Annotated in this window: 51 protein-coding genes and 1 tRNA gene (1 of these 52 only partly in view); 26 read left to right on the forward strand and 26 right to left on the reverse strand. The window is 72.9% G+C overall.

The annotated features are described in order from the left end of the window. Positions 1-98: 98 nt before the first annotated feature. The 7 genes from ACIQCH_RS16025 to ACIQCH_RS16055 form a co-directional block, all read right to left on the reverse strand. Complete coding sequence (locus ACIQCH_RS16025; protein ID WP_402581288.1) at positions 99-1316, reverse strand: cytochrome P450; 1218 nt, start codon at positions 1314-1316, stop codon at positions 99-101. Between the two features lie 65 nt (positions 1317-1381). Then, positions 1382-2041, reverse strand: a complete 660-nt coding sequence (locus tag ACIQCH_RS16030; RefSeq protein WP_402581289.1) for a response regulator — start codon at positions 2039-2041, stop codon at positions 1382-1384. Continuing rightward, entirely contained in the window at positions 2038-3372 is a 1335-nt protein-coding gene (locus tag ACIQCH_RS16035) for a sensor histidine kinase (RefSeq protein WP_402581290.1), read from the reverse strand. Before ACIQCH_RS16035 ends, ACIQCH_RS16030 begins: the two co-directional genes overlap by 4 nt. Positions 3373-3460: 88 nt before the next feature. Beyond that, positions 3461-4135 carry a response regulator gene (locus ACIQCH_RS16040; RefSeq protein ID WP_402581291.1) on the reverse strand — a complete coding sequence of 225 codons (675 nt, stop codon included), beginning with the start codon at positions 4133-4135 and terminating at the stop codon, positions 3461-3463. Next, on the reverse strand, positions 4132-5529 hold the full coding sequence (locus ACIQCH_RS16045) for a sensor histidine kinase (RefSeq protein WP_402581428.1): 1398 nt from the start codon (positions 5527-5529) through the stop codon (positions 4132-4134). The genes ACIQCH_RS16040 and ACIQCH_RS16045 overlap by 4 nt, the downstream gene beginning before the upstream one ends. Before the next feature lie 73 nt (positions 5530-5602). Continuing rightward, positions 5603-6781 carry an acyltransferase gene (locus ACIQCH_RS16050; protein WP_402581292.1) on the reverse strand — a complete coding sequence of 393 codons (1179 nt, stop codon included), beginning with the start codon at positions 6779-6781 and terminating at the stop codon, positions 5603-5605. 66 nt (positions 6782-6847) lie between these two features. Further along, a complete protein-coding gene (locus ACIQCH_RS16055; RefSeq protein ID WP_402581293.1) occupies positions 6848-7798 on the reverse strand; it encodes an alpha/beta hydrolase in 951 nt (316 codons plus the stop codon). 302 nt (positions 7799-8100) lie between these two features. Between ACIQCH_RS16055 and ACIQCH_RS16060 the strand changes: the two genes are divergently transcribed. The 3 genes from ACIQCH_RS16060 to ACIQCH_RS16070 all read left to right on the forward strand — a co-directional run bounded on the left by ACIQCH_RS16060 (position 8101) and on the right by ACIQCH_RS16070 (position 10703). Next, positions 8101-8562 carry a nuclear transport factor 2 family protein gene (locus ACIQCH_RS16060; RefSeq protein ID WP_402581294.1) on the forward strand — a complete coding sequence of 154 codons (462 nt, stop codon included), beginning with the start codon at positions 8101-8103 and terminating at the stop codon, positions 8560-8562. A 207-nt stretch (positions 8563-8769) separates the two neighbouring features. Next, entirely contained in the window at positions 8770-9120 is a 351-nt protein-coding gene (locus ACIQCH_RS16065; protein WP_402581295.1) for a hypothetical protein, read from the forward strand. Continuing rightward, a complete protein-coding gene (locus ACIQCH_RS16070) occupies positions 9117-10703 on the forward strand; it encodes a caspase family protein (RefSeq protein WP_402581296.1) in 1587 nt (528 codons plus the stop codon). The genes ACIQCH_RS16065 and ACIQCH_RS16070 overlap by 4 nt, the downstream gene beginning before the upstream one ends. Here ACIQCH_RS16070 and ACIQCH_RS16075 read toward each other — a convergent pair. Continuing rightward, the gene (locus ACIQCH_RS16075; RefSeq protein WP_402581297.1) at positions 10700-12532 is read right to left on the reverse strand and encodes a serine/threonine-protein kinase; all 1833 of its coding nucleotides are present in this window, start codon (positions 12530-12532) and stop codon (positions 10700-10702) included. The genes ACIQCH_RS16070 and ACIQCH_RS16075 overlap by 4 nt on opposite strands. Positions 12533-12935: 403 nt before the next feature. Between ACIQCH_RS16075 and ACIQCH_RS16080 the strand changes: the two genes are divergently transcribed. The 4 genes from ACIQCH_RS16080 (at position 12936) to ACIQCH_RS16095 (ending at position 18337) form a co-directional block, all read left to right on the forward strand. Beyond that, positions 12936-14297 (forward strand): aspartate aminotransferase family protein, encoded by a 1362-nt coding sequence (locus tag ACIQCH_RS16080; protein WP_402581298.1) that lies wholly within the window; start codon positions 12936-12938, stop codon positions 14295-14297. A gap of 67 nt (positions 14298-14364) precedes the next feature. Then, the gene (locus ACIQCH_RS16085) at positions 14365-15048 is read left to right on the forward strand and encodes a GntR family transcriptional regulator (RefSeq protein WP_402581299.1); all 684 of its coding nucleotides are present in this window, start codon (positions 14365-14367) and stop codon (positions 15046-15048) included. Continuing rightward, positions 15045-17507: a dolichyl-phosphate beta-glucosyltransferase gene (locus ACIQCH_RS16090; protein WP_402581300.1), complete on the forward strand. Its 2463-nt coding sequence runs from the start codon at positions 15045-15047 to the stop codon at positions 17505-17507. The genes ACIQCH_RS16085 and ACIQCH_RS16090 overlap by 4 nt, the downstream gene beginning before the upstream one ends. 179 nt (positions 17508-17686) lie before the next feature. Continuing rightward, a complete protein-coding gene (locus ACIQCH_RS16095) occupies positions 17687-18337 on the forward strand; it encodes a hypothetical protein (RefSeq protein ID WP_402581301.1) in 651 nt (216 codons plus the stop codon). A gap of 43 nt (positions 18338-18380) precedes the next feature. Here the strand turns inward: ACIQCH_RS16095 and ACIQCH_RS16100 are convergent, their stop codons facing one another. Next, entirely contained in the window at positions 18381-19121 is a 741-nt protein-coding gene (locus ACIQCH_RS16100) for an SLATT domain-containing protein (RefSeq protein WP_402581302.1), read from the reverse strand. A 363-nt stretch (positions 19122-19484) separates the two neighbouring features. Between ACIQCH_RS16100 and ACIQCH_RS16105 the strand changes: the two genes are divergently transcribed. From ACIQCH_RS16105 to ACIQCH_RS16135, 7 genes are all read left to right on the forward strand, one after another. Continuing rightward, entirely contained in the window at positions 19485-19829 is a 345-nt protein-coding gene (locus ACIQCH_RS16105; protein WP_030199447.1) for a YbaB/EbfC family nucleoid-associated protein, read from the forward strand. A gap of 57 nt (positions 19830-19886) precedes the next feature. Further along, complete coding sequence (recR, locus tag ACIQCH_RS16110) at positions 19887-20486, forward strand: recombination mediator RecR (RefSeq protein WP_402581303.1); 600 nt, start codon at positions 19887-19889, stop codon at positions 20484-20486. Further along, positions 20479-21135, forward strand: coding sequence for a DUF5063 domain-containing protein (locus tag ACIQCH_RS16115; protein ID WP_402581304.1), 657 nt, complete (start codon positions 20479-20481; stop codon positions 21133-21135). The genes recR and ACIQCH_RS16115 overlap by 8 nt, the downstream gene beginning before the upstream one ends. Positions 21136-21280: 145 nt before the next feature. Continuing rightward, a complete protein-coding gene (locus ACIQCH_RS16120) occupies positions 21281-22564 on the forward strand; it encodes an aspartate kinase (protein WP_402581305.1) in 1284 nt (427 codons plus the stop codon). Then, on the forward strand, positions 22561-23640 hold the full coding sequence (locus ACIQCH_RS16125) for an aspartate-semialdehyde dehydrogenase (protein ID WP_402581306.1): 1080 nt from the start codon (positions 22561-22563) through the stop codon (positions 23638-23640). Before ACIQCH_RS16120 ends, ACIQCH_RS16125 begins: the two co-directional genes overlap by 4 nt. A gap of 195 nt (positions 23641-23835) precedes the next feature. Further along, positions 23836-24510, forward strand: a complete 675-nt coding sequence (locus ACIQCH_RS16130; RefSeq protein ID WP_402581307.1) for a SigE family RNA polymerase sigma factor — start codon at positions 23836-23838, stop codon at positions 24508-24510. Positions 24511-24617: 107 nt separating this feature from the next. Next, positions 24618-25718, forward strand: a complete 1101-nt coding sequence (locus tag ACIQCH_RS16135) for a hypothetical protein (RefSeq protein ID WP_402581308.1) — start codon at positions 24618-24620, stop codon at positions 25716-25718. 27 nt (positions 25719-25745) lie between these two features. Here the strand turns inward: ACIQCH_RS16135 and ACIQCH_RS16140 are convergent, their stop codons facing one another. The 3 genes from ACIQCH_RS16140 to ACIQCH_RS16150 all read right to left on the reverse strand — a co-directional run bounded on the left by ACIQCH_RS16140 (position 25746) and on the right by ACIQCH_RS16150 (position 29119). After that, complete coding sequence (locus ACIQCH_RS16140) at positions 25746-26522, reverse strand: SURF1 family protein (RefSeq protein ID WP_402581309.1); 777 nt, start codon at positions 26520-26522, stop codon at positions 25746-25748. A 141-nt stretch (positions 26523-26663) separates the two neighbouring features. Next, the gene (locus ACIQCH_RS16145; RefSeq protein ID WP_402581310.1) at positions 26664-28454 is read right to left on the reverse strand and encodes a prolyl oligopeptidase family serine peptidase; all 1791 of its coding nucleotides are present in this window, start codon (positions 28452-28454) and stop codon (positions 26664-26666) included. A gap of 257 nt (positions 28455-28711) precedes the next feature. Continuing rightward, positions 28712-29119 (reverse strand): hypothetical protein, encoded by a 408-nt coding sequence (locus tag ACIQCH_RS16150; RefSeq protein ID WP_402581311.1) that lies wholly within the window; start codon positions 29117-29119, stop codon positions 28712-28714. A 179-nt stretch (positions 29120-29298) separates the two neighbouring features. On the opposite strand from ACIQCH_RS16150, the gene ACIQCH_RS16155 reads away from it, so the two are divergent. Next, complete coding sequence (locus ACIQCH_RS16155) at positions 29299-30297, forward strand: LuxR C-terminal-related transcriptional regulator (RefSeq protein WP_402581312.1); 999 nt, start codon at positions 29299-29301, stop codon at positions 30295-30297. 226 nt (positions 30298-30523) lie between these two features. Here ACIQCH_RS16155 and ACIQCH_RS16160 read toward each other — a convergent pair. Together ACIQCH_RS16160 and ACIQCH_RS16165 are read right to left on the reverse strand one after the other, a co-directional pair. Next, a tRNA-Pro gene (locus ACIQCH_RS16160) sits at positions 30524-30597 on the reverse strand. 99 nt (positions 30598-30696) lie between these two features. Beyond that, entirely contained in the window at positions 30697-31635 is a 939-nt protein-coding gene (locus ACIQCH_RS16165) for a metallophosphoesterase (RefSeq protein ID WP_402581313.1), read from the reverse strand. A gap of 155 nt (positions 31636-31790) precedes the next feature. On the opposite strand from ACIQCH_RS16165, the gene ACIQCH_RS16170 reads away from it, so the two are divergent. Beyond that, positions 31791-32255: a GatB/YqeY domain-containing protein gene (locus ACIQCH_RS16170; RefSeq protein ID WP_402581314.1), complete on the forward strand. Its 465-nt coding sequence runs from the start codon at positions 31791-31793 to the stop codon at positions 32253-32255. 78 nt (positions 32256-32333) lie between these two features. Here the strand turns inward: ACIQCH_RS16170 and ACIQCH_RS16175 are convergent, their stop codons facing one another. Beyond that, positions 32334-34601 carry a transglycosylase domain-containing protein gene (locus tag ACIQCH_RS16175; RefSeq protein WP_402581315.1) on the reverse strand — a complete coding sequence of 756 codons (2268 nt, stop codon included), beginning with the start codon at positions 34599-34601 and terminating at the stop codon, positions 32334-32336. A 395-nt stretch (positions 34602-34996) separates the two neighbouring features. On the opposite strand from ACIQCH_RS16175, the gene ACIQCH_RS16180 reads away from it, so the two are divergent. Next, positions 34997-35347 carry a WhiB family transcriptional regulator gene (locus ACIQCH_RS16180; protein WP_030199497.1) on the forward strand — a complete coding sequence of 117 codons (351 nt, stop codon included), beginning with the start codon at positions 34997-34999 and terminating at the stop codon, positions 35345-35347. 96 nt (positions 35348-35443) lie between these two features. Here ACIQCH_RS16180 and ACIQCH_RS16185 read toward each other — a convergent pair whose 3' ends face one another. Together ACIQCH_RS16185 and ACIQCH_RS16190 are read right to left on the reverse strand one after the other, a co-directional pair. After that, positions 35444-36712, reverse strand: a complete 1269-nt coding sequence (locus tag ACIQCH_RS16185; protein WP_402581316.1) for an ArsA family ATPase — start codon at positions 36710-36712, stop codon at positions 35444-35446. Next, positions 36709-37689, reverse strand: coding sequence for an ArsA family ATPase (locus ACIQCH_RS16190; RefSeq protein ID WP_402581317.1), 981 nt, complete (start codon positions 37687-37689; stop codon positions 36709-36711). Before ACIQCH_RS16190 ends, ACIQCH_RS16185 begins: the two co-directional genes overlap by 4 nt. Positions 37690-37758: 69 nt before the next feature. Between ACIQCH_RS16190 and ACIQCH_RS16195 the strand changes: the two genes are divergently transcribed. The 5 genes from ACIQCH_RS16195 (at position 37759) to ACIQCH_RS16215 (ending at position 40592) form a co-directional block, all read left to right on the forward strand. Continuing rightward, the gene (locus ACIQCH_RS16195) at positions 37759-37920 is read left to right on the forward strand and encodes a DUF4177 domain-containing protein (protein ID WP_107048484.1); all 162 of its coding nucleotides are present in this window, start codon (positions 37759-37761) and stop codon (positions 37918-37920) included. Continuing rightward, positions 37917-38381 (forward strand): RidA family protein, encoded by a 465-nt coding sequence (locus tag ACIQCH_RS16200; RefSeq protein WP_030199511.1) that lies wholly within the window; start codon positions 37917-37919, stop codon positions 38379-38381. Before ACIQCH_RS16195 ends, ACIQCH_RS16200 begins: the two co-directional genes overlap by 4 nt. A gap of 85 nt (positions 38382-38466) precedes the next feature. Beyond that, a complete protein-coding gene (locus tag ACIQCH_RS16205; protein WP_402581318.1) occupies positions 38467-39408 on the forward strand; it encodes an NUDIX hydrolase in 942 nt (313 codons plus the stop codon). Beyond that, positions 39405-40253, forward strand: coding sequence for an MBL fold metallo-hydrolase (locus ACIQCH_RS16210; RefSeq protein ID WP_402581319.1), 849 nt, complete (start codon positions 39405-39407; stop codon positions 40251-40253). The genes ACIQCH_RS16205 and ACIQCH_RS16210 overlap by 4 nt, the downstream gene beginning before the upstream one ends. Positions 40254-40310: 57 nt before the next feature. Continuing rightward, entirely contained in the window at positions 40311-40592 is a 282-nt protein-coding gene (locus ACIQCH_RS16215; protein WP_030199526.1) for a ribosomal protein L7/L12, read from the forward strand. Between the two features lie 141 nt (positions 40593-40733). Here ACIQCH_RS16215 and ACIQCH_RS16220 read toward each other — a convergent pair whose 3' ends face one another. Beyond that, positions 40734-41606, reverse strand: coding sequence for a nucleotidyltransferase domain-containing protein (locus tag ACIQCH_RS16220; protein ID WP_402581430.1), 873 nt, complete (start codon positions 41604-41606; stop codon positions 40734-40736). Between the two features lie 122 nt (positions 41607-41728). Beyond that, on the reverse strand, positions 41729-42403 hold the full coding sequence (locus tag ACIQCH_RS16225) for a Crp/Fnr family transcriptional regulator (protein ID WP_017947815.1): 675 nt from the start codon (positions 42401-42403) through the stop codon (positions 41729-41731). 369 nt (positions 42404-42772) lie between these two features. On the opposite strand from ACIQCH_RS16225, the gene nth reads away from it, so the two are divergent. The 3 genes from nth (at position 42773) to ACIQCH_RS16240 (ending at position 45756) form a co-directional block, all read left to right on the forward strand. After that, on the forward strand, positions 42773-43729 hold the full coding sequence (gene nth / locus ACIQCH_RS16230; protein WP_402581320.1) for an endonuclease III: 957 nt from the start codon (positions 42773-42775) through the stop codon (positions 43727-43729). Positions 43730-43811: 82 nt separating this feature from the next. Further along, positions 43812-44525, forward strand: a complete 714-nt coding sequence (locus tag ACIQCH_RS16235; protein WP_402581321.1) for an NUDIX hydrolase — start codon at positions 43812-43814, stop codon at positions 44523-44525. Between the two features lie 31 nt (positions 44526-44556). After that, positions 44557-45756, forward strand: a complete 1200-nt coding sequence (locus tag ACIQCH_RS16240; RefSeq protein WP_402581432.1) for a MarP family serine protease — start codon at positions 44557-44559, stop codon at positions 45754-45756. Positions 45757-45788: 32 nt separating this feature from the next. On the opposite strand, the gene ACIQCH_RS16245 is transcribed toward ACIQCH_RS16240, so the two are convergent. The 6 genes from ACIQCH_RS16245 to ACIQCH_RS16270 form a co-directional block, all read right to left on the reverse strand. Beyond that, entirely contained in the window at positions 45789-45968 is a 180-nt protein-coding gene (locus ACIQCH_RS16245) for a hypothetical protein (RefSeq protein ID WP_402581322.1), read from the reverse strand. A 130-nt stretch (positions 45969-46098) separates the two neighbouring features. Then, the gene (locus tag ACIQCH_RS16250; protein WP_402581323.1) at positions 46099-47058 is read right to left on the reverse strand and encodes an alpha/beta fold hydrolase; all 960 of its coding nucleotides are present in this window, start codon (positions 47056-47058) and stop codon (positions 46099-46101) included. Then, on the reverse strand, positions 47055-47513 hold the full coding sequence (locus ACIQCH_RS16255; RefSeq protein ID WP_402581324.1) for a phage holin family protein: 459 nt from the start codon (positions 47511-47513) through the stop codon (positions 47055-47057). The genes ACIQCH_RS16250 and ACIQCH_RS16255 overlap by 4 nt, the downstream gene beginning before the upstream one ends. A 49-nt stretch (positions 47514-47562) precedes the next feature. Then, positions 47563-48984 (reverse strand): Na+/H+ antiporter NhaA, encoded by a 1422-nt coding sequence (nhaA, locus tag ACIQCH_RS16260; protein ID WP_402581434.1) that lies wholly within the window; start codon positions 48982-48984, stop codon positions 47563-47565. Between the two features lie 310 nt (positions 48985-49294). Beyond that, positions 49295-51250, reverse strand: coding sequence for an acetate--CoA ligase (gene acs, locus ACIQCH_RS16265; protein WP_402581325.1), 1956 nt, complete (start codon positions 51248-51250; stop codon positions 49295-49297). A 193-nt stretch (positions 51251-51443) separates the two neighbouring features. After that, positions 51444-53879, reverse strand: a complete 2436-nt coding sequence (locus ACIQCH_RS16270; protein ID WP_402581326.1) for a bifunctional SulP family inorganic anion transporter/carbonic anhydrase — start codon at positions 53877-53879, stop codon at positions 51444-51446. 211 nt (positions 53880-54090) lie between these two features. Here ACIQCH_RS16270 and ACIQCH_RS16275 point away from each other — a divergent pair, with 211 nt between their 5' ends. After that, positions 54091-55398, forward strand: coding sequence for a hypothetical protein (locus ACIQCH_RS16275; RefSeq protein ID WP_402581327.1), 1308 nt, complete (start codon positions 54091-54093; stop codon positions 55396-55398). On the opposite strand, the gene ACIQCH_RS16280 is transcribed toward ACIQCH_RS16275, so the two are convergent. Then, positions 55370-56232, reverse strand: partial view of an ATP-binding protein gene (locus tag ACIQCH_RS16280; RefSeq protein ID WP_402581328.1) — the 3' portion only. 169 nt of this gene lie beyond the right edge of the window; 863 of the gene's 1032 nt are visible here — the last part of the coding sequence; its start codon lies off the right edge, out of view; it ends in the stop codon at positions 55370-55372. The two genes, ACIQCH_RS16275 and ACIQCH_RS16280, sit on opposite strands and share 29 nt — an antisense overlap.

Here is a 56232-nt window from a genome sequence, read left to right on the forward strand (position 1 = left end):
CCATCGACCGGACCACCTACAAAGCAACCATCCACATCACCATGCTCACGAGCAGCTCTTGACGCCCCGACCCCGCCCTTAACTGAACGGCGTTGCCCCTAGAACTCCACCAGCAGCTCGCGCAGGCCGCGGATCACGTACCCGTCCTGCCACTGCGGTTCGGCGACGAGCCGCAGGGGCGGTACGCCGTCCGCGAGCAGTGCGCCGAAGGAGGCGGCCAGCTCCAGCCGGGCCAGTGGTGCGCCCAGGCAGTAGTGAATGCCCGCCCCGAAGGTGATGTGCGGGTTGTCCGTGCGGACGAGGTCCAGCTCGTCGGGACGGGCGAAGCGGGCCGGGTCCCGGTTGGCCGAACCGAACAGCAGCGCCACCTCCGACCCGCGCGGGATCTTGGTGTCCCCGACCTCGATGTCGTCGAGCACCCAGCGCTCGAACATCTGCAGCGGGGTGTCGAAGCGCATCAGCTCCTCCACAGCTGTGGACAGCATGCCCGCCGGGTCGGCCCGCAGCGCCGCCAGCTGCTCCGGGTGCCGGAACAGGGTCCACCAGCCGTTGGCCGTGGTGTTCACGGTCGCCTCGTGGCCCGCGTTGAGCAGCAGCACGCAGGTGGAGACCATCTCCTGCTCGCTGAGCCGCCCGTCCTCGTCGTGCGCCGCGATCAGTGCCGAGATCAGGTCCGTGTCCGGCTCCCGCCGGCGCTCCTCGATGAGCTCGCGCAGGTACAGGTCGAACTCCACACAGGCCTGCACCGCAGCCCGCGCCGCGTCCTCGGACGGGTTGAGCTCGAACATCCCGCAGATGGCCGACGACCAGGGCCGCAGCAGCCCCCGGTCACTCTCGGGGACCCCGAGCAGCTCGGCGATGACGGCCACCGGCAGCGGCTCCGCCACGGCGGCGACCAGGTCCCCGCCCCCGTCCGCGCGCAGGCCCGCCACCAGCTCGGCGGCCATCCGACGCACGGTCGGCGCCAGCTGCTCGACCATGCGGGGCGTGAACGCCTTCGCCACCAGTCGCCGCACCCGGGCATGGTGCGGGTCCTCCAGGTCCAGCAGCCCGTTGCCGTTGAGCACCGTGAACGCGTCGTGCGCCACGGGCGGCGGCGTCCGCCCGAACTCCTCGTGCGTGAACCGGTGCAGGTACGTCCGCCCCAGCCGCCGGTCGCGCAGCAGCGCGCTCACGTCGTCGTAGTGCGGGATCAGCCACTGCCCGGTCGGCTCGAACCAGTGCGCCCGTCCCTCCCTGCGCAGCCGCGCGTAGGCGGGATAGGGATCGGCCACGAACTCGCGCGACCACGGATCGAACACAGCGCCCTCGCTCATACCCCGACGCTACCCGCTCACCGCACGGAGTTCTCGAGCCCGGCCGTGTCGATCCCGATCCCGCCCTACGACGGCGTGACCAGCCGGGCCTCGTAGGCGAAGACGGCGGCCTGGGTGCGGTCGCGCAGGCCCAGCTTCACGAGGATGCGGCTGACGTGGGTCTTGATCGTGGACTCGGCGATCACCAGACGGTCGGCGATCTCCGCGTTCGACAGGCCCTGCGCGATGAGGACCAGCACCTCCGTCTCCCGCTCGGTCAGGTCGCCCACCGCCGTGCGGTCGGTGGGGCGGGGGGCCTCCGAGAGCTTGGAGAACTCCGAGATCAGGCGCTTGGTCACCGAAGGGGCGAGCAACGCCTCGCCGGAGGCCACCACCCGCACCCCGTCGGCGAGCTGACGGGCCGAGGCGTCCTTGAGGAGGAAGCCCGAAGCACCCGCGCGCAGCGCCTGGTACACGTACTCGTCGAGGTCGAAGGTCGTCAGGACCAGCACCTTCGCGTCCGCGTCCGCCGCCACGATCTCCCGAGTGGCCTCCAGACCGTTGAGCACCGGCATCCGGATGTCCATCAGCACCACGTCCGGCCTCAACGCGGCGACCTGGGCGATCGCCTCGCGTCCGTCGACGGCCTCGCCGACCACCTCGATGTCCGGCATCGCCCCGAGCAGTACCGAGAACCCCTCGCGGACCATGACCTGGTCGTCCACGATGAGGACTTTGATCGTCATGCGCCGTCCTCGTCGGCCCGCTGCCGCACGGGTATGAACACCGCCACCTCGTATCCGCCTTCCGCCGTCGATCCGGCCGTCATCTCGCCCTCCAGCATCGCCACCCGCTCCTGCATGCCGGTGAGGCCGTGCCCCGCCCCGGGCGAGGGCCGGACGTCGCCGGTCGCCGGGCCGTTGACGATCCGCAGGCCCAGACCGCCCAGAACGTAGCTGATCTCCACCGAGGCCGAGGCACCCGGGGCGTGCCGCAGCGCGTTGCTCAGCGCCTCCTGGACGATGCGGTACGCCGACAGCTCCACGCCCTGCGGCAGGTCCCGCACCGCCCCCGTGACGGTCTTCTCCACCGTCAGCCCGGCGTCCCGCACGTTGTCCAGCAGCGTGTCCAGCACGGCCAGCGTCGGCTGGGGGGCCTCCGGGGCCTCGTAGTCCGCGGACCGGACCACGCCCAGCACCCGGCGCAGCTCCGTCAGTGCCGCCACCGCGTTCTCCCGGATGGTGGCGAAGGCCTGCTCCAGCTCCGGCGGCGGGTTCTGCACCCGGTACGGCGCCGCCTCGGCCTGGATCGCCACGACCGACATGTGGTGGGCCACCACGTCGTGCAGCTCCCGCGCGATCGTGGTGCGCTCCTCCAGCAGCGTCCGCTTGTCCCGCTCGACCGCGGTGACCTCCTGCTGGGCGGTGACCTCCTGCTCGGCCTCGCGCCGGATGTGCACCACGGACACCACCAGCATGGCGATGCCGGAGGCCAAGGTCATCTCGCCGGTGTTCCCCACGGTGCCGTAGACGTTCGACACGTAGGACAGCCCGGCGCCGAGACCCATCGTCATCAGCCACATCCAGCCGGCTGCCCGATGGGTGGTGCGCAGGGCCACCACGGTCATCACCGTCAGGTGCGCGAGGAACGAGGACGGGGTCCAGGGCCAGCCCCAGCCGTTGCCGAACACCGCGAGCACCATGGAGACGAGGACGGACAACCACCAGGCGGCCAAGGGCCGGATCAGGGTCGTGGCCACGGCCGCCGCCGGCAGCAGCCCCGTCAGGGCCCAGCCGACGGGGCCCATCGTGTACGAGCCGAAGACGAAGGCGAGCCACAGTATGAACAGGGCTGTCCCCAGGACGGCCGCGTGCGGCGCCCACGCCGAGTACCGGCGCAGACGCTCCGGGAGCAGCTGCGTGAGTGGGCCGCTCTTGGACCTAGGGCTCAACGGTCGGTAGGCGAAGGTGTTCGTGAACATCTCGCGCCGCAGGTTCCCCAGGACGTCCCTGACGACGCGCAGCTCAGGAGGTGGAGTCTGCTGTGTCCGGGTCCCCCCGGCGGCCATGTCGGTCATGGTCGAAACCGTAGGCCGCCGCCCCCTTCGACCGCGTCGGGCCCCAAGGGGATTTCCCCGGGTCCCCCTCAAGTACTACGTCGTCCGCTCAGTAGCCCGTCGGACGGATCAGGCCGGTTTCGTAGGCGTGCACGGCGGCCTGCGTGCGGTCGCGCAGGTTCAACTTCACCAGGATCCGGCTCACGTGCGTCTTCACCGTCTGCTCGGCCACCATCAGCTGCTGGGCGATCTCCGCGTTGGACAGGCCCTGGGCGACCAGGACCAGCACTTCCGTCTCCCGTTCGGTCAGCTCGCCCAGCCGCTCCTTCAGCGGCCCCCTGGGTGCGCCCATCCGGGAGAACTCGGTGATCAGCCGCTTGGTGATGTTGGGGGCGAGCAGTGCCTCACCGGCCGCGATGACCCGCACGGCCTCCGCGAGCTGCTCGGCGGAGGCGTCCTTGAGGAGGAACCCGGACGCGCCGGAGCGGAGCGCCTCGTACACGTACTCGTCGAGGTCGAAGGTGGTCAGCACCAGCACCTTCACCGTGGAGCCCGGGGCGCCCGTGATGCGGGCGGTGGCCTCGATGCCGCCCACGCCCGGCATGCGGATGTCCATCAGCACCACGTCCGGGCCGAGTTCGGCGACCTTCTCGATCGCGTCGGCGCCGTCGACGGCCTGGCCGACCACCTCGATGTCGGGCTGGGCGTTGAGCAGCACGGTGAAGCCCTGCCGGACCATCACCTGGTCGTCGGCGATCATCACGCGGATCGGAGTCGTGGTCATTCCTGGTCCTTGTCGGGCCGTGGGGCGGGCGGGGAAGCGGGCGGGGAAGCGGGCGGGGAAGCGGTGGCGGTCGGGACGGCGGCGCGGACGGGCGCCGCGCCGGACGGGGCGGCGGGGGCGTCGACGGGCAGGACGGCGGTCACCTCGTACCCGCCGCCGGGGCGAGGTCCGGCGGCCAGTTCACCGCCCAGCATCCCGGCCCGCTCACGCATGCCGAGCAGTCCGTGCCCGGCCCCGGGAGACGGCGGCGCGGCCGTCGTGGGCGCCGTGTTGGCCACGCACACGTGCAGCTCACGGGGCCCGTACGCGATGCCCACCTCGACGTGCGAACCGGGAGCGTGACGAAGGCAGTTGCTCAGCGCCTCCTGGATGATGCGGTACGCGGTGAGCTCGGCGCCCGGGCCGAGCGGACGGGCGATCCCGGCCCGCTCGACGGCCACGTCCAGACCGGCCCCGCGGACGTTGTCCACCAGCGCGTCCAGATCGGCCAGGGTGGGCTGCGGATGGTGCGGGTCGGCCGGGTCCTCGGGGTCCTCCGAGCGCAGCACGCCGAGGACGCGGCGGAGTTCGGTGAGGGCCTCCAGCGCGTTCCCCCGGATCCCCGCCAGGTTCTCCTTCAGCTCGTCGGAGGGGTTCTCCACCAGGTGCGGGGCCACCTGCGCCTGGATGGAGATGACGGACATGTGGTGGGCCACCACGTCGTGCAGCTCGCGCGCGATGCGGCTGCGCTCCTCCAGCAGGGTGCGCCGGGCCCGCTCCTCGGCCGTCAGCGACTCCTGCTCGACCAGCTGGGTGCGCGCCACCCGGCGGGCCCGCAGGGCCGAGCCGAGGACGACGGTCAGCCCGAAGTAGACGACGGCCTGGGACACGGTGTGCCGGTAGCCGACCCCGAAGCCGTTGACCAGGACCGCGAGGTAGCCCCAGCCCACCGAGACCGCCAGCACCTCCACCGCGATCCGGGGCCGGACCCGCAGGGACACCAGGAGCAGTACCAGGCCGTGCAGCGTCAGGTTCGCGTACGTCCAGGGCCACGCGTGATCCCCGACCCGGGTCGCGGCGAGCACCGTGACGGTGGCCGACGCCAGCGACAGCCAGAAGCCGGCGAGCGGCCGGGACATGGCCACCAGGACGCCGAGGCCCTGGGTGACCAGCGCGAGGATGACCAACTCCGGCTGCAGGTGGTACATGTTGAACAGCTGGTCCCCGTACGCGAGCGTCAGGTAGAAGCCGAGGAGGCACACGCCCACGTGGGGCAGCCGGGCCAGCCAGCGCGGCCGGGACATCCGCGGCAGCGGGTCCCGCCCCAGCGTGAACAGGTCCTGCCTCAGGGTGCGAACCACCGTGCGCTCCAGGGCGCGCACGGTCTGACCGGCCCAGTCGAGGGCGGTCCCCATCTCCTCGGGGTCCCGGGGCGGCACCTGCGCGGGCTTCGGGGGCTTCGTCTCCTCGGGGCTCACGCCGTCCAGCCTATGCATGGCTGTCGTCCCGGACGGCCGCCAGGTTCCCGCGAACGATCACGGATCCCCCGCGGCTGCGACGCCGACCGCCCTGCTCGTACGTACGGAACGCGGTCCAGCACACCAGCAGCGCCAGCAAGAACACCGGCAGCCAGGCCAGGCGGGCGGGTATCCACCCCGGGCCGTCGGGCACGGTGTGCAGCCCCGGCAGCCGCGTGCCGAACAGCAGGCCGGTCGCGGTGACGGCCATCATCGCGGTCTGGTGCCAGAGGAACACCGTCATCGCGGACAGGTTCAGCAGCGCCACCCCGGCCCAGGCGGCGGGCCGGCGCATCAGCCGGGCCAGCGGCTCGCGCACCAGCAGCGCCAGGCCGCACTGGGCCAGGCCGAAGCAGACCGCGGCGAGCGTGGGCGGGTTGAGATTGGAGACCTCCGCTCCCGGGACGCCCACCATGGCGGCCGGGTAGCCGCCCCACGCGACCAGCACGGCGGTCGTCGCGGCCCCGCCGGCCAGCAGAAGTGCGGCCGGCCGCCGCCGGGCGAACGCCCCGCGCGCCCAGGCGGCTCCCAGGCAGTAGGGCACCAGCCAACCCGCGGCCACGTTGATCCACCCCAGCCAGGCGGGCCCGCCGAGCGCGAACCGGCCCAGGTCCACCGCCACCACCACGGCCAGCGTCCACACCGGACCGAGCCGGGCCACCAGCGGTGTGGCGGCGGTCAGAGCGGCGAAGACCAGCAGGAACCACAGCGGGGAGAGCACCAGCTGGAGGAGCGTGTGCAAGGTGTCCCGGTCCACACCGGCCGCCAGCATCGAGCCCGCCGCCACCGTCCATACGACGAGCACGGCGACCACCGGCCGGAACAGCCGGCCGAGCCGGCTCCCGGCCCATGTCCCGTACGACACCCCGCGGGCGCGCGCCGACGCGTACCCCTTGGCGGCCACGTGCCCGCCGACCATGAAGAACACGGCCAGGGTCTGGAACACCCAGGACACCGGGGCCAGCCACGGCATGTGCGCCAGCGGACTGGTGCCGCGCAGCGCACCGTCGGCCGTGGTCAACGCCGTCACCAGCCAGTGCCCGAGCACCACGCCGAGGATGGCGAAGGCCCGCAGCGCGTCGACCGACCGGTCGCGGTCGACGGGCGTGACGGCGTCTATCCGGTGTACGAGGTCGTGCAGCGAGCGCATGGGAGCCTCCGGGTGGATGGGTGGATGGGTGGATGGGTGGATGGGGGATGGATGGCCGGATGTGGGTCAGTCGTGGGCCGGGGAGCGGCCCGCGGCTATGCGGGTGAGCTGGTCCAGCGCGAAGCTGCCGGGCTTGAGGTAGTCGCTGTGGCCGCCCGAGCCGGCCGGGAACACCCGCGCCCCGAAAGCCGGATCCACGGGATCCGTGCCGAACCCCACCGCCGTACCCGGCAGTTCGAGGAGGAGGTGCGGCACGTTCGCGATCCAGTCGTCGGCGCCCCGTCCGGCCCAGACGCGGGCCGAGGTGGGCAGCTGAGCGGCCCGGTCGACGCCCGTGCCCGGGCTCCCGAACAGCGCCACGTCGGTGACCGACGCCGGCGTCGCCGTCCGCGCGCAGACCACCGAGCCGTACGAATGGCACAGCAGCGCCACACGGGTGCCGTGCGGCGTGAGCCGCCCGAGCTCGTCCAGGAACGGCTCCAGCGCACCGGCCGCGTCGTCCGCCCGCCCGCTGGTGAGCACGCTCGGGCTGACCGTCCCCGGGGTCTCGTACCCGAGCCAGGCCACCACCGCGACCCGCCCCTGCCCCTGGGCCCGCAGCCGCTCGGACAGTGCGCGCGCTCCCTCCCGGAAGCGCCGGTAGGTGTCGAGCGTGGTGTCGGAGCCCGGCACCAGCACCGCGACCCGCTCGGCGCGGGACAGGTCGCCGAACACCTCGACGACCCGCCCCTCGCCGCGCCCGTCGAAGGAGAGGAGGTTCCCGCCGGCGAGCTCGAGCAGCTTCACGGCCCGGCTGCCGCGCCCGTCCTCCTCGGCCATCCGCGCGGCGGCGATGACGTTGGCCCGGTTCGCCGCGTACCGCGCCGCGGGCGGCGCCGCATCCGCGAACCGCACGGGGGCGGGCGCGGGCGCACTGGGCAGTGCGGCCGCGGACACGGGAGCGGCGACGGCGCCCGCGACGAGTGCGGCCGACAGCGCGCGGCGCAGGCGGCCGAGTCGAACGGTGCGGGGCGTCATGGCAGTCCTCCGGATCCGGGCCCGGGTCGCCCAATGCGCCCCGTGGAAACCGAAGTTACGAACCACCCCTGCTCGTTCGCGTCACACTGCGGAGCCGCCTTTCCGCGTAGCTCTCAGGTATGACGTGGGTGACCCGCACCCTCGCCGAGGTCACCCGTGCCGGCCCGGCCGGCAGCCGGCGCGAGCGGCGGACCGGCGGCGGAACCGGCGGCGGTCCGCGCCCCCCGCCGGATTGTGTCGATGTCAATAAGCGTGCAAGCAAAGCCTGTTGTGCCCGAACGCGCTTGTGCATGCTGCCGCTCATGGAGCCGTTGAGCGTCGTACAGGAGCTGTGGGAACGGATCGGGGCGCAGGACTGGGCGCGGGTCGCCGAGCTGATCGCGCAGGACGCGGTCATCGAATGGCCGGTGAGCGGGGAGCGGATCGTCGGGCGGGCCAACTTCGTGGCCGTGAACAGGGAGCACCTCGACAGCCGGGTGGTCGACGAGTGGGCGGTCCGGGTGCTGCGCATCGTCGCGCAGGGCGAGGCGGTGGTCTCCGAGGTCGAGGTCCCGCAGGACCACGTCGTCTACCGGGGCGTCTCGCTGTGGACGGTCCGCGACGGCGAGATCGTCGCCGGTCGCGAGTACTGGACCAGCCCGGGGCAGGACCCCGCGGCCCCGTGGCGCGCCGGGTACGTGGAGCGGTTGGACCTGCCGCGGGAGGGCGCCGCGGCCGGGGACCGGGACGGCGGCCGACCCGTCGCGGGCGAGCGGGCGGCCTGACCGCCCGTCCTGGACCGCCCGCCCTGCCCGCCCGTCCTGGACCGCCCGTCCTGGACCGCCCGTCCTCCACCGCCCGTCCGCGACCGTCTCTCCTGGACCGCCCCTCCTCGACCTCCTTCGTGGTCCGCCTTCGGCAAACCACCCTTCTGGCCTGCCGGGCACCACTACCGTGTTCCGCCTGCGAGTTGTGAGTCCCGGGGGGATGCCATGATCGTGCGACTCGACCTGCCCGGCGACGAGGCCGGCGACGAACTGCGGCAGCTGCAGGGATGGCTGCGCGCCGACGAGGACCTCGCCGGCATCACCGTCACCGGCCGCCAGGCCCCGGCCCGGGACGGCGAGATGGGTCCCGCCCTGGAGGCCCTCCACCTGGTGCTGGAGCCCCAGGGCCTGCTCACCGCCGTCGCCGCGTCCGTCGGCACGTGGGCCAGCACCCGCCGCCGGGCCGTGCGCATCCGCGTCCGCAGCGGCGAGAAGGAGGTGGAGATCGACGCGCCCCGCCTCGCGGACCCGGACGAGGTGGCCCGACGCATCCTCCGCGAACTGGAGGGGCGGTGAGCCCGTTCCACGGAGCCGCCGTCCTGCGCACGCTCCCGTCCTTCACCTCCGCCCGTGCCGTGCTGGTCGGCACCGGTACGTACGTACCCGGCCGCCTCGCACCCATCCCGCACTCGCTGCGCAACATCCACGGCCTGGCCGACGTCCTCACCGACGGCGTGCGGGGCGGCTTCGCCCGGCACCACGTGGCGCTCGTGCCCGACCCCGACCGGCCCGAGGAGATCATGCGGCCGGTCCAGGAGGCCGCGGAGCAGGCGCAGGAGGCCCTGCTGGTCTACTACAGCGGGCACGGCCTCCTGGAGAACGACAGCCAGGACCTGCACCTCAGCCTCACGACCAGCGAGCCCGGCAAGGCGTGGACGAGCCTGCCGTTCGGGTACCTGGCGGAGGCCCTCAAGGAGTCCCGGGCCACCGTCAAGATCGTCATCCTCGACTGCTGCTTCAGCGGCCGCGCGCACGCGGGCCTCATGGGCGACGAATCCCGGCTGATCATGGACCAGTTGGCGCACCGCGGCCTCTACTGCCTGACCTCCGCCCCGGAGACCAAGCGTTCCCTCGCGCCCGCGGGGGAGACGTACAGCGCCTTCACCGGCTGCCTGCTGACCACCATGGAGAACGGCGTCGCCGACGCCGGACCCGTCCTGCGGATGGGCGACCTGTGGGCGGAGGTGTACCGCCGCATGCGCGCCACCAGGTACCCGCTCCCGGAGCAGAGCAGCAAGAAGAACGCCGCCGACTTCCCGCTCGTCGCCAACAAGGCGTACGTCCCCCCGCCGCCACCCCCGCCCACCCCGGTCGAAGCCACCCCGGCCTCCCGTCCCGCGCCCACCCCGCGCCCGCGTGCGACGACCCCCACGGGACGGCTCGCCTTCGACACCGTCTCCGGTGGCGGCTACGACATCGAGAAGGTGCACGCCGAGATCGACGGCATCCTGGCCGGGGTCTCGCACCCCGACCACTGGCGCCGGGTCAGACCGCCGTACTTCCCGAGGGTGTCCGGCAAGGGCCGCCACGGCTTCGACTCCCAGCAGGTGGACGCCTACGTCGAGCAGCACCGCCGCGAACCCACCACCTTCGTCGACGCACTGCGCGTGGTGCTGATCCGCCAGGACATGGCGCTCGTGTCGGACGGGGAGGCGGGCGGCCGCAAGATCGCCAAACTGGGCAGGAAGTGCGGTCTCGCCGCCGACGAGCGCCTGATCGGCTACGTCAAGTCCTCCTGGTACGACTCGCACTCGACCGAGTTCGCCTGCTCCGACCGCTGCCTGTGCCTGGCGGACCTCGCGCGCGGCCTCGTGCGCGTCCCGTACGCCGAGCTGCCCGCGGTCGGCGTGTCCAGCGCGACCAGGACGGAGACCTGGTCGGGCAGCACGGACCAGGGAGGCTTCGGCGGCGAGTCGACGATCGTGACCACGACGGTGAGGTACGGCGGCGGACGCGTCGAGTTCCGCGAAGGCCTCGGGACGCCGCTCCTCCATGCCCTCCAGGGGGTCCGGCGGGGCATGGCGGACCTCGCCCTGCGCCACCCGGAGTGGTTCGGCGGGCCGGGCCCGTCCGGGCCCCACGTCCCGGTGTCCCGCTAGGGCTCCTTCGTGTAGACCAGCGGCGCCTTCCCGCTGCCGACCAACTCCCGCTCCAGACTCCCGTCCGCCCGCAGCGTCAGCCGGCTCCACGGACCGGGCCCGCAGGTCACCGGGTCACCGGCGGTCACGGTCGACGGGTCGAGCTCGACCGGCGGTCCGGCCGAGCGCAGGGGCGCGGTCCAGGTGCACGTGTACGCCGGGTCCGTCTTGGCCAGGGTCATCACCGGCGCCCCGACCCCGCCCGCGCGCAGCGTCAGCCGCCAGGTTCCGGCGGAGGAGCGCCAACTGCCCAGGTAGGAGGCCGGGATCCCGCTGTCCGGAGCGGCTCCGGCAGCGCTGCCGGCCGCCGTCCCGCCGGTCCCCGAGGCCGCCCCGGCCGCCCCGGCGGCCCCCTCCGGCGACGACGGGTCGACCGTGGGCGTCGTACCGGAGGGGGATCCCGTACGCCCGAGCGGGCCCGGCGCGGCGGAGTCGCCGTGCCCGTGCCATCCGCCGCTCACGAACCCGTACACCGTGCCACCCGCAAGTACCGCGACCACCAGCGCCACCCCCACCAGGAACACCGTCGAGCCGGTCCGCCGGGGTGCGGGCCCCGCGGCCGGCGGGCCCGCGGGCAGGGTGCCGAAGCCCCGGTACGCCCCGTAGCCCCCGTAATCCCCCTGACCCGCGGCCGGCGGCCCGAAGCCCCCCGGTACCGTCCCCGAGACCGCCCCCGACGCGGACCCCGCGACCGCCCCCGCCCCACCCACGCCGACGCCCCACCCCGCCGACCCCGCCGCAGCGGTCGGACCGTACGGCGGAGCCGGCCGGTGCGGGGCGGGCGGGTACGGCGCCGGGGCCTCGGCCACGGGCATCGTGTCCTCCCGTACCGGCATCGTGTCCTCCCGTACGGGCCCCGCGTCCTCCCGTTCCAGCAGCCGGACCGCGTGCCGCCCCAGTTGCGCCACCAACGCCCCCGGCAGCCACGGCTCCAGCGCCCGCCCGTCGGCCACCGTGTCCCCGGCCCCGACCCGCGCCAGGACGTCGGCCGGGCTGGGCCGCGCCGCAGGGTCCTTGTGCAGGCAGTCCCGCACCAGCCCCCGCAGCGACTCCGGTACGCCGCCCAGGTCGGGCTCCCGCTCCGCGATCCGCAGCAGCAGCGCGGCCAGCCCGCCGGGGCCGCCCGTGGCCTCCCCGAAGGGCAGCGCCCCGGACACCGCGTAGGCGAGCACGGACCCGAGGCAGAAGACGTCGCAGGCGGGCGTCACCGGCTCGCCCCGCACCTGTTCCGGCGCCATGAAACCCGGCGAACCCACGATCTCCCCGGTCCTGGTCAGCCCCGCGTCCGCGGTGGCGTCCCCGGTCAGGGCCCGGGCGATGCCGAAGTCGATGACCCGGGGCCCGTCGATGGTCACGAGCACGTTCGAGGGCTTCAGGTCGCGGTGGATCAGCCCGGCGGCGTGGATGTCCTGGAGGGCGTGGGCCAGCCCGGCCGCCAGGATGCGCGCGGAGCGTTCCGGCAGGGGGCCGTGGTCGCGGTCGACCACCGTGCGCAGGCTGGGCCCGGCGACGTACCCGGTGGCCAGCCACGGCACCGGTGCCTCCGTGTCCGCGTCGAGCACGGGGGCGGTCCACCGGCCGCCCACCCGGCGCGCGGCCGCCACTTCCTGGCGGAACCGTTCGCGGAACTCCGGCCGCCGGGCGAGCTCCTGGTGGACGAGCTTCACGGCGACGGTGCGGCCGCGCGGCGACCGGGCCAGGTAGACCCGGCCCATGCCGCCCTCGCCGAGCCGGGCCAGCAGCCGGTGGCCGCCGATCTGTTGAGGGTCCCCGAAAGCGAGCTGGTCCATGGCCGTGCGGTCCTTCCCCCTGAGGACGTGCCGACCGGGCCGACGGTACTCCGGACCCCGTCCGGCCGCAGCTGCCCGGGCAGTACGGATGACGCGGTAGGAAGGACGCACGGCACGGGCCGTCCAGTTGCGCGTGCCGTCGGCGAGCCGGTGGACGCCGATCCGACGGCACCCTCGGCGACCACCTGTACGGCCGCCCGAACCAGACGGCCCCGAAGCACCTGCACGGCTGACCCGAGCGGCGGACCGCGGCCGGCCCCGGCCGCCACCGCCGCACGGACTCCGGACACGGGGGTCCGGAAACCGGGGGCCGTCCCGGCAGACACACTGCCGAGGCGGCCCCCCTCCCGGCCGACAGGACGCCGATACCGCGTCCCACCTGTGCACTTTTAGCCTGGAGGGCATGACCCCTCAGCCCGACCCGCAGACCGGCGCGGCCGTCAAGGCCGCCGACCGCGCGCACGTCTTCCACTCCTGGTCCGCCCAGGCCCTGATCGACCCACTTGCCGTGGCCGGCGCCGAGGGGTCGTACTTCTGGGACTACGACGGCAACCGCTACCTCGACTTCGCCTCCCAGCTGGTCAACACCAACATCGGCCACCAGCACCCCAAGGTCGTCGCCGCCATCCAGGAGCAGGCCGCGAAGCTCTGCACCCTGGCCCCCGGCTTCGCCGTCGAGTCCCGGTCCGAGGCCGCCCGGCTGATCGCCGAGCGCACCCCCGGCGACCTCGACAAGATCTTCTTCACCAACGGCGGCGCCGAGGCCGTGGAGAACGCCATCCGCATGGCGCGCCTGCACACCGGCCGCCACAAGGTGCTGAGCACCTACCGCTCGTACCACGGCGCCACCGCGACCGCGATCAACCTCACCGGCGACCCGCGCCGCTGGGCCTCCGACACGGGTGCGGCCGGCGTGGTGCACTTCTGGGGACCGTTCCTGTACCGGTCGCCGTTCCACGCCACCACCGAGGCGGAGGAGTGCGAGCGCGCCCTGCGCCACCTCGAGGACCTGGTCGCCTTCGAGGGCCCGGCGTCGATCGCCGCGATCATCCTGGAGACCGTGCCCGGCACCGCCGGCATCATGGTCCCGCCGGCCGGCTACCTCGCGGGCGTGCGCGAGATCTGCGACCGCTACGGCATCGTCTTCGTCCTCGACGAGGTCATGGCGGGCTTCGGCCGCACCGGCAAGTGGTTCGCCGCCGAGCACTGGGACGTCACCCCGGACCTGCTCACCTTCGCCAAGGGCGTCAACTCGGGCTACGTCCCGCTGGGCGGCGTCGCCATCTCGGCGGCCGTCGCCGAGACCTTCGCGACCCGGGCCTACCCGGGCGGTCTGACGTACTCCGGGCACCCGCTGGCCTGCGGCGCGGCCGTCGCGACGATCAACACCATGGCGGAGGAGGGCACCGTCGAGAACGCGGCCCGGCTTGGCGAGGACGTCATCGGCCCCGGCCTGCGCGAGCTGGCCGAGCGCCACCCGTCGGTGGGCGAGGTGCGCGGTCTCGGCGCCTTCTGGGCGCTGGAGCTGGTCAAGGACCGGGAGACCCGCGAGCCGCTGGTCCCGTACAACGCGGCGGGCGCGGACAACGCGCCGATGGCCGAGTTCACGGCGGCCTGCAAGAAGTCGGGCCTGTGGCCCTTCGTGAACATGAACCGCACCCACGTCGTCCCCGCCTGCAACATCTCCGACGCGGAGGCGAAGGAGGGCCTGGCGCTCCTCGACGAGGCCCTGACGGTCGCCGACCGGCACACCACCTCGGGCTGATCACCCGGTGCCGCGCTCCGCTGCCCTGGCCTAAGGTGTCCGAAGCCTTACAAAGGAGACGGACCCCATGGCCGGCAGCGGAGCTGTCACCCGCAACACACTTCGCCAGCAGATCGCGGACGCGCTGCGGGACGAGGTGCTCGCGGGGCGCCTGCCCCCCGGCACCGAGTTCACGGTCAAGCAGATCGCCGAGCAGTACGAGGTGTCCGCGACCCCCGTGCGCGAGGCCCTGGTCGACCTCTCCGCGCAGGGGCTGCTCGAATCCGTGCAGCACCGCGGGTTCCGGGTACGGGTGATCACGCTCGCGGACTTCCGCGGCATGGTCGAGGCCCGCACCCTGATCGTGGACGGCATCTTCCGCCGCCTCGCCGAGCGCGGCTCCGGCCCGGGCTCGAGCGAGGCCCTGGTGTCGGTGCGCCGCCGGGCCGACGAGGCCCGCCGGGCCGCCGCCAGCGGGTCGCTGGAGGTGCTGATCGGGTACGACCTGCGGTTCTGGCGGGAGCTGAGCGGGCTGGTCGGCAACACGTACATCACGGAGTTCCTGCACCGGATCCGGGTCCAGTGCTGGGTCTTCGCCGTCCCGCACCTGCTGCGCGACGCCAGGGCCCGCCAGGACCTGTGGTGCCGGCACGGCGAGCTGGTCGACGCCGTGACCCGTGGGGACGCGGAGGAGGTCCGGCACCTCGTGCACGACTACAACCAGCACGGTCTGGACTGGGCCGCCGGACTGGAAGCGGCGGCGGACTCGTGAGCGCCGACGCCCGGCCCGTGCCCGCCGCCCCCGCCTCCTGGCTCGGCGCCGTCGACCTCAGCGTGGTCGTCCCCGCGTACAACGAGGAAGACCGCATCGGCCCCACCCTGGAGGCCCTGCGCGCCCACCTCGACGCCCACGTCGGTACCGGTGCCGGGGCCTGGGAGCTGATCGTCGCCGACGACGGCTCCACCGACCGCACCGCCGAGCTGGTCACCGCCGCCGCGGCCGCCGAGCCGCGCATCCGCCTGGTCTCCGCCGAGCGCAACAGGGGCAAGGGCGACGCGCTGCGCCGCGGGGTGCTGGCCTCGGGCGGCCGCCGCGTCCTGCTGACGGACGCCGACCTGGCCACCCCCATCGAGGAGCTCGACCACCTCGAGAAGGCCCTCACGGAGCCGCACGTCGCCGCCGCGATCGGCTCGCGCGCCCACCCCGACTCCCGCATCGAGCACCACCAGAGCCGGCTGCGCGAGCTGCTCGGGCGGGCCGGCAACCGCCTGATACGAGCGGTCGCCGTGCCCGGCATCCGCGACACCCAGTGCGGCTTCAAGCTCCTCGACGGCGACCGGGCCCGGGCCGCGTTCGCCGCCTCCCGCCTGGACGGCTGGGGCATCGACGTCGAGATCCTCCAGTACTTCCGGCGCCAGGGCTGGCCCGTGGCCGAGGTGCCGGTGCGCTGGTCGCACCAGGAGGGCTCGAAGGTCCGCCCCGGCGACTACCTGAAGGTGCTCGGCGAGCTGGCCCGCCTCAAGGCCGGCGCGCTGGCCGTGGCGGGGCTGTACCTGCTCGGCTCGCTGCTGCTCTACAAGGGGCTGTGGGCGGACCTCGGCACGAGCTACCTCGCCGACGCCGGCCAGGACCAGAACCAGTGGGAGTGGTTCTTCGCGGTCACCGCGGACAACGTCTCTCACCTGCGCAATCCGCTCTTCAGCGACCTCCAGGGCATGCCCGACGGGGTCAACCTGATGGCGAACACGGTGATGCTCGGCCTGTCCGTGCCGCTCACCCCGGTCACCCTCGCCCTCGGCCCCGCCGTGACCTGGGCGCTGGTGCTGACCCTGGGCCTGGCGGGGACGGCCCTGGCCTGGTTCTGGCTGATCCGCCGCTGGCTCGTCGGCGGCCGGTGGCCGGCCGCCCTCGGCGGGGCGCTGGCGGCCTTCGCGCCGCCGATGGTCTCGCACGCCAACGCCCACCCGAACTTCTGCGTGCTGTTCATGATCCCGCTGATCGTGGACCGCGCGCTGCGGCTGTGCGCCCCCGGCCACGCCCGCCGGCCGGTCCGGGACGGGGTGCTGCTGGGGCTGTTCTCGGCGTACCAGGTCTTCCTGGGGGAGGAACCGTTCCTCCTGGCCGCCGTCGGCATGCTGCTCTTCGCGGTCTCGTACGCCGTCGTCGCCCCGGCCGCCGCCCGCGCCGCCGTGCGGCCCCTGGCCAAGGGCCTGGGCATCGCCGCGCTGGTCGCGGTGCCGATCGTCGCGTTCCCCCTGTGGTGGCAGTTCTTCGGCCCGCAGAGCTACCACTCGGTGCTGCACGGCGACGCGGCCGGCAACAGTCCGCGCGCCTTCGTCGAGTACGCCCAGCGCTCCTTCTTCGGCGACGAGGCGCAGGCCGACAAGCTGGCCCTGAACCGCACCGAGCAGAACGCGTTCTACGGCTGGCCGCTCCTCGCGCTCTGCGCCGGCATCGCGTTCTGGCAGTGGCGGCGCCCGGCCGTGAAGGCCCTGAGCGTCACCGCCGCCGTGGCCGCCTGGCTCTCGCTGGGGCAGCGCATCGGCATCCCCGGCACGGACCTCGTGGTGCCGGGGCCCTGGCGGCTGCTCGCCCACCAGCCGCTGTTCGAGTCCGTGATCGAGGGCCGGGTGGGCATGGTCTGCGCCGCGCCGCTCGCGATGCTCGTCGCCGTCGGGGCGGACCGGATCCGGAGCTTCCCGGTGGCGCGGGAGCGCACCCTCGCGCTGCTCGTGGTGGCCGCCGCGCTGCTGCCGATCGTGCCCACCCCGTTCCCCGTGCGCGACCGGGCGCCGGTTCCGCAGTTCATCGCCGACGGCACCTGGCGCCGGTACCTCCCGGCGGACCGCACCCTGGTCCCGATCCCGGTGCCGGACCCCGGCGCCGCGGACGCGCTGCACTGGCAGGTCGAGGCGGGCATGGGCTTCAAGATGCCCGGCGGGTACTTCAACGGCCCGTGGGGCCCCGAGCGCATGGGCATCTACGGCGCCACCCCGCGCTGGACCTCGAACCTCCTCTCCGACGTCCGGGGCGGCAAGGAACCCCCGACCATCGGCCAGGAGTGGCGGGACCAGGCCCGGCGGGACCTGCGCTGGTGGAAGGCGGGCCTGCTGGTGCTGCCGCAGGACCAGGAGCGCGCGCAGGTGCTGCGCGACACCGTCACCAAGCTGGTCGGCCGGCCGCCGGAGCGGGTCACCGACGTATGGATCTGGAAGGGCCCGTTCCGCTAGGCCGTCCCCCTCGACCGGGGACGGCCGGCCCGGCCCGGTCCTCCGTACGGGCCACCCGCCCGCGGGGCGGCACCGTGCGGACCGGCACCGGGGCCGGTTCCGGTCTCCACCGACCCCTTCGCGCAGGGTGCGTGGCGCACTACCCTGAGGCGACCGGCGGACGAAAGATGGGAGCCCGTGTGGCCTGTGACCTGTGGTTGGTCCCCCTTGTCGACGTGCTGTGCCACAGCCCCGACAACCCCTTCGCGGAAGAGATCGCCGCCTACGACAACGCGCTGGGCGAGGCCGGCCTGCCACCGGTGCCCGTGTTCGCGTACATGCCCGGCCTGTCCGGGGACGTGGCCCCCGTCGCCGGCTTCGACTACGACGCCCTGCACTTCCTGCGCCGGGCGTACCTGCTGCAGGTCTGCGGACTGCCGGTGACGCCGGTGGACGAGCTGGGCGGCGACTACGAGCAGCTGCTGGAGATGTTCGAGCCCACCGCGCAGCAGTCGCACCTGGTCTGGCACTACGACCACGCCGGCGCGTACGTGCCGGTGGACTTCCCGGTGCCGCTGGCGAACGAGGAGCTGCTCGCGGGCGGCGGCCCGCTGGGCTCCGCGCACGGTCTGCTGCGCGAGCTGCAGTTCGTCGCGCCGGCCATCGGCATCGACCCGGCCAACCCGCCGGCGCCGCCCGCGCCCCCGGGCCGCCCCACGTCCCTCGAGGAGCCGGCGGGGCCCATTCCGTACGACGAGAGCCCGTTCGCGCGGGAGCGGCACGTGTGGCTGGGCCTGCACGCGGCCGCCACCAGGAGCCTGGGTCAGGGCTCGATGATCATCTTCAGCTGAGCGGCTGCGGCCGGGGTGGTGCGGACGGCGCCCGCCCCGGCCGTCAGCGCGGCTGCTCGGGCGGGCGCTGGCGCGGCATGTTCGGCCGGGTCCCCGGCGGCAGCGGGAAGCGGGCCGGCTGCGGGCCGCCCTCCGGCCGTGCCGAGACCGCGCCGATCGACTGCGTCACCAGCGGAGCCGGACCGGAGCGGAACTCCACCATCCAGTCCGCCGTCTCGGAGCGCACCAGCTCCGTCACGTCCTCGGAGAACCGCCGCAGCACGGTCAGGCAGCGCTCCGCCGCCTCGCTCGCCGTGCCCTCCGTCGGCCCGAGGACCTCGCGCACGTTCTCCGAGGCCCAGTCGAACTGGAGCGTCTGCAGGCGCCGCTGCACCGCCTGCGCGGTGGCCACGTCCCGCATCCATCCCGAGGTGAGGCCGAAGAACCGGTCGCAGGCCAGTGCCGCCGCGGCCAGCAGCAGGGCGAGGTAGCCGTACGAGGCCCCGTCGGCCAGCAGCCCGGTCAGCTCCGTCAGCGGCAGCATCGCCCCCGTCACCGCGCCCGCCGCGGCCGCTCCGCGCAGTACCCGGGCCCCGCGCCGCTTCCAGGCGCGGTCCGCCAGGTACCACTCGGCGGTGCGCAGGGCATCGGCCTCGACCCACCGGTAGAGCTCGTCCAGGCGTTCCGCGGGCTCGCCCCAGTCGCCCAGCGGGAACGGGCGGCCGGTGAGGTCCTCGGGCTTCGGGCCGCCCTCCTCCCGCGGGTCCCGGGGCGGCCCCTCGGGCTGCATTTCCGGCTGGCTCACCCGGCACTCCCTCTGCCTGCGCTGACGTGACGGTGGTGCGTGTGACCGCGGTGCGCGCAAGCGCGTGCCGGCACGGCGGCGCACGCCTCGCGTGGTGCGTGGTGCGCGTGACCGGGCCTGGACGGTCGCGGGACGGTCCGAACGCAACGATCGGCCGTGACCGCAATGATGCGACAGCCCTTCCTACCGTCGAACGGCGGGGTATGGGCAACGAATCACGGGAATTCCGCCCGCAAGGAGGTGTCGATCGGGCACGGGGACGGCCCGACCTTCACTCGAAAGAGTTGGTCCTCACGGCGTAGGGCGCGCCGCGCGGGGAGCACGTAGGCTCGGTTTGACCGCAAGAGACAGGAGCGAGTGACCGTGATTCCCGGTGGTGGGCAGCCCAACATGCAGCAGCTGCTCAAGCAGGCCCAGAAGATGCAGCAGGACCTCGCCAAGGCCCAGGAGGCGCTGGCCGCCACCGAGGTCGAGGGTCAGGCCGGCGGCGGCCTCGTCACCGCCACGGTGACGGGCTCCGGCGAGCTGCGGGCCCTCGTGATCGACCCCAAGGCGGTGGACCCGGAGGACACCGAGACCCTCGCCGACCTGGTCGTCGCGGCGGTGCAGGCGGCGAACGAGAACGCCCAGGCGCTGCAGCAGGAGAAGCTCGGGCCGCTGGCCCAGGGCCTCGGCGGCGGCTCGGGCATCCCGGGTCTGCCGTTCTGACCCTTTCCGGCACTACCGTCGTACCCCTGAAGCAGCACCGAAAGAAGGCAGAGTCCGTTGTACGAAGGCGTGGTCCAGGACCTGATCGACGAACTGGGCAGGCTGCCCGGTGTCGGGCCCAAGAGCGCCCAGCGGATCGCCTTCCACGTGCTGCAGGCCGAGCCCGCGGACGTGCGCCGGCTGGCGCACGCGCTGCTGGAGGTCAAGGAGAAGGTCCGCTTCTGCGCGGTGTGCGGGAACGTCGCGCAGGAGGAGCAGTGCGGCATCTGCCGCGACCCGCGCCGGGACCTGTCGGTGATCTGCGTGGTGGAGGAGCCCAAGGACGTGGTCGCCATCGAGCGGACCCGTGAGTTCCGGGGCAAGTACCACGTCCTGGGCGGGGCCATCAGCCCCATCGAGGGCGTCGGCCCGGACGACCTGCGCATCCGCGAGCTCCTCGCGCGGCTGGCCGACGGCGCGGTCACGGAGCTGATCCTGGCCACGGACCCGAACCTGGAGGGCGAGGCCACCGCCACCTACCTCGCCCGGATGATCAAGCCGATGGGCCTCAAGGTCACCCGCCTGGCCAGCGGACTCCCCGTCGGGGGAGATCTGGAGTACGCGGACGAGGTCACGCTCGGGCGGGCCTTTGAAGGAAGGCGACTACTCGATGTCTGACGCAACCCTGCACGCCGTGGGCCAGGATCCGGGCGACTTCGCCGTCCAGATCGCCGATTCCGTCGAGTCCTTCATCGTCGCGGTCACCGAGGTGGCCAAGGGCGAGGACCCCGACAGCGCGGTGCCCTTCCTGCTGCTGGAGGTCTCCCAGCTGCTGCTGGCCGGCGGGCGGCTGGGTGCGCACGAGGACGTCCTGCCCGACGAGCGGTACGAGCCGGACCTCGGGCCCGAGGCCGACGTGGACGACCTGCGCGAGCGGTACGCGGTCCTGCTGGACCCGGTGGACGTCTACTCCGAGGTCTTCGACCCGTACGAGCCGCGCAAGGCGCCGGTCGCGCACCGGCTGTCCGACGACATGGCGGACATCGTGAGCGACCTGCGGCACGGGCTGGCCCACTACCGGTCGGGCCGGGTCACCGAGGCGCTGTGGTGGTGGCAGTTCTCGTACTTCACCAACTGGGGACCGACGGCCTCGGCCGCCCTGCGCGCGCTGCAGTCGGTCGTGGCGCACGTACGGCTGGACCAGCCGCTGGAGGACCTGCACGGACTGGACACCGACGAGGACCTGGCCGAGGACGACCTCGTGGAGCAGGCCGGCCGGGTCATGGCGGAGGAGATCGCCGGTCCGCTCGGGGTGAAGGGCCGCTGAACGCGCCCGGAGCCCCCGACGCCCACTTGGTGAAGATCGGATCTCATGATGTGACACGCCCGGATCGCCATCCGGTCCCTCGTTAGACTGGTCCGGACCGTCGAGGGCGGTCGTACCGCAGTAATGGACCGAGCGAGGAGCGCACGTGGGCCTTGTCGTGCAGAAGTACGGAGGCTCCTCCGTAGCCGATGCCGAGGGCATCAAGCGCGTCGCCAAGCGGATCGTGGACGCCAAGAAGAACGGCCACCAAGTGGTCGTCGTGGTGTCGGCGATGGGCGACACGACGGACGAGCTGATCGAACTCGCCGAGCAGGTATCTCCGATGCCGACCGGGCGTGAATTCGACATGCTGCTGACCGCCGGAGAGCGGATCTCCATGGCCCTGCTGGCCATGGCGATCAAAAACCTGGGCCACGAGGCCCAGTCGTTCACCGGTAGCCAGGCAGGTGTGATCACCGACTCGGTCCACAACAAAGCCCGCATCATCGACGTCACGCCCGGCCGCATCCGCACCGCGCTGGACGAGGGCAACATCGCCATCGTCGCCGGATTCCAGGGCGTGTCGGCGGACTCGAAGGACATCACCACCCTCGGCCGCGGCGGCTCGGACACCACGGCCGTCGCGCTGGCCGCGGCGCTGGACGCCGAAGTGTGCGAGATCTACACCGACGTGGACGGCGTGTTCACCGCCGACCCGCGCGTGGTGAAGAAGGCCCGGAAGATCGACTGGATCTCCTCCGAGGACATGCTGGAGCTGGCGGCCTCCGGCTCCAAGGTGCTGCTGCACCGCTGCGTCGAGTACGCGCGCCGCTACAACATCCCGATCCACGTCCGCTCGTCCTTCTCCGGACTGCGCGGCACCTGGGTCAGCAACGAGAAGCCCGCAGAACTGCAAGGGGACGAGCAGGTGGAGCACGCCATCATCTCCGGAGTCGCCCACGACGTCTCCGAGGCCAAGGTCACGGTCGTCGGCGTCCCGGACAAGCCGGGCGAGGCCGCGGCGATCTTCCAGGCGATCGCCGACGCCGAGATCAACATCGACATGATCGTGCAGAACGTGTCGGCCGCGTCGACCGGTCTGACCGACATCTCCTTCACCCTCCCCAAGACCGAGGGCTCCAAGGCCATCGACGCCCTGGAGAAGGCCAAGGAGGCCATCGGCTTCGAGTCCCTGCGCTACGACGACCAGATCGGCAAGATCTCCCTCGTCGGTGCGGGCATGAAGACCAACCCGGGCGTCACCGCCTCCTTCTTCACCGCGCTGTCCGACGCGGGCGTGAACATCGAGCTGATCTCCACCTCGGAGATCCGGATCTCGGTCGTCACCCGCCAGGACGACGTCAACGAGGCCGTCCGCGCGGTGCACACCGCGTTCGGCCTGGACTCCGACAGCGACGAGGCCGTCGTCTACGGAGGCACCGGGCGATGACCCCCACCCGGTCCGCCCCGGCGCTCGCCGTCGTCGGGGCGACCGGAGCGGTCGGTTCCGTCCTGCTCCAGATCCTGTCCCAGCGCGCGGACGTCTGGGGCGGCATCCGCCTGATCGCCTCGTCCCGATCGGCCGGCCGCCGGCTGGCCGTCCGGGGCGAGGAGACCGAGGTGCTCGCGCTCACCGAGGACGCCTTCGACGGACTCGGGCCGGGCGACGTGGTGGTCTTCGTGACCCCTGACGAGGTCTCCGCCCGCTGGGCCCCGCTCGTCGCCGCGCGCGGGGCGTGTGCGGTCGACCAGTCCGGGGCCTTCCGCACGGACCCCGACGTCCCCCTGGTGGTCCCCGAGCTCAACCCGTCCGCCGCGCACTACCGGCCCCGCGGCATCGTGTCCGGGCCCGGCTGCGCCACCCTCGCCCTCGCCGTCGCGGTGGCCCCCCTCCACGCCGAACTGGGCCTGACGGGCCTGACGGCGTCCTCGTACCAGGCGGTGAGCGCCGCCGGCCGCGCCGGGGTGGCCGCGCTGCGCCGGCAGCTCGCGGTGGTCGCCCGTACCGACGGCCTGGGCGAGCAGTCCGGGGACGTGCGCCGGGCCGTCGGCGACGACCTGGGCCCGTTCGCGGCACCGCTGGCGCTCAACGTCGTGCCCTGGTCCGGGACTCCGGCCGGTGACGGCTGGTCGTCCGAGGAGATGGCCGTACGCGCCGAGACGCGCAAGGTGCTCGGGCTCGACGCGCTGCCGGTGTCCGTCACCTGCGTCCGCGTCCCCGTCGTGACCGGCCACTCCCTGTCCGTACGGGCCGTCTTCGAGGCCGAGGTGGACGTGGCCCGGGCGCACGAGATCCTCGCGGCCGCGCCGGGCGTGGTGCTGGTCGACGATCCCGAGACGGGGGAGTTCCCGACACCCGCGGACGCGGTGGGTACGGATCCGGCCTGGGTGGGGCGGGTGCGCCGGTCGCTGGACGATCCGCACGGACTGGAATTCTTCGTTTCCATGGACAATCTGCGCAAGGGGGCCGCCCTGAACGCGGCCCACATCGCGGAACTGCTCGCCGCCGAAAGCGCGTCCGCATAAAGGACGGCCTGGCCGAGGCGCGATCCTGTGCTCCTTTGTAGGATCTGTGTGATCCCTGATCAAGGTGCCGGCCCGACTGCCGCCGGATAAATGGGGCAATTGGGAAGAGTGGTTGCGCATGAGGGTTTTCGACCCGCCGTCAAATATGGCGCCCGATGCGTACAACCCTGACGGGGGAATGCGTGTCCAACTGGCGTGGCAGAGGTCCTCGATATCGCATACGCACCGGTACGCAGCACGATCGTGGCGCCGCTCAGGCGACCCCGAATGCCCGGCGGGATGCCCGTGATGGCACCTGTGCCCTCCACCCGGTCGGGCCTCGTGCCGGCACCGCGTGAGAGCGCCGAGGGCACCACGAACGCGGATGCCGTGACGGCCGGCACCACCGTCGACCACCTCACCGAGACCTACCGCGCGCACTACCGCTCGCTGCTCGGCCTCGCCGCCCTCCTCCTGGACGACACCGCCTCCTGCGAGGACGTGGTGCAGGAGGCGTTCATCCGGGTGCACTCGGCGCGCAGCCGGGTCCGCGACCCCGAGAAGACCCTGGCGTACCTCAGACAGACCGTGGTCAACCTGTCCCGCTCGGCGCTGCGCCGGCGCATCCTCGGCCTCAAGCTCCTGTCGAAGCCGATGCCCGACATGGCCAGCGCCGAGGAGGGCGCGTACGACCAGCTGGAGCGGGACGCGCTGATCCGCGCCATGAAGGGCCTGCAGCGCCGCCAGCGCGAGGTGCTGGTGCTGCGCTACTTCGCGGACATGACGGAGGCGCAGGTCGCCGAGACCCTCGGGATATCCCTGGGGTCGGTCAAGGCCTACGGGTCCCGCGGCATCGCGGCCCTGCGCGTGTCGATGGAGGCCACGTCATGAGCCGGACCGGCCCCCCGGCCCTTCCGCCGTCCCCGGAACCGACTCCCGGCGGACCGACTCCCGGCGAACCGAACCCCAGCGAACCGAACCCGAGCGAGAGCGGCACCGTGAACGCGAGCAACAGCCCCGGTCCCGGCCCCGAGAGCGAGCTGGACCTGCGCGGCCTGCTGCAAGGTGCCGTGGCGGACCTGGAACCCGCCGACGGTGCGCTGGACCGGCTGCGGGTCGCGGTCCCCAGGCGCCGGGCCCGCAAGCGGCAGGCCCTCGTCGGAGCCGCGGCCGCACTGCTCGTGGGCGCGGCGCTGCCGGCCTTCTTCCGCGTCGCGCAGACCCCCGACGACTCCGGTGTCGACCACTCCGCCATGGCGGGCCACGGCGAGAAGACCCGGACCGGCCCCGGCGGCACGACCGATCCCGACCTGACCGGACCCGGTGTCCACGGGCCCTCGACGTGGCCCACCACCCGCGTGTCGAACGGCAAGGGCAAGGGCTCCAAGCACCACACCGGCAAGGGGCGCGGGACCGGCCCGGGTACCTCCGGCGGCTCCGACGGCGGTTCCGGCGACGGCGGCACGGGCTCGGGAGGCCTCGGCGTGGACCCGAACCGTCCCGCCTCCGTTCCGCCCGGGACCCCGGCCTGCCAGGCGGACCAGCTCGGCGTCGCGGTGGAGGACGCCCGGACGCCCGACGCCGACGGCAAGGTCTACGGCACCTTCCGCATCACGAACGTCTCGCAGAACAAGTGCGTGGTCGGCGGCGGGTCCGTGAGCGCGCTCGGTGCCGGCCAGAAGGCCGTCACCGTCCTCGACCACACCGCGGGCGACGCGGCCCCCGGCCTGCCGGACCCGTCCCAGGAGATCGCGCAGCTGATGCTGCGGCCCAACGACGGGTACGAGGTGCGGTTCGCCTGGGTGCCTGCGCAGGCCTGCCCCACCCCGGACCCGACCCCCGGTGCCTCCCCCTCGGGCGGTACGACGGACGGCGGTACCGACGGGTCCACGGATCCCGACCCGCTGGAGGACGGCGCCACGCCGTCGGACGGGGACGTGGACGCGGCCCCGGACACGACCACCGCGGAGCCGGGCTCGGTGCAGGTCACGCACGTCGCGGAGCCGGGTGCCCCGGTGGCCTCGGCCACGATCCCGAACGCCTGCTCCGGCACGGTCTACCGCACCGGCATCCTCCCGGCCCCGCCCGCGTTCGAGTGACCCGCGACGCCCGCCGGGCGCCGCGGGTCAGCCCACCGGCTGCTGCGCCGGCTCGGCCAGCAGGCCCGCCTCGGCGTCGCGCCGGGCCTCCACCTCGCGGCGGTAGAGCCGGAACCACATGAACAGCACGAAGGCCGCGAAGACGAACCACTCCCCGGTGTAGCCGAGGTTCTGGAAGGCCTTCAGGTCCAGGCCGGTGTCGGCCGGCGCCACCGCCGGTACGGGCGTGAGCCCCGCCGAGGCCGTCGGCACCGTCAGCCACGCGTTGTACAGCTCGTACGGCACGAGGTTCACCAGCGAGGCCGCCGCGATCACGCCCAGCTGCCCGGCCGGCAGGCCGCCCTCCGCGTGCACGCCCGGCGAGGTGGAGGTCTCCGACGCCTGGAGCGCGCCCGTCACCGTCACCCGGCCCGCCGGAGCCGCGGGGCCCGTGCCCTGCGCGGGGCCGGGACGCCAGCCGCGCACGACCGGGACCGCCCTGCCGCCGGCCGTCTTCAGGAGCGTCAGCACGTAGTGCCCGGTGCGCCCGTCGAGCGTCCGGTCCGGTACCAGGAACTGGTCGGCGTACGTACCCGTGACGCTCGCCAGCCGGCCCGAGGTCCTCTTGTCCACCGGCAGCAGCGTGTCCAGCGGCTCGGCCGTCTGCTCGGTGACCGGCCGGGCGGACGCGGCCTCGCGGTGGCTGTCGACGCGGTCCTCGAACCGGCCGAGCTGCCAGGAGCCCATGAACAGGCAGAAGGGGACGGCCAGCACGACGAAGAGGTTGATCCCCCACCAACGCGGGGTCAGCAGAAACCGGTGCACCCCTCCACGGTACGGGGGGCGCACCGGCTCACCGGCGCCGGGTCTGCGGCGCCCACCCGGTGCGCGGACCGTCACCGGACGGGTGTTTCACGTGAAACACCCGTCCGGTGGCGGAGCGTCACCGCGGGCCGGGCGTGGCGGTCACCGCGGCAGGTGCGCGAGCGCGAACTCGATCTCCATCCGCAGCTGCTTGATGCGCTCCTCGACGACCAGCGAACCGTGCCCGGCGTCGTAGCGGTACACCTCGTGCACCGCCCCGCGCGCGGCCAGCCGGTCCACGTAGTTGTCGATCTGCCGGATCGGGCAGCGCGGGTCGTTCACGCCGGCCGCGATGTAGACGGGAGCGCGGACGGCGTCGACGTACGTCAGCGGGGACGAGGCCGTGAAACGGTCGGGGACCTCCTCGGGGGTGCCGCCGAACAGGGTCCGGTCCAGCGCCTTCAGCGCCTCCATCTCGTCGTGGTACGCCGTCACGTAGTCCGCCACCGGTACCGCCGCCAGCCCGACCGCCCAGGCCTCCGGCTGCGTACCGAGGCCGAGCAGCGTCAGGTAGCCGCCCCAGGAACCGCCCGAGAGCACCAGCCGGCGCGGGTCCGCCAGCCCCGCCGCCACCGCCCACTCCCGTACGGCGTCGATGTCCTCCAGCTCGATCAGGCCGACCCGGTGCTTGAGGGCGTCGGTCCACTCCCGCCCGTAGCCGGTGGACCCGCGGTAGTTGACGCGGACCACGGCGAACCCGTGGTCGAGCCAGGCCGCCGGACCCGCCCCGAAGGCATCGCTGTCGTGCCAGGTCGGGCCGCCGTGGATCTCGAAGACCGTCGGGAACGGGCCCTCGCCGTCCACCGGGCGCTGCACGAGCGCGTGGATGCGGCCGCCCGGGCCGTCGACCCACGCGTCCTCCACCGGCCGCGAGCCGGGGGCCTTCATGCCGGGCGCCTCCAGGACGACGCCGCCGGTGGTCGACCGTACCGAGGACGGCTGCGCGGCCGAGGACCACAGGTACTCGACGGTGCCGTCCGGGCGGGCCGTGGCGCCCGAGACCGTGCCCGCGGGGGTGTCCACGCGGGCCAGCCCGCCGTCGGCGAGCTCGTAGCGCCACAGTTCGCTGCGTGCCTCGAAGCTGTGCTCGATCAGCAGGGCGGAGCCGTCCGGATACCACTCGGCGCTCAGGTCGCCTGGCAGACCGAGGACCAGGTCGGTCTGGTCGCCGGTGGCCACGTCCCAGACCATCGGCTCCCAGCGGCCGCGCCGCTGGTGGCCGATCAGCAGTCGGGTGTCGCCGGCGACGGGGGCGAAGCCCAGCACCTCCAGGCCCAGTTCCTCGGTGCCGCCGGCGGTGTCGTCGAGCTCGGCCACGGTCGACCCGTCGAGGCGCAGCACGCGCAGCGCGGAGTGCATGGCGTCGCCGTGCTCGGTGTGCTCGACGGCGAGCAGGGTGCCGTCGCGGGAGAGGTCGCCGACGCCCGCGGACTCGCGGTGCCGGTAGATCTCCACCGGCGCCCGGTCCGGGCGCCAGACGTGGATCGTCGAGCCGTCCTCGTCGGTGGAGCGGCCCACCACCGCGCTGCCGTCACGGCCGATCGCCAGGCCGGCGGGGAAGGAGGGCGCGAGGCCGGGGGTGGCGGGCTCGTCGGGGCCGCCCCCGAAGGGCTGGCGCAGCCAGACGCCGAACTCGTCGCCGTCGGTGTCCGAGAACCACCAGATCCACTCGCCGTCGGGGGAGAGGGTGCCGTCGGTCGTGCCGTTGGGGCGGTCCGTGGCCCGGCGTCGGGCGCCGGTGGCCCGGTCCCAGGCGTAGAGCTCGAACGTGCCCGTGGCGTTGGAGACGAAGAGGGAGCGGTCGGGAGCGTCCTCGGCCCACTCCGGGAGGCCGACGCGCGGGGCGCGGAAGCGCTTCTCCCAGTCCGGCATGGTCGTGTCATCGGTGGTCATGGGCCCATTGTGTCCGCTGCGGACGGGCGGGCCGGGCCGACCGGAGGGCCCGGACTTACTCCCAGGCGGTGGTGGACTGGGAGGCGGAGACCGCGGCGGCCCGGACGAGGTGGGTGCGAAGCATGGTGTGGTCCTTTTCGGGAGTCGGAACGTGCTGGACGCCTTCCGGAGCCACGTCCCGCGGTGACGCTTCCTCCGGTGTCCCGGCCGGGCCGCTGTCGCTGGCCCCTTCCGGTGTTCACTAGCTTCGTCGCAGGTCAGGACGGTCGGAAGGGCTTCCGGCTGGACGGAAACGGTCCTGGACGATTCCGTCCAGCGGGGCTGGGGCCGGGGCCGGGGCCGGGGCCGGCGGGGACGGTCTCCAGCAGCCGCTCGTAGTACGGCGCGACCAGCGGGGCACCGACCCGCCCCACCGCCCAGCCGCGCAGCGCCGGCAGCTCCCGCAGGGCGCGCCGGCACAGCGCCGCCGTACGGTCCTCCGCCTCGCGCAGGCTGCCGGCCAGCACGTAGACCCCGAGCACCGGGTCCGGCCGGGCGTCGGGGTGGGCGCTCACGTGCTCCACCGGGGTGTCGGACCGCGCCAGTGCGCGCACCGCGTCGGCGCAGTCGGAGGGGAGTCGGTCGGCCGCCGAGGGGGCGCGGAGAGCGGCGTGGATGAGGTACATGCACGCACTGTGCCCAAGCCCGGCTCGCGTGCACATAGTGGCAAGCTGGACACTTCGGGCCCCGGCCGGAACCGTCCACACCGCTGGTCCCGCCGCGGGACGCGTGCGACGATGCGTACGACCTTGATCAATTAACGCTCGCAGGAACGAACCGCAGGGCTCACACGGGGGGAACCGCTGTGCTCGCCACTCTTGGCCTCGACGCGACGGCAGAGGCCGTCTACCGCACCATGCTGGCCCATCCGGACGAGGGGGTACTGGCCCTCGCCGACCGGCTGGGCGCCTCCGAGGACGCCGTCCGGCGCAGCCTGGACACCCTGAGCGAACTGGCCCTGGTCCGGCCGTCGTACGAACGCCAGGGGCAGCTGCGCGCGGTGTCGCCGGACATCGGCATGGAACTCCTCATGGCCCGCCAGCAGGCCGAGCTGGCGGCCCAGCAGCAGCGCATCGAGGCCTCGCGGGCCGCCGCGACCCAGCTCATCGCCGAGTTCGCGGACCTCTCGCCGACCTCGGCCAGCCCCGGGGTGGAACAGCTCGTGGGCCTCGACGCGATCCGCGACCGGATCTCGACCCTGGCCCGCGAGGTCCGCGGCGAGCTCATGACCTTCGCGCCCGGCGGCGGCCACCGCCCCGAGAGCCTGGAGGCCTCGAAGCCGAACGACCTCGCGCTGCTCGACCGCGGCGTGCGGATGCGCTCGCTCTTCCTCGACAGCGTCCGCAACAGCCAGGGCACCGTGGCCTACGCGACCTGGCTCACCGAGCTCGGCGGCGAGGTCCGCACCGCGCCGGAGCTGGCCACCCGGCTGATCATCTTCGACCGGTCCACCGCCGTCATCCCCGTCAGCAGCGACGACAGCGCCGCCGGCGCGGTGGTCCTGACGGGCCAGGGCACGCTCACCGCGCTGTGCGCCCTCTTCGACACGGTCTGGTCCGCGGCCACCCCGCTCGGCGTCCCCTCCGCCCCGAAGGACGAGGGCACCCTGACGGCCCAGGAGAACACCGTCATCCGACTGCTCTCCCAGGGCCTGACGGACGAGGCCATCGCCAAGCGGCTCGGCGTCTCCCCGCGCACCGCCCGACGGTTCGCGAACGACCTGATGGACCGTCTGAACGCTCGCAGTCGCTTCGAGTTCGGCGTCCGCGCCGTCCAGCGCGGCTGGCTCCCCCACGCGGAGTAGCCCCCCGGCCCGGCGCTGTCGTACGCCCCGCCGAGATCGCCGGGCGGGTCGTCCCCGCCCGGCGCCGGCGCAACGGCCGACGGGGCGGGGCCGGGCGGCGCGGGAGGAGGGAAGGAGGCGTGGTCGTGCAGGTGACCCCGCCCGGCCCGCCCCACCCGAAGGCCGTCGGAAATGCAGGAAGGGCCTGATCCACTCAGTGGATCAGGCCCTTCCTGGTCTTACTCTGTCGGGGTGGCGGGATTTGAACCCACGACCTCTTCGTCCCGAACGAAGCGCGCTGCCAAGCTGCGCTACACCCCGATCGCCGCCTTGCGACCTCTCGGCCCTGGCGACATCGATTACTTTAGCGGACCCTCGCGCTGAGACGAAATCCGGTTTTCGGCGGGCCCGCGGCGGGGGCTACGAGGCGGGCGTGAGGGTGAGCAGGGTGGCCTCGGGCGGGCAGGCGAAGCGGACCGGGGTGAAGCGGTTCGTGCCGCAGCCGGCCGAGACGTGGAGGTACGACCGGTTGCCCGCGAGCTCGTGGGTCGACAGGCCCTTCACCCGGTCCGTGTCGAGGTCGCAGTTGGTGACGAGCGCCCCGTAGAAGGGGATGCACAGCTGCCCGCCGTGGGTGTGCCCGGCCAGGACCAGGGGGTACCCGTCGGCCGTGAAGGCGTCGAGGGTGCGCAGGTACGGGGCGTGCACCACGGCCATCGAGAAGTCGGCGTCCGCCTCCGGACCGCCGGCCACGCGCTCGTACCGGTCCCGCTTGATGTGGGGGTCGTCCAGGCCGGTGAAGGCCAGCTCGAGGTCGGGCAGCTTCAGCCGGCCGCGCGCGTTGGTGAGGTTCACCCAGCCGGCCGCGTCGAAGGCGTCCCGGATGTCCTCCCACGGGTTGTGGACGGCGCCCACGACCGGCGGGTTGCCGTTCAGGCCGTGCTTGCCCTGGGCCTTCTCCAGCAGGTAGCGGGCGGGGTTGCGCAGCCGGGGCCCGTAGTAGTCGTTCGAGCCGAAGACGTAGACGCCGGGGAAGTCCATCAGCGGCCCGAGCGCGTCGAGCAGCTCCGGCACGCCCTCGGTGTCGGAGAGGTTGTCGCCGGTGTTCACGACGAAGTCGGGGCGCAGCCCGGCCAGGGACTGCAGCCAGGCGCGCTTCTTGCGCTGCCCGGCGACCATGTGGATGTCGGAGACCTGGAGGATCCGGATCGGGCGCATGCCGCGCGGCAGGACCGGGACGGTGACCCGGCGGAGCCGGAACGACCTGGCCTCGAAGCCGGCGGCGTACGCCACGCCGACCGCCCCCGCGGCTGCGATTCCGGCGGTGACCTTCAGGGGGAGTCCGTAACGCGCGCGCATGGGGACATCGTCGCAGACCCCGCGCGGTGCGACGGACGGCCCGGCGCCACGGGGCGGCCGGGCCTCCTCCGTCCTGCCCCCGGCCGCGCCTCCCTCGGCGCGGCCGGGGGGAAACAGGTAGGCGCCGACCGGGCCCGACCTGGCAGACTCGACCCATGACCAGCCTCAAGTCCAAGCTGCAGGAAGACCTCACGACCGCCATCAAGGCGCGTGACGAGCTCCGCTCGGCCACGCTCCGCCTCACCCTCACCGCGATCACGAAGGAGGAGGTCGCGGGCAAGGAGCCGCGCGAGCTCTCCGACGACGAGATCCTCAAGGTGATCGCGAAGGAGGCGAAGAAGCGCCGCGAGGCCGCCGACGCCTTCGCCCAGGGCGGCCGTCCCCAGCAGGCCGAGCGCGAGCTGGCCGAGGGCGAGGTCCTGGCGGACTACCTGCCCAAGCAGCTCAGCGACGACGAGCTCACCGCGATCGTGGCCCAGGCCGTCGAGGAGGCCAAGGCCGCCGGCGCCGAGGGGCCGCGGGCCATGGGTGCCGTCATGAAGATCGTGAACCCGAAGGTGCAGGGCCTGGCCGAGGGCGGCCGGGTGGCCGCCGTCGTGAAGCAGCTGCTCGCGGGCTGAGACGGAGAAGAGCGGAAAAGGGAGGGGCGCCCCGGCCGGCAGGCCGGAGCGCCCCTCCCTTCGTCGTGTCCCCGCGTCCTACGGGGTCCCGCCGATCAGGCCCGGGTCGGTGGGGAGGTCGGGGAAGGTGATCCCGCCGTCCCCGCCGCCGTCGGCGCCACCGGAGTCGGTGCCGCCGGTGTCGCCACCGGTTCCGCCGCGACCGGGCTTGTCGTCGCCGCGGCCGGGCTTGTGCTTCTTGCCCTTGTTCTTGCCCTTGCCCTTGCTGCCGCCCGCCGGGTCCGGGGACTCCGGCAGCGGGACGGTCACGAACTGCATGACCTCGCGCCCGGCCAGTGCGCCCGAGACCGCGTCACGCCAGATGGGGCCGGGGACGCCACCGCCGTAGACCTTCTCGTAGTACTGGCCGCCGATGTAGATGTTCTCCATCGAGATCTGCTTGGCGCCGCCCGAGCCGACCCAGGTCGCGCCCGCCATGTTCGGCGTGTAGCCCACGAACCAGGCGTTGTAGCGGGAGTCGGTGGTACCCGTCTTGCCCGCGCTGTCGCGGTCGCTCAGGCCCGCCTGCGCACCCGTGCCGGAGTCGACCACGCCGCGCAGCAGCGTGTTGATCGTGTCGGCGGTCTTCTCGGACATGACCCGGTCGCAGCGCGACTTCGGCACCGCGATGGCCTTGCCGTGCGGGTCGGTGATCGACTCTATGGCGACGGGGGTGCAGTACGTGCCGCGGTTGGCGAAGGTCGCGTACGCGTTGGCCATGGTCAGCGGGGACATGCCCTCGGTGCCCAGCGCGATGGAGGGCACCTCCTTCAGCTTCTCGCCGTTGGCGGGGATGACGCCGAGCTTCTTCGCCATGGTCGTCACCGGGCAGAGGCCGATGTCGCTGATCATCTCGACGAAGTAGGTGTTGACCGACTTGGCCATCGCCTCGCGCAGCGCGTACGGGCCGACCTCGGACTCCGACTCGTTCTCGACCTGGTCGCCGGTGTTGATCCAGGGCGTGTCGCTGCAGCTCTGCACCGGGCTCGGGTACGGCATGTCGTGCGGCGACGCGTACACCTTGCCGGGCGAGACGCCCTGCTCGATGGCGGCGGCCGCCACGAAGGGCTTGAACGTCGAACCGGTCGGGAAACCGAAGCTCGATCCGCCCATGCGCTTGTCGACGGAGAAGTTGATCTGCGTCTCGTTCGTGCCGAAGCCGTACGGCTTCGACTGGCCCATGGCGAGGATCCGGCCGGTGCCCGGCTGGACGAGGGTCACCGCGGTGGCGACCTTGTCGTCCTGGTTGACGTGGTCCTTGATGGAGGCGTTGACCGACTCCTGGGACTGCGGGTCCAGGGTGGTGCGGACGGTCAGGCCGCCGCGGTTCCAGACCTTGGCCCGCTCCTCGCGCGTCTTGCCGAAGACGGGGTTGGAGAGGAACACCGCGCGCACGTAGTCGCAGAAGAAGCCGGCGCCGCTGACGGCCGTGATGCAGCCGTTCTTGGGCTTGGTCACCTTCAGCTTGATGGGCGTGGCCTTGGCCGCGTCGGCCTCGGCCTGCGAGATGTCCTTCACCTCCGCCATGCGCTGGAGCACCGTGTTGCGGCGCTTGGTGGCTTCCTCGGTGTCGTTGACGGGGTCGTACCGGCTCGGCGACTGGACGAGTCCGGCCAGCAGGGCGGACTCCGCCAGGGTCAGGTCGCGGGCGGGCTTGCTGAAGTAGCGCTGGGAGGCGGACTCGATGCCGTACGCCTGCTGCCCGAAGAAGGTGATGTTGAGGTAGTTCTCGAGGATCTTCTTCTTCCCGAGCTCCTCCTCGACCTGGATCGCGTACTTCAGCTCGCGCACCTTGCGGCCCAGGCTCTTCTGCTGCGCCTCGGCGACCTTGGTCGGGTCGTCGCCGGCCTCCTCGACGAAGACGTTCTTCACGTACTGCTGCGTGAGTGTCGAGGCGCCCTGCGCGGCGCCGCCCTCCTGCGCGTTGCGGTTGACCGCGCGCAGGATGCCCTTGACGTCGATCGCCCCGTGCTCGAAGAAGCGCGAGTCCTCGATCGCGACGATCGCCTTCTGCATGTACGGCGAGATGGCCGTGAGCGGTACGACCTTCCGGTCCCGCGAGTAGACGGTCGCGATGAGACCGCCCTCGGCGTCGAGGATGTTCGTGCGCTGACTCAGCGGCGGGGTCTTCATGTTGGCGGGAATCTCGTCGAACCCGTCGACCGTGCCCTTGGCCGCGAGACCGAGCACGCCCGCACCGGGAATCGCGATGCCGGCGAGCACGACGCCGGCCAGCGCGGACACCCCGAGGAACTTGGCGGCCTGCTGGGTCCCGGTGAGACCTCCGCCCGAGCGCTTCTTTGGCATGGGGGAAGCCTACGTTCTCATTCCCCGGACACGCGTGCATGCCTTGGCCTAAGCTGCTCCCAACTGTCACAGCAGTGCGGGGGGAGATCAACCCTTCGGCATGACATTCACCCTTTCCGAAGCGGGTGGACATATGTCCGAATGCCCCGCATCCGTCGCGCGGTGCCCCTTGTGAGTCGACCGGCTTGTCCCGAATCGCCGGAATGGCCCGTCATGTCGCCGCGTCACTCCGTCGGGTGATCTGCCGCTTACGCATAGTCCGTTCGGACCATTCAAGATTGGGCCCGTCGGGGGTGTTGCGCTGTGCCCGCCTTCCGTAACGTCCTCAACTGGCAGCGGTGAATATGCCGCTACCGCCGTGGGGGAGCCTCGATTCGGGAGAGGACGGCGCCGTAATGGGCTGGGTTACCGACTGGAGTGCGCAGGCAGCCTGCCGCACTACCGATCCGGATGAGTTGTTCGTACAGGGTGCAGCGCAGAACAGGGCCAAGGCGGTGTGCACCGGTTGCCCGGTGCGGACCGAGTGCCTCGCGGACGCGCTCGACAACCGCGTCGAGTTCGGTGTCTGGGGCGGCATGACCGAGCGGGAGCGGCGCGCACTGCTGCGCAGGCGCCCGACCGTGACCTCCTGGCGGCGACTGCTGGAGACCGCTCGTACGGAGTACGAGCGCAGCACCGGCATCCTCGGCATGGATGCCGACGAGGAGGCGGACGTCGCCTACGAGACGTACGCGGCGGCCGGGTAGACCGGCACCGGTACCTCTTCGCGGGCGGACGCGTTCCACCGCGGACGGACCGGTCCCTCCGGGCATCCCCGGAGCTCCTCCCACGCTCGGGTCCGATCAGCCCCGCTGACCGGTCGTGAGCCGCTCACCGATGGCCCGAAGCCCGGCGAGGTCGTGCACATCGCCGGGCAGGGCGGCCACCTCGGCCACCGGCACCTCAGGGTGCAGTGACGTGAAGCGGTCGCGCGTCTGCTGCTCGCGCGCGATCACCTGCATGCGTTCGGCGTGCAGGCGCAGCAGCCCGGCGGCGATCAGGTCGGCGTCCGAGGCGCCGCTCGTGCCGGCCGATCCGTTCGTGGGGTCACCGCCGCCATGCGGGGGAGCGTCCGAGGCGGTGGAGTCACGAAGTCCAGCTTTCCCGGACTCCTGATCGACAATGCCGCCTTCTTCAAGATTCTCCGCGGCCGCCAGGGCCCGCTCCGCCGAGAGCCCGTCGGCGCCACTGCCGTGCACCCGGTTCAACACCAGCCCGGCCAGCGGCATGTCGTCCGCGGCCAGCCGCTCCACGAAGTACGCCGCCTCGCGCAGCGCGTCCGGCTCCGGCGCCGCGACCACGAGGAAGGCCGTCCCCGGCGCCTGCAGCAGCCGGTACGTGGCGTCCGCGCGGGTGCGGAAGCCCCCGAACATGGTGTCCATCGCCGCCACGAAGGTCTGCACGTCCTTCAGCAGCTGGCCCCCCATCAGCTTGCTCAGGGTGCCGGTCATCATCGACATGCCGACGTTGAGGAACTTCATCCCGGCCCGGCCGCCCACCTTCGCCGGTGCCATCAGCACCCGGATGAACTTCCCGTCCAGGAACGACCCCAGCCGCTTCGGCGCGTCCAGGAAGTCCAGCGCGGACCGGCTCGGCGGGGTGTCCACCACGATCAGGTCCCAGTCCTCGCGCGCCCGCAGCTGGCCCAGCTTCTCCATGGCCATGTACTCCTGCGTGCCGGCGAAACCGGCCGACAGGGACTGGTAGAAGGGGTTCTCCAGGATCGCCCGGGCCCGGTCGGGGTCCGCGTGGGACTCGACGATCTCGTCGAAGGTCCGCTTCATGTCGAGCATCATGGCGTGCAGCGCGCCACCGGCCGCACCCGCGTCCGCCACCGGCCGCGGGGTGTTGTCCAGCACGTCGATCCCCATCGACTGGGCCAGCCGCCGCGCCGGGTCGATGGTCAGCACCACTACCTTGCGCCCCCGCTCGGCCGCCCGTACGCCCAGGGCCGCCGCGGTCGTGGTCTTGCCCACCCCGCCCGCGCCGCAGCACACCACGATCCGGGTCTCCGGGTCGTCCAGCAGCGCGTCCACGTCCAGCAACGGGGGAGTCCTCAGCGCGCTGCTCACGCGGCGCTCACCTGCTTCCGCAGCTCCGCCGCCAGGTCGTACAGCCCGGCGAGCTCCATCCCGCCGCCCAACAGCGGCAGTTCGTACGCCTCCACGCCCAGCCCCGCCAGTACGGCACGCTGCTCGCGCTCCAGCTCCACCCGCTCGGCGTGCTCCGCGGCCTGCTCCAGCAGCGGGTCCACCAGGCGCTCGGCCGGCCCGCCGCGGCGCGCCGCGCCCAGCCCCGCCCTGGACAGCGCCCGCGCCACCTCGACGCGCCGCTCGCCCGAGGCGGCCCGCAGGGCCTCCTCGTCCAGATGGTGCGGCCGCACCATGTTGACCACGACCCGGCCCACCGGCAGGCCCGCGGCCCGCAGCTCGTCGATGCCGTCCGAGGTCTCCTGCACCGGCATCTCCTCCAGCAGGGTGACCAGGTGCACGGCCGTGTCGGGGGACTTCAGGACCTTCATCACCGACTGGGCCTGGTTGTGGATGGGGCCGAAGCGCGCGAGCCCGGCCACCTCGTCGTTGACGTTCAGGAAGCGGGTGATGCGGCCGGTCGGCGGCGCGTCCATCACCACGTGGTCGTACACGAAGCGGCCCGCCTTGTCCTTGCGCTTGACCGCCTCGCAGGCCTTGCCGGTCAGCAGGACGTCCCGCAGACCGGGGGCGATGGTGGTGGCGAAGTCGATGGCGCCGAGCTTCTTCAGCGCCCGTCCGGCCGAACCGAGCTTGTAGAACATCTGGAGGTAGTCGAGCAGCGCCCGTTCGGCGTCGATGGCCAGGGCGTGCACCTCCCCGCCGCCCGGCGCCACCGCGATCTTCCGCTCCTCGTACGGGAGCGCCTCCGTGCCGAAGAGCTGCGCGATCCCCTGCCTGCCCTCGACTTCCACGAGAAGTGTCCGCTTGCCCTCGGTCGCGAGGGCGAGCGCGAGTGCTGCGGCGACCGTGGTCTTACCGGTGCCGCCCTTGCCGCTGACCACCTGGAGCCTGCTCACGCGTCGAGCCTAACCACTCGCCTTTCGCGCTGCGCATGAGCCCTCGTCCAGGTATTACGCTCCCCTGCTATGAAGAAGTTTGAATACGCGACGGTCCCGCTGCTGGTCCACGCCACGAAGCAGATCCTCGACACGTGGGGCGAGGACGGCTGGGAGCTCGTCCAGGTCGTGCCCGGGCCGAACAACCCCGAGCAGCTGGTCGCCTACCTGAAGCGGGAGAAGCAGGCATGAGCGCTGTCGAGGCCAAGCTCGCCGAGCTCGGACTGACGCTCCCCGAGGTCGTGCCCCCGCTGGCCGCCTACCAGCCGGCCGTCCGCTCCGGCGCGTACGTCTACACCGCGGGCCAGCTCCCGATGGTGGAGGGCAAGCTCCCGCTGACCGGCAAGGTCGGCGGCGAGGTCTCCGCCGAGGAGGCCAAGGCGCTCGCCGCGACCTGCGCCCTGAACGCGCTGGCCGCCGTGAAGTCCGTCATCGGCGACCTGGACAAGATCGTGCGGGTCGTGAAGGTCGTCGGCTTCGTGGCCTCGGCCCCCGACTTCACCGCCCAGCCCGGCGTCATCAACGGCGCCAGCGAGCTGCTCGGCGAGGTCCTCGGCGAGAAGGGCGTGCACGCCCGCAGCGCCGTCGGCGTCGCTGTCCTGCCGCTGGACGCGCCCGTCGAGGTCGAGTTCCAGGTGGAGGTCGCGGACTGACCCCGCTGCCGCCGCCGAGGGGGTCCCGGGGACGCGTCCCCGGGACCCCCTCGAACATCCCGCCGGATCGCCGTAGGCTCCGCCCATGTCGAACGGTGAGACGAACGGGCAGCGCGGCCCGCACGGCGAGCAGGACCAGCAGACACCCGGCACCGCCCCCGCCGGCGGCCAGTGGTACCCGCCGGAGTGGCCCGACCGCATCCGCGCCCTCGCGGACGGCAGCCTGACGCCGGTGGCCCCCAAGCGCGCGGCCACCGTCATGCTGCTGCGCGACGCCGCCGACGGCCCTGACGTCCACATGCTGCGCCGCCGCGCCTCCATGGCCTTCGCCGGCGGCGCGTACGCCTACCCCGGCGGCGGCGTCGACCCGCGCGACGACGACCACCTCGTCGGCTGGGCCGGACCCGCCCTCGACCACTGGGCGAAGCGCCTGGGCACCGAGCCCGCCACCGCCCAGGCCATCGTGTGCGCCGCGGTCAGGGAGACGTACGAGGAGGCGGGCGTCCTGCTCGCCGGCCCGACGGCCGACACCGTGGTCGGCGACACCACCGGGGACGACTGGGAGGCCGACCGGCAGGCCCTGGTGGCCCGCGAGCTGTCCTTCGCCGACTTCCTCGACCGCCGCGGCCTGCTGCTGCGCTCCGACCTCCTGGGCGCGTGGGCGCGCTGGATCACCCCCGAGTTCGAGCCGCGCCGCTACGACACCTGGTTCTTCGTGGCCGCCCTCCCCGAGGGCCAGCGCACCCGCAACGCCTCCACCGAGGCCGACCGGACCGTTTGGATCCGCCCGTCCGAGGCAGCCGCGGGGTACGACCGGGGCGAACTGCTGATGATGCCGCCCACCATTTCGACCCTGCGCTCCCTGGAGCCGTACGGGAGCGCCGCCGACGCCCTCGCGGCCGCCGAAGGCCAGGACCTGACACCGGTGCTGGCGCAGGCCAGGCTGGAAGGGGGCGAGCTGGTGCTCAGCTGGCCGGGCCACGACGAGTTCACCAAGCGGGTGGGGACGACGGGAGGTGCGTCATGACGGACGCCGCCGCGCTGCCGGGCCAGCCCCGCGGAGCCGTGGTCTCGGGGCCGGCGACGGCTCGGGCGGTCAACGTCCTGGCGCCGAACGCCTCCGCCATGACCCTGGACGGCACCAACACGTGGATCGTCTCCGAGCCGGACTCGGAGCTGGCCGTGGTGATCGACCCGGGCCCGCTGGACGAGGCGCACCTGCAAGCGGTGGTCGCGGCCGCCGAGGCGGCCGGCAAGCGGGTCGCCCTCACGCTGCTGACCCACGGGCACCCCGACCACGCCGAGGGAGCCGGCCGGTTCGCGGAGCTCACCCGGACGAAGGTGCGGGCCCTCGACCCGGCCCTGCGGCTGGGCGACGAGGGCCTCGCGCCCGGCCAGGCCGTCCGGGTCGGCGGGCTGGAGATGCGCGTGGTCCCCACGCCCGGGCACACCGCCGACTCGCTCTGCTTCCACCTGCCCGCCGACGGGGCCGTCCTGACCGGGGACACGATCCTCGGGCGCGGGACGACGGTGGTGGCGCACCCCGACGGGCGGCTGGGCGACTACCTCGACTCGCTGCGGCGGCTGCGCTCGCTGACCGTCGACGACGGCGTGCACACGGTGCTGCCGGGGCACGGGCCGGTGCTGGACGACGCCCAGGGCGCCGTCGAGTTCTACCTCGCGCACCGGGCGCACCGGCTGGCACAGGTCGAGACGGCGGTGGAGGACGGCTTCACCACGGCCCCGGAGGTCGTGGCGCACGTGTACGCGGACGTGGACCGCACGCTGTGGCCGGCGGCCGAGTGGTCGGTGCGGGCGCAGCTGGAGTACCTGCGCGAGCACGGTCTGATCCCGGGTCCGCCCGGCTACTGACCCTGTCCGGGCTATCGACCCTGTCCGGGCTACCGGCCGGTCACTTAGGCTCCCTGCATGATCTTCGCCGTCATCGCCCTCGTCCTCGCCGTGAACTGGATAACGGCCCACGTCAACCAGAAGGTCCGGGAGGTGGCCCGGAAGACCGCCCGGGTCGAGTACAAGCTCGACCTGATCATGGCCCACCTCGGCATCGAGGAGCCGGAGCCGGCGGGCCTGGACGTGGTCCGGGACCTGCTGCGCAAGAACAAGGAGATCGAGGCCATCAAGGAGTACCGGCGGATCACGGGAGCGGGCCTGAAGGAGGCCAAGGACGCCGTCGAGGCGCTCGACTACTGAGCTCGACGCTCCGCTCCGAGCCCGTCGACCGGCTCCGGTCGACTTCGACCGGCTTCGGCCGACCTCGACCGCCCGGCCCGCCCCGCACGGCGACCGGTCGGCTCGACCGCCGCCCGGCCCGACCCCCGGGCTGCGGGGCCCTCACCCCGCGGGCCGCGGGGGCTTCACCCCGATCACGGCGGCGTACTCCGCCGCCAGCCACGGTCCGAGGTCCTCGGCGTACGTGCGCAGCACCGCGGGGTCGGCCGTCGGCTCCAGGGCCAGGCGGGCCGCCTCGCGCAGCTGTCCGGCGCGCTCGGGGTAGTACTCCGCGAAGGCCTCCGCCTGCCGCCCCAGATCGCTGGTCCAGCCGCCCCACCGGGGCATGACCAGCGTGAAGGCGGTCCGCACCAGCTGCCGGGACCAGCCGCGCACCAGTCGACGGTACGCCGTGTCGCCCGCACCCCCGGCTCCGCTCCCGCTCCCGCCCGTGGCCGTACTCCCGCCCTCGCCGCCGGCCTCCGCCATCCGCTGCCGCAGCTTCGGCAGCAGCGCCGCCAGGTCGCCGTTGGTCTCGCGGGCCAGCAGCGCGTCCGGCCGGTACCGGGGCAGGTGCTCGGCGAGGTCCGCCCCGAGCAGCGGGGTGCACAGGCAGGCCACGAACCAGCCCAGGTCGTACCGCTCCGCCTCGCTGAGCAGTCGCTCCTTGCCGAACAGCAGGATGCCCACGCCGTCGACGACGGGGTGGGCGGCGTCGAGGTCGGCGGCCAGGCCGGCGGTGGCCTCCCGGTCCGTCGCCGTGGGCTCCTCGTGCAGGGCCAGCAGCAGGTCGAGGTCGGAGCGCCCGGGGCGGGCGGTGCCGCGCGGCAGCGACCCGTACAGGTAGGCGCTGTGCAGCCGCCGGCCGTACGTCTTCACGACGCGGTCGCGCGCGTCGGCGACGAGGCCCTGGAACTCGGCCCCGATGCGGGCGAGCGAGCCCTCGCGCTCGATGAACCCCTGCCCGTCCAGTCCCCTGTGCTCCACGCGCCCCATTGTGTCCATGGGCCCCACTGTGCCGCGCGGCCTTTTCGCGGCCCTCGAACCACGCGCGAGCACGCCGAAGGCCCCGCCCGAGTGGGCGGGGCCTTCGTGTCACGGCGGGGTGCGGGACCCGGTCAGCGGGACCGCTTCGCCAGGCGCTCGACGTCCAGCAGGATCACGGCGCGGGCCTCCAGGCGCAGCCAGCCGCGCTGGGCGAAGTCGGCCAGGGCCTTGTTCACGGTCTCGCGGGAGGCGCCGACCAGCTGGGCCAGCTCTTCCTGCGTGAGGTCGTGGACGACGTGGATGCCCTCTTCCGACTGCACGCCGAAGCGGCGCGAGAGGTCGAGCAGCGCGCGGGCGACACGTCCCGGCACGTCGGAGAAGACCAGGTCGGACATCTGGTCGTTGGTCTTGCGCAGGCGCCGGGCCACGGCGCGCAGCAGGGCGGTGGCGACCTCGGGGCGGGCGTTGAGCCACGGCTGGAGGTCGCCGTGGCCGAGGCCGAGCAGCTTGACCTCGGTCAGCGCCGTCGCGGTGGCGGTACGCGGGCCCGGGTCAAAGAGCGAAAGTTCACCGATCAGCTCGCCGGGGCCGAGGACGGCGAGCATGTTCTCGCGCCCGTCCGGGGAGGTGCGGTGCAGCTTGACCTTGCCCTCGGTGACCACGTACAGCCGGTCACCCGGGTCGCCCTCGTGGAAGAGGGCGTCGCCGCGGGCGAGGGTCACTTCGCTCATGGAGGCGCGGAGCTCCGCGGCCTGCTCGTCATCGAGCGCCGCGAAGAGCGGGGCGCGCCGCAGAACGTCGTCCACGAGTCTCTCTCCTATGTCGACCTGCATCAGGGGACCGTGCTCCCCATTTTGCCGGACGCTTCAAACAGTGCGATCAATCACAGGATGCCGGACGAACCGGGTGTGCTGTGCCGCCGGGGGCGAATCGATGGGCTGTTCGGGCCACCGTGGAGGGGGGCGAGGGCGGGTGCCGGGGGCCAAGAGGCCGCCGGGCGTGGGCGGAAGGGCCTGCGGGCGCCATCATGCCAGGCGATTCCGCTCTGGGCGAACAGTGGGGCCGGAGTGATTTCGGGAGCCGTCCGGGGCGTTCGGAACCACCCCTCCTCCGCGGCGGTGCCACTTTGCGGACACGGCCCGGTCCTGTCGGCAGCCGGGCGTAGCCTTCGTCACATGGCAGCAGCGAAGAAGGCCGTACCGGCCCCTGCGACGGCGAAGGCCACGACGACGACGGCGACGAAGACCAACACCACGGTGACGAAGACGGCGACGAGGACGGCGGCCGGGCGGACGGCGGCCACCAGGACGACGAAGAAGACGGCGGCCGCGCCGGCGCCGACGGCAGGAGCGGCCAAGGCGGAGTCCCGCCTCGCCATGGTCCGGCGCGCCCGCCGGATCAACCGCGAGCTGGCCGAGGTCTACCCGTACGCCCACCCCGAGCTGGACTTCCGCAACCCCTTCGAGCTGCTGGTCGCCACCGTGCTGTCGGCGCAGACCACCGACCTGCGGGTGAACCAGACCACCCCGGCCCTCTTCGCGAAGTACCCGACGCCCGAGGACATGGCCGCGGCCGTGCCCGAGGAGCTGGAGGAGATCATCCGGCCCACCGGCTTCTTCCGGGCCAAGGCGCGCTCGCTGCTGGGCCTTTCCGCGGCCCTGCGGGACGACTTCGGCGGCACCGTGCCGGGCCGTCTGGAGGACCTCGTGACCCTTCCGGGCGTCGGCCGCAAGACCGCCCACGTCGTGTTGGGCAACGCCTTCGGCCGGCCCGGCATCACCGTGGACACCCACTTCGGCCGTCTGGTGCGGCGCTGGAAGTGGACCACGCAGGAGGACCCGGAGAAGGTCGAGGCGGAGATCTGCGCGATCTTCCCCAAGAGCGAGTGGACGATGCTCTCGCACCGCGTGATCTTCCACGGCCGGCGGATCTGCCACGCCCGCAAACCGGCCTGCGGCGCCTGCCCGATCGCCCCGCTCTGTCCGGCGTACGGGGAGGGCGAGACCGACCCGGAGAAGGCGAAGAAACTGCTCAAGTACGAGATGGGGGGCCAGCCCGGCCAGCGGCTGAGCCCGCCCCCGGACTACCCGGGCCGGCCGGCCGCCCCGCTGGGCGCCGCCGCGGCCGACTGACCCGGTCCGCACCGGGGGAGGAACGAATCGAGCCGCCGGCGGCGTTGAGGCCGTCAGGGGCAGTACAGCGAACGGGGAGCCGATGACAGGGGCGACACGGGCCGGCGGGTCCGGATCCACCGAATCCACGCGGACGGCGCTGTCCACCGCCGGGTTGCCGTCGTGGCTGGACCCGGTGGTCGAGGCGGCGCGCACGGTCCGGCCGACCCAGCTGAGCCGGTTCCTGCCGCCCGCCGGCGACGACGTCCGCGAGTCCGCCGTCCTGATCCTCTTCGGCGACGGAGCCCAGGGCCCCGAGCTGCTGCTCATGGAACGCTCGGGCACGCTCCGCTCGCACGCCGGACAGCCCTCGTTCCCCGGCGGCGCCCTCGACCCGGAGGACGGCGACCCGGAGGACGGCGCCCCGCTGCGCGCGGCGCTGCGCGAGGCCGAGGAGGAGACCGGCCTGGACCCGGCCGGGGTGCAGCTCTTCGGCGTGCTGCCGAAGCTCTACATCCCGGTGAGCCGGTTCGCGGTCACCCCGGTGCTCGGCTGGTGGCGCGAGCCCAGCCCGGTGGGGGTGGTGGACCCGGCCGAGACGGCCCGGGTCTTCACAGTGCCCGTGGCGGATCTCACGGAGCCGGCCAACCGCGCCACGGTCGTGCACCCGAGCGGCTTCCAGGGCCCCGCATTCCTGGTCGAATCGGCTCTGGTCTGGGGTTTCACCGCCGGACTGATCGACCGGATCCTGCACTACGCCGGCTGGGAGCGGCCCTGGGACCGCACCCGGGAGGTCCCGCTCGACCGGCTCTCGTGAGACGGTGGCCCACGTGAACGTGCTCGACCAGCTGAACGTGCTGGACATCCTCCTGCTGGTCGCCGCCGTGTGGTTCGCGATCATCGGCTACCGCCAGGGGTTCGTCGTCGGCATCCTGTCCGTGATCGGCTTCCTCGGCGGCGGCCTCATCGCGGTGTCCGTGCTGCCGCTGATCTGGAACCAGGTCACGGACGAGGCCGCGGTGACCACGACGGCCGCCATCGTCGCGGTGGTCGTGGTGATCATCTGCGCCTCGATCGGCCAGGCCTTCACCACCCACCTGGGCAACAAGCTCAGGCGGCACATCACCTGGTCGCCCGCCCGTGCGCTGGACGCCACGGGCGGCGCGCTGGTCAACGTGGTCGCCATGCTGATGGTGGCGTGGCTCATCGGATCCGCGCTGGCGGGCAACCCGACCAACAGCCTCGGCAAGCAGGCCAACAAGTCGCAGGTGCTGTACGGGGTCTCCCAGCTGATGCCGCAACAGGCGGGCACGCTGTTCTCGGACTTCAGCTCCGTCCTCGCGCAGAACGGCTTCCCACAGGTCTTCAGCCCGTTCGCCAACGAGCCCATCACCGAGGTGAGGGCGCCCGACCCGGCCCTCGCCCAGAGCCCCGTCGCGCAGCGCGCCAAGCGCTCCATCGTCAAGGTCGTGGGCACCGCGCCGAGCTGCAGCAAGGTGCTGGAGGGCACCGGCTTCGTCTTCGCCCGGCACCGGGTCATGACCAACGCCCACGTCGTCGGCGGGGTCTCGGAGCCCACCGTGCAGATAGGCGGTGAGGGGCGGCTGTACGAGGCGAAGGTCGTGCTCTACGACTGGCGTCGCGACATCGCCGTCCTCGACGTGCCGAAGCTCAAGGCGCCCCCGCTGGAGTTCACCGAGCCCGACGCGCGCAGCGGCAGCGGCGCGATCGTGGCCGGCTTCCCCGAGAACGGCTCGTACGACGTGCGCGCCGCCCGGGTGCGCGGCCGGATCAACGCCAACGGCCCGGACATCTACCACCGGGGCACGGTCCGCCGCGACGTCTACTCGCTGTACGCGACGGTGCGCCAGGGCAACTCCGGCGGCCCGCTCCTGACCCCCGAGGGCCAGGTGTACGGCGTGGTCTTCGCGAAGTCCCTGGACGACCCGAACACGGGGTACGCCCTGACGGCCGACGAGATCCGGGACGACATCCAGGACGGCCAGCTGGCCACCCGCCGCGTCACGAGCGAGGGCTGCGCCCTCTGAGGCGCGTCCCGGAGCCGGGCCGGTCCTGCGCCCTAGCTGCGGGTATGCCGCAGCCGGGCCGAGACCCAGCGGGCCCGGCGGCGCAGGATGCGCGGGATGTCGAGACGTGGGTCGGGGCCCTCAGCGGGGCCGCCGACCCTCTCGCGGGAGCCCAGCGGCGCTGCTGAGCGGCGGTTGCGTGCGGAGTCACCGTAGTCGTGCGTCCAGCCCATACTTCGACGTCTGCCCGGGCCTCATGGTCGGTAACCGTGCGGGGGAGGGCCAATTGGCCTATGCGCGGGGCATGTGAACGTTCGGCGTACGCGTGTTCAACACGGGGTCCGACGGATCCCCGTCGGACCGTCAGCGGTCGGGCTCGGGGTCCTTCAGCCAGTTGACGAGCTCCGTCGAGAAGGCCACCGGGTCCTCCTCGTGCGGGAAGTGCCCGAGGCCGTCGAACAGCCGCCAGCGGTACGGCGCTTCGACGTACTCGCCGGAGCCCGCGGCGCTGCGGGTGCGCATCACCGGATCCAGCGACCCGTGCAGGTGCAGCGTGGGCACCCGCACCGGACGCTTCATCCGGCGGTAGAACTGCACGCCGTCGGGGCGGGCCATCGAGCGGACCAGCCACCGGTACGGCTCGATCGAGCAGTGCGCGGTGGAGGGGATGCACATGGCGCGCTGGTAGACCCGTACGTCCTCGTCCTCGGGCAGCCGCGGGCCGGACCAGTCCCGGATCAGGTCGCCCACCAGGGCGCCGCCGTCCGCGACCAGCCGCCGCTCGGGCAGCCAGGGCCGCTGGAAGCCCCAGATGTGCGACCCGGCCCGGCTCTGCGCGTAGTCGGCCAGCATCGCCGAGCGCCAGCGCCGCGGGTGCGGCATCGAGGAGACCACCAGGCGGCGCACCAGCTTGGGGCGCATCACGGCCGCGGTCCAGGCGAGGTAGCCGCCCAGGTCGTGGCCGACGAGGGCGGCGTCGGGCTCGCCGAGGGACCGTACGACCCCGGTGATGTCCAGCGCGAGGTTGGCGGGGTCGTAGCCGCGCGGGGTGCGGTCGCTGCCGCCCACCCCGCGCAGGTCCATCGCCACGGCCCGGTAGCCCGCGTCGGCCAGCGCGGTCAGCTGGTGGCGCCAGGTCCACCAGAACTGCGGGAAGCCGTGCAGGAGCAGGACGAGCGGCCCGTCGCCGAGCTCGGCGACGTGGAAGCGCGCGCCGTTGGCCGCCACGTCGCGGTGCAGCACCTTCCTCCCGTCAGGGAGGTCGAGCCGGACCGCCGTGGCGGCGGTGGGCGGGGTGCCGGGGTCGGGTGTCGGGGCCGTCATGAGGACGAGCGTGCCACACCCACGGCCTCGGCACTGACCGGCCGCGGGTGCGGCTTGACGGTGCTGACGACCGCCGCGGTCTCCTTGATGGAGGCGATCGACTTCTCGGGCGGGCTGATCTTCTTGAGCTTGGACACGGCGAACAGCGCGAGCACGCCCGCGATCAGCAGGAACGCGGCGCCGACGATCAGGAAGGACCAGGCCAGGCCGAGGCCGAGGTTGTGGATCCCGTACGCCGCGGCGAAGCTCAGCACCGGCACCGCGAACAGCGCCAGCGTGCCGGCGACACCGATGGCGCCGCCGCCGATGCCCACGCGCTTGACGTCCTCGCGGATCTCGGCCTTGGCGAGGGCGATCTCGTCGTGCACGAGGGCCGACATCTCGGCGGTGGCGACGGCGACCAGCTGGCCGAGACTGCGCTCCACCTCTTGCGGCTCCTGGCCCACTGCGCTCATCGCTGTCTCCCTCACTCGTCCCGGCTCGTCCGAACAGTCTGCTGTCAGATCATGCCGGACTGTCGCCGTCGGCGCTGGACGTGGTCGCCGATCCGGCCGTGGGTCCCGTGTTCGGGGCCGGGGCGCCGTCCTGCGCGGTGGCCGCCCGCGCGGCGGCCAGCTCCGCCCTGCGGCGGTGCTCGGCGGCCTTGGCCTCGTGGATCGCGGCCATCCTCAGGTGGTAGGCCGGGTTCTCCTGCTCGTAGACGTCCGGGATGCCGTCCCCGTCCTCGTCGAGCTCTTCGGCCGCGGTCAGGGCGCGGTACTTCCGGTCGCGCAGCTTGAGCAGGATGCCCGCGAGCACGGCGGCGATCAGGGAACCCACGAGCACGGCGGCCTTGACCTCGTCGGCCAGGACCAGATCCTCGGAGAACGCCAGCTCGTCGATGAGCAGTGACACGGTGAAGCCGATGCCGGCCAGGGCGGCCACCGCGAAGACGTCGGGCCAGCGCAGGTCGGGATTGAGCGACGCCCGGGTGAAGCGGGCCGACAGCCATGTGCCGCCGAAGATGCCGATGGCCTTGCCGACGACGAGGCCGAGGACCACACCCAGTGCCTCGGGGCGGGTGAAGACCGCGGCGAGTGCCCCGCCGGAGAGGGCCACACCGGCGGAGAACAGGGCGAAGAGCGGGACCGCGAAGCCGGCCGACAACGGCCGCACCAGGTGCTCGATGTGCTCGCCGGGGGAGTGCTCCTCGCCCTCGACGCGCGTGCAGCGCAGCATCAGGCCCATGGCCACGCCGGCGATGGTGGCGTGGACACCGCTGTTGTACATCAGGCCCCAGATGACCAGCGCGAGCGGGACGTACACGTACCAGCCGCGCACCCCCTTGCGCAGCAGGAACCAGAACAGGGCCAGGCCCAGGAACGCGCCGATGAGCTGCGGGAAGCGGATCTCGCTGGTGAAGAAGATCGCGATGATCAGAATCGCGAAGAGGTCGTCCACCACGGCCAGGGTCAGCAGGAAGGCGCGGAGCGCGGAGGGCAGCCAGGTGCCGATGACGGCGAGGACGCCGAGCGCGAAGGCGATGTCGGTGGCGGTGGGTACGGCCCAGCCGTCCAGCGAGCCGCCGCCGACCGTGTTGACCAGGGTGTAGACCAGGGCGGGTACGGCCATGCCGCAGACGGCCGCGATGACCGGGAGGGCGGCGGCCTTGGGGTCGCGCAGGTCGCCCGCGACGAGCTCGCGTTTGAGCTCGATGCCGGCCACGAAGAAGAAGATCGCGAGCAGGCCGTCGGCGGCCCAGTGCTGGACGGAGAGGTCCAGCCCGAGGGCGGCCGGCCCGAAGTGGAAGTCGCTGACGGTGGCGTAGCTGTCGGCGAGGGCCGGGACGTTCGCCCACAGCAGGGCGGCGACCGCGGCCGCCAGGAGGATCACGCCGCCGACGGTCTCGGTGCGCAGCGCGTCGGCGACGTACCGGCGCTCGGGCAGGGAGAGGCGGCCGAGGAAGCGGCGGCCGGAGGGCTGGCCCGGAGGCGGGTCGGTGGGGGCGCCGGCGGGGGCGGGCGGCGGCGAGGGCGAGGGCACGGTGGGGCACCTCCGGTGGTCGACGGCATGGCAACGGCAGTTGCCGACCAGACTTCCCGGCTCACCCTGATACTTCAGCGCCTTGAACGTTGACGCTTCCTTGATTTTACAGGGCGCGCTCTCGCGAGGTCATATCGGACGATCTTCACCCTAAATGCCGGGAGGGCATCCGGCGCGTGGTGCGCCGGACGCCCTCCGTGGCGGTGTGCCGGGATCAGTCCTCGCTGGCGGCGCTCGGCAGCTTGTCCTGGATCAGGGACATCACCGAGGAGTCGGTCAGGGTGGTGACGTCGCCCAGCTCGCGGTTCTCGGCCACGTCGCGCAGCAGGCGGCGCATGATCTTGCCGGAGCGGGTCTTGGGCAGCTCGGCCACCGGCAGGATCCGCTTCGGTTTGGCGATCGGGCCGAGGGTGGTGCCCACGTGGTTGCGCAGCTCCGCGACCAGGCCCTCGTCCTCGCTGGCGGTGCCACGCAGGATCACGAAGGCGACGATGGCCTGGCCGGTGGTCTCGTCGGCGGCGCCGACGACGGCCGCCTCGGCGACCGCCGGGTGCGAGACCAGCGCGGACTCGACCTCGGTGGTCGAGATGTTGTGGCCGGACACGAGCATCACGTCGTCGACGCGGCCGAGCAGCCAGATGTCGCCGTCGTCGTCCTTCTTCGCGCCGTCGCCGGCGAAGTACTTGCCCTCGAAGCGGGACCAGTAGGTGTCGATGAACCGCTGGTCGTCGCCCCAGATGGTGCGCAGCATCGACGGCCACGGCTCGGTCAGCACGAGGTAGCCGCCGCCCCCGTTCGGGACCTCGCGGGCCTCGTCGTCCACGACGGTGGCGGAGATGCCGGGCAGCGGGCGCTGGGCCGAGCCGGGCTTGGTCTCGGTGACGCCCGGCAGCGGGGAGATCATCATGGCGCCGGTCTCGGTCTGCCACCAGGTGTCCACGATCGGGCAGCGGCCGCCGCCGATGTGCTCCCGGTACCAGATCCACGCCTCGGGGTTGATCGGCTCGCCGACCGAGCCCAGGATGCGCAGGCTCGACAGGTCGAACTTGGCGGGGATGTCGTCTCCCCACTTCATGAACGTGCGGATGGCCGTCGGCGCGGTGTAGAGGATGGTGACGCCGTACTTCTGCACGACCTCCCAGAACCGGCCCTGGTGCGGGGTGTCCGGGGTGCCCTCGTACATGACCTGGGTCGCGCCGTTGGCCAGCGGGCCGTAGACGATGTACGAGTGGCCCGTCACCCAGCCGATGTCGGCGGTGCACCAGTAGACGTCGGTCTCCGGCTTGAGGTCGAAGACCGCGTGGTGGGTGTAGGCCGCCTGGGTGAGGTAGCCGCCGGAGGTGTGCAGGATGCCCTTGGGCTTACCCGTCGTACCCGAGGTGTAGAGGACGAACAGCGGGTGCTCGGCGTCGAAGGCCTGCGGGGCGTGCTCGGTGGACTGGCGGCCGACCAGCTCGTGCCACCAGACGTCGCGGCCCTCGGTGAAGGCGGTGTCCTGGCCGGTGCGGCGCACCACCAGCACGTTGCGGACCTGCGGGCACTTGCCCAGGGCCTCGTCGATGGCGGGCTTGAGGGCGCTCGGCTTGCCGCGGCGGTAACCGCCGTCGGCGGTGATGACGAGCTTGGCGTCGGCGTCCTGGATGCGGGAGGCGACGGCGTCGGCGGAGAAGCCTCCGAAGACCACCGAGTGCGCGGCGCCGACGCGGGCGCAGGCGAGCATCGCGACGACGGCCTCGGGGATCATCGGGAGGTAGACCGCGACCCGGTCGCCGGCCTCGACGCCCAGCTCGGTCAGGGCGTTGGCGGCCCGGGAGACCTCGTCCTTGAGCTCGGCGTAGGTGATGCTGCGGCTGTCGCCGGGCTCGCCCTCGAAGTGGATGGCGACGCGGTCGCCGTGGCCGGCCTCCACGTGGCGGTCCACGCAGTTGTACGCCACGTTGAGCTTGCCGTCGGCGAACCACTTCGCGAAGGGCGGGTTGCTCCAGTCGAGCGTCTCGTTCGGCTCGGTGGCCCAGGTCAGCCGCCGGGCCTGGGTGGCCCAGAAGCCCAGCCGGTCCGCCGCGGCGTCCTCGTACGCCTGCGCCGTGACGTTGGCGTGGGCGGCCAGACCGGCGGGCGGTGCGAACCGCCGCTCCTCCTTGAGCAGGTTGGCCAGGCTTTCGTTGCTCACCGACATCTCCCTTTCCCAGGGTGTCCGTTGTGTCCCGGGTCATAGCTCATCAGGCACGGGCCCGGGTGACAAGGGGTAACCGGAAATTGGTTTAGACCTGTAGCCGGACGATGGACGTGCGCAGCGGAAGGCCCTCCCCGCTGCAGGGTGCGGGGAGGGCCATACGGTCTCACGTGCGACGGGGTGTTCCGGTTCAGGCGGTGGCCTGTTCAAGTGCCGAGTCCCGCTCGATCGGCCGGATCGCTTCGGTCCGGCCCGCACCGGCGCGGGCCGCGGCCGGGTTGCCGGCAGGGGCCGCATGGGGGTTCCCGGGCAGGTCGGAGGCGGTGTCGTGCGGATCCACGCTGGTGAACACATGCGGCTCGAAAAAGCCGTCGGCCTCCGCCAGCAGGTACGCCTGGGCCTCGCCCACGTGGAAGTACATCCCGTGCAGTTCGAGGGTGCCCTCGGCGAGCCGGCGCCGGACCGACTCGTGCGCACGCAAGTGCTCCAGTTGCTGGACGACGTTGGTCAGGCACAGCTGCTCCACCGCGTCCGCCGGGAGCCGGCCGGAGATCCGGGCCCAGCGGTGGTGGCGGCTCGACATCCGCTCCAGGCTGGGGGCGCCGTGCCGCAGCCAGCGGCGCAGCGGGGTCGCGGGGAGGTCCGGCGGCGTGGTGAGCAGGGCCTGCATCGCCCCGCAGCCGGAGTGGCCGCAGACCGTGATGCTCTCCACCTGCAGCACGTCCACCGCGTACTCGATGGCCGCGGCCACGGAGTCGTCCCCGGACTCGGACCCGGGGAGCGGCACCAGGTTCCCCACGTTGCGCACGGTGAACAGGTCGCCGGGGCCGCTGGCGGTGATCATGCTGGTGACCAGGCGGGAGTCGGCGCAGGTCAGGAAGAGCTGGGAGGGCTGCTGGCCCTCGCGCGCCAGCCGTGCCAGCTCGCCGCGCACCAGCGGGGCCGTGTCGCGCTGGAACGCGCTGATGCCGGTGGCCAGTTGGCCCGCGCGGTGGCGCGGCGCCGCGGCGGGGGCTCTGCGGTGCTCGCAGTGGTTCTGCACCGCGTGCCACGGCGTCCACGGACGGCAGCAGTGGTGCGGGCCCTTGGCGCTGTGCGCGCCCCTGCCGGCCGGGGCCCCGCCGGCCGCCGCCGGCTCGGCGACTCCGGCGGCGGGGTGGGGGGTGCGGCCGGTGACCGTGACCCGGCCCCCGTGGGCGAGTTGTGCGTCCTCCCAGTCCTGGAGGGTCTCGTATGCCGCGTGGTCCATGAAGGATCCGTCCAGTTCGAGTACGACGTCGGCGTCCTGCGGGATCTGGCCCAGCACCCGGCTCAGCCGGGGCACCGCCAGGAAGGTCAGCTGGCCGCGGGCGCGCACCCGGTGGACCCCTTCGTGGGCCTCCAGGGTGATGCGGGTGCGGGCGAGCCGGTTCAGGGCCACCGCGATCGCCACGCCGATGCCGATGGCGACGCCGGTGAGCACGCCGGCGAGGACCACGGCCACCGTCGTCACCGCGTACACCAGGGCCTCGCGGTGGCGCGTGACGTTGCGGATGTGGGTGATGTTCACCATCTGTACGCCCACCGCCAGGACCAGCGCGGCGAGGGCGGCCAGTGGGATCAGGTCCAGTACGGGCACCAGCACGGCCGCCGCCAGCAGCACCCACACGCCGTGCCATATGGTCGAACGCCGGCTCGTGGCGCCCGACTTGACGTTGGTGATGCTCCGGACGGCGCCACCCGACACCGGCAGCCCGCCCAGCGCGCCGGAGGCCATGTTGGCCAGGCCCTGGCCGCGCAGCTCGCGGTCGAGCGAGGCGCGCCGGGGCCGGTCGGTCGTGGCCCGCTCGGCGGCGATGAGCTTGTCGACGGCCACGGCGGACAGCAGGGACTCGACGCTGCCCACCAGGGTCACGGCGACCACGGCGGCGAGGATGCCCAGCACGGGGCCGTCGGGGAGCTCCGGCAGGGCGTGGCTGCGCCAGGACGGCAGGTCGACGCGCGGCAGGCCGAGCCCGGCCGCGGCGGCCGCCGCCGTGGCCAGGGCCACGGCGGCCAGGGGGGCGGGTGCCTTGCGCAGCAGCCGTCCGGCGCGCCCGGGCAGCCGGGGCCAGGCCAGCAGCACGGTGATCGTGAGCGCGCTGACGGCGAGCGCTCCCGGGTGGAGGTCGGCCAGCTGGGCGGGCAGCTCCCGCACGTTGGCGATCGCGGAGCTCTGGGGCGTTCCCCCCAGCACGATGTGGAGCTGGGCCACCACGATCGTGACGCCGATGCCGGCGAGCATGCCGTGCACGATGGCGGGACTGACCACCAGCGCGGAGCGGGCGGTGCGCAGCAGGGCAAGACCCAGCTGCGCCGCGCCGGCCAGCACGGTGACGGCGCAGGTGGTGCGCCAGCCGTAGCGGTGGATCAGCTCGGCGGTGACCACGGTGAGGCCGGCCGAGGCGCCGCTGACCTGCAGCGGCGCGCCACCGAACCGGCCGGCCACGATGCCGCCCGCCGCTGCGGCGACCAGCCCGGCCTGGAGCGGGGCTCCGGTGGCCAGGGCGATGCCCAGCGAGAGCGGCAGGGCGATCAGGAAGACCGCGATCGACGCGGAGAGATCAGACGGGCGATCAGGCACGGGTGCACGGCTCCTCCCAAGCAAAGCTCAACAGTCGGTAAATGAACCGTAATGGAGAGTAAAGAACCTAGTGGGATATAAGCCGCAAATGGATGAAGAGTTCCCCCTCTCGGGTGATTAAGCATTTTGTCCGGCTTGTCATATCTTCGTTTGGCTTCCTTGCGTGGGACGTTGCGGACGCGCGCCGAGACGGCGCCACCCCAACGCGGAACACGGCAAGGAAGAGGGTGGGCGGATGATGGCCGCCTCGAAGAAGATCGCCGGCGGCCTGGTGGCCACGGCGCTGGCGCTGGGCGTCGCGGGTTGCAGCAGTTCGGAACCCGCCAAGCGCCCGGCCGCCGGGCATCCGGGCGCGGGCGCCGGGGGCAGACCCGGCGCGCCCGCCGCGCCCGCACCGGGCAGCGTCCTCAGGCTGCTCGGCGACGGCTCGACCTCGTACACCGGCGGGCAGCCCAACGTGGCGCTGCCGGAGAAGCTGAAGCCCGGTGAGAAGCCGCCGCAGTTCGTGGTCTTCTCGTGGGACGGTGCCGGCGAGGACAGCCAGAAGCTCTTCTCGCACTTCCGCGAGGTCGGGAAGAAGTACCACGCCCGCATGACGTACTTCCTCAGCGGCGTCTACATGCTGCCCGAGGAGAAGCGGGACCTGTACACCGCCCCGCAGCACGACCCCGGGCGCTCCGACATCGGCTTCGGCGACCTCCAGGGCATCAAGGACACCGCGGAGCAGCTGCGCGGCGCCTGGCTGGAGGGCAACGAGGTCGGCACCCACTTCAACGGGCACTTCTGCGGCCCGGACGGCGGCGTGGGCACCTGGTCGGTCGAGGAGTGGAAGAGCGAGATCAACCAGGCCAAGTCCTTCGTCAAGAGCTGGAAGACCAACTCCGGCCTGAAGGAGGAGAAGGCCCTGCCCTTCGACTACGACAAGGAGCTGATCGGCGCCCGCACCCCCTGCCTCGAGGGACAGAAGAACTTCATGCTGGCCGCGAAGACGATGGGCTTCCGCTACGACTCCAGCGGCATCAGCAAGCAGGTCTGGCCGAAGAAGACCGAGGGCCTGTGGGACGTGCCCCTCCAGCTGGTCCCCATGCCCGGCCGGGCCTTCGAGACGCTCTCGATGGACTACAACTACCTGGTCAACCAGTCCGGCACGACCACCCAGGGCGACCCCTCGCAGCACGAGTACTGGGGCGACCAGATGCGCGACGGCCTGCTGAAGGCCTTCGACCGGACCTACCGGGGCAACCGGGCGCCGCTGATCATCGGCAACCACTTCGAGTCGTGGAACGGCGGCACGTACATGCGTGCCGTCGAGGAGACCATCAAGAGCGTCTGCACCCAGCCCGACGTGCGCTGCGTGCCCTTCAAGGAACTCGTCGACTGGCTCGACGTGCAGGACCCGAAGGCCCTGGAGCGGCTGCGCACGCTGGACGTGGGCGAGGCGCCGAAGGACGGCTGGCCGACGTTCATGACCAAGGGCCCGGCCGCCGCGCCGGCCGCGCCCGGAGCCCCCGCCGTCAGCCGGCAGGAACAGGAAGAGGGCTGACCGCCGCGCCGGCGAGGCCGTCGGCGCCCTCCTCCGCGAGCCGCTCGTGAAGGACGAAGCCGGGGTCGACCTGCGCCGCCAGGTCGACCCCGGTCTTCGCGTTGCCCCAGCTCTCGGCGTTGCGCAGATGGAAATGGACCATCTGCTCGGTGTACCGCGCCCAGTCCCGCCGCTCGTACGAGCCGTCCGCCGCCTCCCGCAGGGCGGCCAGCGCGTCCCGGTTGGCGGCCTCCAGCAGCGCGAACCGCGGCGGGCGCCCCTTCTCCATCGCGCGCACCCAGTCCGAGTGCCCGACCGTCACCAACAGGTCGTCCCCGACCTCTGCGCGCAGGAAGTCCACGTCGTCCGGGCCCTGCACCTTGTTGCCGACGACCTTCAGCGCCACGCCGAAGTCCCGCGCGTACTCCTTGTACTGGCGGTAGACCGACACGCCCTTGCGGGTGGGCTCGGCGACCAGGAAGGTCATGTCGAACCGGGTGAACATCCCCGACGCGAAGGAGTCGGAGCCCGCCGTCATGTCGACGACCAGGTACTCGCCGCGGCCGTCCACCAGGTGGTTCAGGCACAGCTCCACCGCCCCGACCTTCGAGTGGTAGCAGGCCACGCCCAGGTCGGCCTCGGTGAAGGGGCCCGTGGCCATCAGTCGGACCGGGCCGCCGTCGAGGCGCAGCGTGCGGGCACAGGCCTCGTACACCGGGTTGTCCTCGCGGATCCGCAGCAGGCGCGAGCCGGTCCCGGGAGGGGTCGTCTTGATCATCGAGTCGGCCGTGGCGATCCGCGGGTTCGCGCCCCGCAGGTACTCCTTGATCAGCGGCAGCCGCGCGCCCATGGCGG

Source organism: Streptomyces sp. NPDC093225, assembly GCF_044753805.1.
GTDB lineage: Bacteria > Actinomycetota > Actinomycetes > Streptomycetales > Streptomycetaceae > Streptomyces.

Excerpts from the sequence above, each read along its gene's own strand:
- ACIQCH_RS16035 (WP_402581290.1), bottom strand. The coding sequence starts at position 3,372 with ATGACCGACATGGCCGCCGGGGGGACCCGGACACAGCAGACTCCACCT.
- ACIQCH_RS16205 (WP_402581318.1), top strand. The coding sequence starts at position 38,467 with ATGTCGAACGGTGAGACGAACGGGCAGCGCGGCCCGCACGGCGAGCAG.
- ACIQCH_RS16080 (WP_402581298.1), top strand. The coding sequence starts at position 12,936 with ATGACCCCTCAGCCCGACCCGCAGACCGGCGCGGCCGTCAAGGCCGCC.
- ACIQCH_RS16030 (WP_402581289.1), bottom strand. The coding sequence starts at position 2,041 with ATGACGATCAAAGTCCTCATCGTGGACGACCAGGTCATGGTCCGCGAG.
- ACIQCH_RS16165 (WP_402581313.1), bottom strand. The coding sequence starts at position 31,635 with ATGCGCGCGCGTTACGGACTCCCCCTGAAGGTCACCGCCGGAATCGCA.
- nth (WP_402581320.1), top strand. The coding sequence starts at position 42,773 with ATGGCAGCAGCGAAGAAGGCCGTACCGGCCCCTGCGACGGCGAAGGCC.
- ACIQCH_RS16125 (WP_402581306.1), top strand. The coding sequence starts at position 22,561 with ATGACCCCCACCCGGTCCGCCCCGGCGCTCGCCGTCGTCGGGGCGACC.
- ACIQCH_RS16235 (WP_402581321.1), top strand. The coding sequence starts at position 43,812 with ATGACAGGGGCGACACGGGCCGGCGGGTCCGGATCCACCGAATCCACG.
- ACIQCH_RS16215 (WP_030199526.1), top strand. The coding sequence starts at position 40,311 with ATGATCTTCGCCGTCATCGCCCTCGTCCTCGCCGTGAACTGGATAACG.
- ACIQCH_RS16060 (WP_402581294.1), top strand. The coding sequence starts at position 8,101 with ATGGAGCCGTTGAGCGTCGTACAGGAGCTGTGGGAACGGATCGGGGCG.
- ACIQCH_RS16255 (WP_402581324.1), bottom strand. The coding sequence starts at position 47,513 with ATGAGCGCAGTGGGCCAGGAGCCGCAAGAGGTGGAGCGCAGTCTCGGC.
- ACIQCH_RS16115 (WP_402581304.1), top strand. The coding sequence starts at position 20,479 with ATGTCTGACGCAACCCTGCACGCCGTGGGCCAGGATCCGGGCGACTTC.
- ACIQCH_RS16200 (WP_030199511.1), top strand. The coding sequence starts at position 37,917 with ATGAGCGCTGTCGAGGCCAAGCTCGCCGAGCTCGGACTGACGCTCCCC.
- ACIQCH_RS16220 (WP_402581430.1), bottom strand. The coding sequence starts at position 41,606 with ATGGGGCGCGTGGAGCACAGGGGACTGGACGGGCAGGGGTTCATCGAG.
- ACIQCH_RS16180 (WP_030199497.1), top strand. The coding sequence starts at position 34,997 with ATGGGCTGGGTTACCGACTGGAGTGCGCAGGCAGCCTGCCGCACTACC.
- ACIQCH_RS16275 (WP_402581327.1), top strand. The coding sequence starts at position 54,091 with ATGATGGCCGCCTCGAAGAAGATCGCCGGCGGCCTGGTGGCCACGGCG.
- ACIQCH_RS16055 (WP_402581293.1), bottom strand. The coding sequence starts at position 7,798 with ATGACGCCCCGCACCGTTCGACTCGGCCGCCTGCGCCGCGCGCTGTCG.
- ACIQCH_RS16045 (WP_402581428.1), bottom strand. The coding sequence starts at position 5,529 with ATGGGGACCGCCCTCGACTGGGCCGGTCAGACCGTGCGCGCCCTGGAG.
- ACIQCH_RS16065 (WP_402581295.1), top strand. The coding sequence starts at position 8,770 with ATGATCGTGCGACTCGACCTGCCCGGCGACGAGGCCGGCGACGAACTG.
- ACIQCH_RS16075 (WP_402581297.1), bottom strand. The coding sequence starts at position 12,532 with ATGGACCAGCTCGCTTTCGGGGACCCTCAACAGATCGGCGGCCACCGG.
- ACIQCH_RS16170 (WP_402581314.1), top strand. The coding sequence starts at position 31,791 with ATGACCAGCCTCAAGTCCAAGCTGCAGGAAGACCTCACGACCGCCATC.
- ACIQCH_RS16025 (WP_402581288.1), bottom strand. The coding sequence starts at position 1,316 with ATGAGCGAGGGCGCTGTGTTCGATCCGTGGTCGCGCGAGTTCGTGGCC.
- ACIQCH_RS16195 (WP_107048484.1), top strand. The coding sequence starts at position 37,759 with ATGAAGAAGTTTGAATACGCGACGGTCCCGCTGCTGGTCCACGCCACG.
- ACIQCH_RS16175 (WP_402581315.1), bottom strand. The coding sequence starts at position 34,601 with ATGCCAAAGAAGCGCTCGGGCGGAGGTCTCACCGGGACCCAGCAGGCC.
- ACIQCH_RS16050 (WP_402581292.1), bottom strand. The coding sequence starts at position 6,781 with ATGCGCTCGCTGCACGACCTCGTACACCGGATAGACGCCGTCACGCCC.
- ACIQCH_RS16040 (WP_402581291.1), bottom strand. The coding sequence starts at position 4,135 with ATGACCACGACTCCGATCCGCGTGATGATCGCCGACGACCAGGTGATG.
- ACIQCH_RS16210 (WP_402581319.1), top strand. The coding sequence starts at position 39,405 with ATGACGGACGCCGCCGCGCTGCCGGGCCAGCCCCGCGGAGCCGTGGTC.
- ACIQCH_RS16085 (WP_402581299.1), top strand. The coding sequence starts at position 14,365 with ATGGCCGGCAGCGGAGCTGTCACCCGCAACACACTTCGCCAGCAGATC.
- ACIQCH_RS16250 (WP_402581323.1), bottom strand. The coding sequence starts at position 47,058 with ATGACGGCCCCGACACCCGACCCCGGCACCCCGCCCACCGCCGCCACG.
- ACIQCH_RS16245 (WP_402581322.1), bottom strand. The coding sequence starts at position 45,968 with ATGGGCTGGACGCACGACTACGGTGACTCCGCACGCAACCGCCGCTCA.
- ACIQCH_RS16145 (WP_402581310.1), bottom strand. The coding sequence starts at position 28,454 with ATGACCACCGATGACACGACCATGCCGGACTGGGAGAAGCGCTTCCGC.
- ACIQCH_RS16150 (WP_402581311.1), bottom strand. The coding sequence starts at position 29,119 with ATGTACCTCATCCACGCCGCTCTCCGCGCCCCCTCGGCGGCCGACCGA.